The sequence below is a fragment of the Bradyrhizobium sp. AT1 genome, from assembly GCF_001590795.1.
GTDB lineage: Bacteria > Pseudomonadota > Alphaproteobacteria > Rhizobiales > Xanthobacteraceae > Bradyrhizobium.
In genome coordinates this window covers 294053-350483 of record NZ_JXDL01000001.1, presented here as the reverse complement: position 1 = coordinate 350483, position 56431 = coordinate 294053, and the positions used below count along the sequence as shown (strand labels likewise).

Sequence of the window (56431 nt, the reverse complement as noted above, 5' to 3'; positions counted from 1 at the left end):
GGCTGGCGTGGACAAGCTTGCGATCGACCTCGATCTCGGCGCGGCCTGGACGGAATCCTCAGGCGCGTTCGCGCTCGCGCCGGCCACGCTCGATCTCGGCAACCTCGCCAGGGCGCAGGCCCGGTTCGCGCTCGCCAACGTGCCGCGCGGCCTGTTCACCGCCGACCCGGTGCAGGCGATGGACCAGGCGGCGCAGGTCGAGACCGGCGCGATCGAGCTCTCGTTGCGGGACAGCGGCGTAGTCGATCTCGTCGTGGCGCAGTTCGCGCGTATGCAGAATGTCAGCCGCGACGCTGCGCGCAGCGCCATCGTCGAGATGATCCGCGCGCAAGGCGAGAAGCTCGCGGCGTCCAATCTCGATGTCAGGGCTGCGGTCGACGCGCTCGCCGGCTTCGTCGCGACGTCGGGGCAGACGCTGACCATCAAGCTGACCCCGCTCGGCAAGCTGCCGGTGCTTCAGCTGATCGATATCCTCGACAACGAGCCGATCATCGCGCTGGCGCAGTTCAGGATCGAGGCATCGACGGGGTTGTAGATCGCTTTGGTGGTCTCGTGTCCCGGACTTGGCGCGGCATGAAATAACGCGATGCAGAGCCGGGACCCAGGCGTCTGCGTTTCAACGCGACGTGGACCCCGGCTCTGCAGCGCATTGCTTAAGTAGCGCTGCGCTGCGTCCGGGGCACGAGACCGGCCGCCCCCCTCACTTCTGCGGCAGGTTCACCCGCACATGCAGCTCGCGGAGCTGCTTCGTCGTGGCTTCCGACGGCGCGCCCATCAGGAGGTCCATGGCCTGCTGGTTCATCGGGAACAGCGAGATCTCGCGCAGATTGGTGGTGCCACAGAGCAGCATCACGATGCGGTCGACGCCCGCGGCCATGCCGCCATGCGGCGGTGCGCCGTATTGGAAGGCGCGATACATGCCGCCGAAGCGGTCGACCACTTCCTGCTCGCCATAGCCCGCGATCTCGAACGCCTTCACCATCGCTTCCGGCACGTGGTTGCGGATGCCGCCCGAGGCGATCTCGTAGCCGTTGCAGGTGATGTCGTACTGGAACGCCTTGATGGTCAGCGGATCTTGCGATTTCAGCGCCTCGAGGCCGCCCTGCGGCATCGAGAACGGGTTGTGCGAGAAGTCGACCTTCTTGTCCTCGTCGTTGTACTCGTACATCGGGAAGTCGACGATCCAAGCGAGCTCGAACCGCTCCTTGTCGGTGAGGTTCAGCTCCTCGCCAACCTTGTTGCGGGCCAAACCAGAGAACTTCCAGAACTTGTCGGGATCGCCGGCGACGAAGAAGGCGGCGTCGCCCTCCTTGGTGCCGATCTGCGCGCGGATTGCCGCGGTGCGCTCAGGCCCGATGTTGTTCGCCAGGGGACCTGCGCCCTCGCCGCCCTCACGCCACATGATGTAGCCGAGGCCGGGCTGGCCTTCGCCTTGCGCCCACGAGTTCATGCGATCACAGAACGCGCGGCTGCCGCCGCCCGGCGCCGGGATCGCCCAGACCTGGTTCTTGGGATCCTCGAGCATGCGCGCGAAGACCTTGAAGCCGCTTCCGCGGAAGTGCTCGGAGACGTCCTGCATCTCGATGGGGTTGCGCAAATCCGGCTTGTCGCTGCCGTATTTGCGCAGCGCCTCGGCGAACGGGATGCGGCGCCAGTTCTTGCTCACCGGCTTGCCCTTGGCGAACTCCTCGAACACGCCGGTAATGACGGGCTCCATCGCAGCGAACACGTCTTCCTGCGTGACAAAGCTCATCTCGACGTCGAGCTGGTAGAACTCGCCCGGCAGACGGTCGGCGCGCGGGTCCTCGTCGCGGAAGCACGGCGCGATCTGGAAGTAGCGGTCGAAGCCCGACATCATCAGCAGCTGCTTGTACTGCTGCGGCGCCTGCGGCAGCGCGTAGAACTTGCCGGGATGGATGCGCGAGGGCACCAGGAAGTCGCGCGCGCCTTCCGGCGAGGACGCGGTCAGGATCGGGGTGTTGAACTCGAAGAAGCCCTGCCCCTCCATGCGCCGGCGCATCGACTTGATGATCTCGACGCGCGTCATGATGTTCTGGTGCAGCTTTTCGCGGCGCAGGTCGAGGAAGCGGTACTTCAGGCGGATGTCTTCGGGATATTCCTGGTCGCCGAACACCGGCAGCGGCAAATCGCCGGCCGGGCCCAGCACCTCGATCTCGGTGACATAGATCTCGATCTTGCCGGTCGGCAGGTCATCATTGTCGGTGCCTTCGGGGCGGCGGCGGGCCTTGCCGTCCATCCGCACCACGAATTCCGAGCGCAGCTTCTCGGCCAGCGAGAAAGCGGGCGAGTCCGGGTCGACCACGCACTGGGTCAGGCCGTAATGGTCACGCAAATCGATGAACAGCACGCCGCCATGGTCGCGAACGCGATGGACCCAGCCCGACAGGCGGACCGTCTCGCCGATGTTGCTCTCGCGGAGCGCGCCGCATGTATGTGACCGGTAGCGATGCATGGTCGTCCCAAAATGATGTCTGAAGGATATCGAATCGGACGGCCCGTCAGGGCCGGTTCGAGATTGCGGCAGGGTTTACCCGACGAGGCCCGGGGCGGCAACCAAGGGAACGCCCTGTTTTGGGCCGGAAGCGCCCATTTTTGGCATATCAGGGGCCGAGCCTTTGCCATCGGGCGTTCCAGCCCTATCTTGAGGCCATGACGGTGCATTTCCCCTTCCAGAACTCCTATTCGGCGCTGCCGGACAGCTTCTTTGCCCGCGTCGCTCCGACCCCGGTCGCGGCCCCCCGGCTGATCAAGCTGAACCGGCCGCTGGCGGCCCAACTCGGACTCGATCCGGATCTGCTGGAGAGCCCTGAAGGCGCGGCGATCCTGGCCGGCAAGACGGTTCCCGACGGCGCCGACCCCATCGCCATGGCCTATGCCGGCCACCAGTTCGGCCATTTCGTGCCCCAGCTCGGCGACGGCCGCGCCATCCTGCTCGGCGAGGTCATCGACAAGGACGGCGTCCGCCGCGACATCCAGCTCAAGGGATCCGGCCCCACCCCGTTCTCCCGCCGTGGCGACGGCCGCGCCGCGCTCGGGCCGGTGCTGCGGGAATACATCGTCAGCGAGGCGATGTTCGCTCTCGGCATTCCCACCACGCGCTCGCTCGCCGCCGTCATCACCGGCGAGCATGTGATCCGCGAGACCGCCCTGCCCGGCGCAGTGCTGACCCGCGTCGCCTCCAGCCACATCCGCGTCGGCACCTTCCAGTTCTTCGCCGCCCGCGGCAACACCGATGCGATCCGCGCCCTCGCCGACCACGTCATTGCGCGACATTATCCGCAGCTGCGCGACGCGGAGCGGCCCTATCATTCTCTGCTCGCCGCCGTCGTCGCACGCCAGGCCGAGCTCATCGCGCGCTGGCTGCTGGTCGGCTTCATCCATGGCGTGATGAACACCGACAACTCGTCGATATCAGGCGAGACCATCGACTACGGCCCCTGCGCCTTCATGGACGCCTACAATCCTGCGCAGGTGTTTTCGTCGATCGACGAGATGGGCCGCTACGCCTATGCCAACCAGCCGCGCATCGCCTTGTGGAATCTGACGCGCCTTGCCGAATGCCTGCTGCCGCTGTTCTCGGACGAGCAGGAGAAGGCGGTCGCCGAGGCCCAGGACATTCTCGGCGCCTTCTCGGACCAGTTCAGCGCCGCCTATCAGGCCGGCCTGCGCAGGAAGGTCGGCCTGTTTACCGAGCGCGCCGGCGACGAGGCGCTGATCCAGGACCTGCTCGATGCCATGGCCAAAAACCAGGCCGACTTCATCCTCACCTTCCGCAAGCTGGGCGATGCTGCCGTTGATGACAGCGCGGATGCGCGTGCGCAGTTCATGGAGCCCGCGGCCTTCGACGAATGGGCCGGGCGCTGGCGCGCGCGCATCGCGCTGGAGCCGCAAACGGCCGCCGAGCGGCAGGCCGCGATGCACGCAGTCAACCCGATGTTCATTCCGCGCAACCACCGCATCGAGGCCGTGATCCAGGCGGCGGTGAACGACGACGACTACGCGCCGTTCGAGGAATTGGTGAAGGTGCTGGCGAGGCCCTTCGAGGACCAGCCGGACTATGCCGCCTACGCCGACCCGCCGCTGCCGGACCAGCGGGTGTTGCAGACGTTCTGCGGGACGTGAGGCGGGCTCGACCGCGCACTACCATCTCTAATTGATCCACTGCATGGATTGCGCGTTGCGCTACGCCATTGCGGTCCCGGCGCGCGTTGTGGACGCGTCGCGCCCTTGGGAACCACTGTCATCAAACTGAAACACACGCGCTCTAACCGCCTGTCAGGGTCGTCTTGCCGGAGGCGTCCGTCCTCGAACCATCCTGACAAAGCGCGCGCATGCCCTTCAAATTCATCCATCTCACCGACACGCATCTCGCGAACCCCGGCTCGACGCTCTACGGGCTCGACCCGCGCGCCCGGCTGGACGCGGCGATCGCCGACATCAACAAGCACCAGTCCGACGCCGCGTTTGCGGTCGTGACCGGCGACCTCACCCATTGGGGCGAGGCGGACTCCTACGCCAATTTCGCCGACGCGATGGCCGCACTGAAGATTCCCTACATCGCCATGGTCGGCAATCACGACAAGCGCGTGACCTGCCTCGATGCGCTGAAAGCCGCGCCGCGCGATGCCAACGGCTTCGTGCAGGGCACCCGCACCACCGAGCACGGCCTGTTCGTTTTCCTCGACACGCTGGACGAGACCAGCCACGCCGGCGAGATGTGCGCAAAGCGTTTCGACTGGCTGGCGAAGACGTTGGCCGCGGCGCCTGCCAACCAGCCCTTCGTATTCTTCATGCATCACCCGCCATTCCCCATCGGCGTCCATGCGATGGACGAGATCGGGCTGAAGCAGAGCGCTGAATTCGCAGAGGTGATCGCGCCCTATCGCGCGCGCATCCGCCACCTCTTCTTCGGCCATGTGCACCGGCCGATCTTCGGCAGCTACGGCAAGATCCCGTTCTCGACGCTGCGCGGCACCAACCACCAGGTCTGGTTCGAGCTCAATGCCGACGCGCCGCATCTGGCGAGCCACGAGCCGCCCGCCTATGGCGTCGTGCTGATCGACGACGACAATCTCGTCGTGCACAGCCACGACTTCCTGGACGACAGTCTGCGCTTCCCCTTCGAGCCGCCGGCGGGAGTGGACGGCCGCGACTATGCGCTCAAGTTTCCGGCGCGGTGAGATGAGCCTCGCTGAACCCGCGGCTCTCCCGGTCGCGACCTCGGCGGCGCCGCGCCTCGAAGTCATCCGGCGCTTCACGACCCGCTTCAAGGCCTCACTGCCCGCCTATCTGCTGCTGCTGCCCTCGCTCGTCTTCCTGGCGCTGTTCACCTATGGCGCGATGGGCCGCGTCGTCCTCGACGCGCTCTATCAGCGCGCCACCCCCAAGGCGCCGGTCCGCTTCGTCGGTCTCGACAATGTCAGCGCGGTGCTGGCCGACCCCGCCTTCACCGGCGCGGTCGTCAACAACCTGATCTATGCCGTTGGCACCGCGGTCCCCAGCATCGGCCTAGCGCTGCTGTTCGCGCTGGCGCTGGCGCGCACCAACGCCGTCAGTAGCGCGCTGCGTGCCGCGCTGTTCCTGCCGGTGCTGATCCCGATGGTCGCGGCGTCCGCGCTGTTCATGTTCATCTTCCTGCCCAATGTCGGCCTGCTCGACTTCTACATCGGCCGCCTGCTTCCGGTGCTGCCGAACTGGCTTGGCGACCCCGACGTCGCGCTTTATGCGATCATGGTCATCACGATCTGGAAGAACGCCGGCTACTACATGCTGTTCTTCCTCGCCGGCCTCCAGGCCGTGCCCGAGGACGTGATGGAGGCGGCGCATCTCGACGGCGCCGGGCCTTATCGGCGGTTTCGCCATATCATCCTGCCGGAGCTCAAGCCCACCTTCCTGTTCGTGATCGTCATCGCCACCCTCAACGCGGTGACGCAGGTCGACCACGTCTTCGTCATGACCCAGGGCGGGCCGTCGAATTCGACCAACCTCGTGCTGTTCTACATCTATCAGCAGGCGGTCGAGCATTACGACGTCGGCAAGGCCTCGGCCGCGACGCTGCTGACGCTCGCTGCGCTCATGGGGCTGACCGCACTCTCCTTCCGCACCATGGCGAACCGCGAGGGCGGGCCATGAAGCTGATGGACTGGTTCACCAGAGACGCCCCGCTCGCCACCCGCAATGAGATCACGCCCAAGCTCGGCTTCCTGCTGACCTTGCTGCTGGCGATCGTCTGGCTCGTCCCGTTTCTGTGGATGGTCGTCGCGACGCTGCGCCCGGCCTCCGATGGTATCAACGCCATGGCCGAGCTGATGCCGAGCGTGAAGCCGACGCTCGACAACATCAGGGATGCCTGGGAGATCGGCGACTTCCCGCGCTACACGCTCAACACCACCCTCATCTGCGCCGGCATCCTGCTGGTGCAGTTCGTCACGATCACGCTGGCGGGCTTTGCCTTTGCGCGCCTGAACTTCGTCGGCAAGACGCCGATCTTCTATCTGTTCCTGATGCAGCTGATGCTGGTGCCGGTGCTGCTGATCGTGCCGAACCTGTCGCTGGTCGCCCAGCTCGGTCTCTACGACACGCTCACCGGCGTGATGATGCCGTTCTTCGCCTCCGCCTTCGGCACCTTCCTGATGCGCCAGGCCTTCGAGGCCATTCCGACCGAGTTGGAGGACGCCGCCCTGATCGACGGCGCCAGCCTGCTGCAACGGATCCGCCACATCTACGTGCCGCTGTCGATGCCGAGCTTCTCGGCCTTCGCCATCATCTCCGTGACCAGCCACTGGAACGACTTCCTGTGGCCGCTGATGGTGATCAACTCGCCGGACAAGCGGCCGCTCACGGTCGGCCTGTCCGTCTTCACCAAGACCGCCGAAGGCACGCAGGCCTGGGGCACCATCGCCGCCGGCACGCTGATGGTGATCGGCCCGCTGCTCGTCACCTTCCTGATCTTCCAGAAGCGCTTCATCAGTTCTTTCGTCACCTCAGGCATCAAATAGGAGATTTTTCGATGCTGTTCTCCCGCAGGCTCATGCTCGGCCTTGCCATGGCAGGTTCTTTGGCAAGCGCCCTCGCCTTTCCCGCTCTCGCCGGCGAGGGCCCGACCGAGATCGATCTGTTCTTCCCAGTCCCCGTCGACGGCAAGCTCGCCCGCGACATGGGCACCTTGATCAAGGAATTCAACGAGACCCATCCTGACATCAAGGCGACCGCCGTCTACACCGGCTCCTATGACGACACGCTGATCAAGACGCGCGCCGCGATCAAGGCCGGCAAGCCGCCGTCCGCCGTGATCATGTCGGCCAACTTCCTGCTGGACATGCAGATCGAGAACGAGCTCACCAATCTCGATGCGCTGATCAAGGCCGACGGCACCACCAAGGAGCAATTCCTCGGTCAGTTCTTCCCGGCCCTGCAAGGCAACGCGGTGATCAACCGCTCGGTCTACGGCGTGCCGTTCCACAATTCGACGCCGCTGCTCTACATCAACGCCGACAAGGCCAAGGAAGCCGGCCTCGACCCGAACAAGCCGCCGCAGACCTGGGCCGAGCTCACCGACTGGGCCAAGAAGCTCACCAAGCGCGACGGCGACAAGGTCACCCAATGGGGCATCGCGATCCCCTGCGCCTACGACTATTGCGGCTGGATGATGGAAACGCTCACCATGAGCAATGGCGGGCGCTACTACAACGAGGAGTTCGGCGGCGAGATCTATTACGACACGCCCTCGATGCTCGGCGCGCTGACCTGGTGGAATGACCTCATTTACAAGCACAAGGTCCACACGCCCGGCGCGACGCCGGGACCTGCGGTCAGCACCTCCTTCATCTCCGGCAATGCCGCGATGATGATGCTGTCGACGGGCTCGCTCACCTATGTGCGCGACAACGCCAAGTTCGCCTACAAGGTCGCCTTCATCCCGCGCAACGTCCGCAACGCCGTGCCGATCGGCGGCGCCTCGCTGATCGTTCCGGCTGGGCTGGAGGCCGACAAGCAGAAGGCCGCCTGGACGCTGATCAAGTGGATGACCTCGCCCGAGAAGAGCGGCTGGTGGAGCCGCGCCACCGGCTATTTCGCGCCCAACATGGCGGCGTACAAGACGCCTGAGATGGTCGACTTCCTGAACAAAAACCCGGACGCCAAGACCGCCGTCGAGCAGCTCGACGTCGCCAAGCCCTGGTTCGCCACCTACAAGACCGTCCCGGTCCGCAAGACCCTCGAGGACGAGGTGATGCTGGTCCTCAACGGCAAGAAGCAGCCGAAGGAAGCCCTCGTGGCGGCGCAGAAGGCCGCGGATGAGACGCTGAAGCCGTACAACGCGGAGACATCGCTGAAGCTGCCGTAAACCTAGGCCTCGTCATGCCCGGGCTTGTCCCGGGCATGACGAGCTTGCGCGCGCGAAAAGAACGTGGATGGCCGGGACAAACCCGACCATGACGACGGGCGGAATAGAGCCATTAACCCCCCGTCCACCATCCGGCCCGTCGCACCGCCGGTAACCATTGCAATTAACAGACCCTCAACGCACCCCCGACAAATCTATCAATGTTTCTGGAGGTTTCGCCGTGGATCTGTTGGTTATCGAGTTCCTGGGACTGGCGCTGGTCGCCATGTGCGTGGTCGTGGTGGCGCTGCCCTGCGCCCGCAAATCCTCGCACCGGGTCCGCTACGAATAGGAATTTCGTCGGAGAAAGCGATTCCGGCCCAAATGCAAGGCTCGAATTCGCATCGAGCCCCTTGACATCACAGCACTTTCGGCAGAACGGCTGATGGCAAGTGTCATGGGTCGTTCATGGATTTGATTACCACCACCGCTGACCTCGCGGCTGCATGCAGCCGGCTGGCCAAGCACCCCGTCATAACAGTCGATACCGAGTTCCTGCGCGAGACCACCTACTACCCGCTGCTGTGCGTGGTGCAGATGGCGAGCGCCGAGGAAGCCATCGTCGTCGACACGCTGGCCCCAGGGATCGACCTCAAGCCGTTCTTCGAGCTGATGGCCAATGAGAGCGTCTTGAAGGTCTTCCACGCCGCCCGCCAGGACATCGAGATCATCTGGCACCAGGCCAACATCATCCCGCATCCGGTGTTCGACACCCAGGTTGCCGCGATGGTGCTCGGTTACGGCGACAGCATCGCCTACGACGCGCTGGTCGAGAAGGTTGCCGGCCACCGCCCGGACAAGACCCACCGCTTCACCGACTGGTCGCGCCGGCCGCTGACCAAGGAGCAGATGCACTATGCGGTGTCCGACGTCACGCATCTGCGCGACGTGTTCGCCGCGCTCGATGCCGACCTCAAGAAACGCCGCCGCAGCGAATGGGTCTCGATCGAGATGGAGGTCCTTACCTCCCCCCGAACCTACGACTTCCATCCCGAGCGCGCCTGGGAGCGTCTGAAGACGCGGGTGCGCAAGCCGAAGGATCTCGCCGTCCTGATGGAAGTCGCGGCCTGGCGTGAGCAGGAAGCCCAAAGCCGTGACGTGCCGCGTGGCCGGGTGTTGCGCGACGAGGCAGTCACCGACATCGCCACCCACGCGCCGACCACGCTGGAGAAGCTCGCCCATCTTCGCTCTGTGCCGAAGGGGTTCGAGAAGTCCAAATGGGGTGCGGACATCGTCGCCGCGGTCGAGCGTGGCCTGGCGCGGGATTTTTCGACGCTGCCGAAGCTGGAGAAGCCGCGCAACAACAACAACGGCGCCGCCATCGTCGAGCTCCTGAAGGTCCTGCTGCGCATGACCGCCGAGAAACATGCGGTCGCAAGCAAGGTGATCGCAACCGTCGACGATCTCGAAGAGATCGCAGCCAACGACGACGCCGACGTCCCCGCCCTGCGCGGCTGGCGCCGCGAGCTGTTCGGTGACGCCGCCTTGAAGCTGAAGCGCGGCGAGCTGGCGCTGGCGGTCGAGAAAGGCCGCGTGATCGGGGTTCAGCGGGCGTAACGGTCAGCCGCACCGCCTCTCCACCGTTATTGCGAGTGGAAGCAATCCAGACTGTTTCCGAGGAGGGATTCTGGATTGCTTCCGCCTACGCCAAAGGCTTCGGCGGGCAAGTCGCTGCGCTCGCAATGACGGAATTTGACGCCGCAGCTCGGCTTACGCCGGCGTCAGCTTCGCCACTTCCGCCTTCATGTCGTCCAGCACGCCCGAGATCGCGGCGACCAGGTCATCGATGTGGGCCTTGGTGACAATCAGCGGCGGGCAGATGGCGATGGCGTCCAGCATGTTGCGCGAGATCACGCCGCGCTCCTGGAGCATGCGGCTCGCCATGCCGCCGACGGCGCCCGGCGTCGCCGCCGCGGTCTTGCGGCCCTTGTCGAGCACGAGCTCGATCGCCGCGATCATGCCGACGCCGCGGACCTCACCGACCAGCGGATGACTGGTGAGCTCGCGCAAGCGGCCCTGCATGTAGCCGCCGAGCTCGGCGGCATGCGCAACCAGGCCGCGTTCCTCGATGATTTTGAGGTTTTCCAGCGCGATCGCCGAGCCGACCGGATGACCGCCGGCAGTGAAGCCGTGACCGAGCACGCCGATCTTGTTGCTCTCGTCCGCGATCGGCTCGAACATGCGTTCGTTCATGATGATCGCCGAGAACGGGAAATAGCTCGAGGTGATCTGCTTGGAGACCACGAGCACGTCGGGCTTGATGCCATAGGTCTCGCAGCCGAACATCTTGCCGGTGCGGCCGAAGCCGCAGATCACCTCGTCGGCGACCAGCAGGATGTCGTACTTGGTCAGGACCTTCTGAATCTTGTCCCAATAGGTCGCCGGCGGCACGATGACGCCGCCCGCGCCCATCACCGGCTCGCCGAAGAACGCCGCGATGGTGTCGGGCCCTTCCTTCTGGATCAGGGCGTCGAGCTCCTCCGCCCGGCGCGTCGCGAACGCCTCCTCGCTCTCGCCGGGGGCGCCATCCTTGTAGAAATGCGGCGAGCCCGTGTGCAGGATGTTCGGCAGCGGCAGATCGAACGAGCGATGGTTGTTCGGCAGGCCCGTGAGGCTGGCCGACGCAATGGTGACGCCGTGATAGGCGCGCATGCGGCTGATCACCTTCTTGCGCTGCGGCTGGCCGAGCGCGTTGGAACGATAGGCGATCAGCTTCAACACGGTGTCGTTGGCTTCCGAGCCGGAATTGGTGAAGAACACCTTGCTCATCGGCACCGGCGCGAGCGCGACCAGCTTCTCGGCAAGATCGATCGAGGGCCCGTGCGATTTGGCGGAGAACGTGTGGTAGAATGGCAGCGCCTGCATCTGCTTGTGCGCGGCCTCGACCAGCCGCTTCTCGTTGAAGCCGAGCCCGACGCTCCACAGGCCGGCCATCGCCTCGAAATAGCGCTTGCCCGACGCATCGAAGACGTAAGGACCGTCGCCGCGTTCGATCACCAGGGGACCGGCCTGCTGATGCGTGCGCGCGTTGGTGTAGGGATGGAGCTGATAGGCCACATCCCGGGCCTCTTGCGAATTGGGCAGCATGGACATTGCTAGAGATCCTTGAAAGCGTCACGTCGCAGGCATAGCCGGCGTCATCACTCGATGATCGAGTACCTTGGCTATTGCGACAGCGCAGAACTTGCAACGTCAATTCGTCGGCAGCAAGCGCTCAGCAGCGTTGCACAAAGCCGCAGATGACAAAGCCGCGCATCGCAGAAGGGCAGTTGGAGCAGCGCTCACGCCGCATCGTCGTCATGCCCGTCATCCGCACCGGCGGCGGCTTCCCTCACCTCCACCAGCGCCATCGAGAGCAGATAGACCGTCGTCGGCAGGCCGAGCCTGCGCGCCGTCTCGGCGGCATGCGACAGATCGCTCGCCAGCTCCTTGAGCTCGTCTCCCCGTGACAATCTCTTAACCCCATCCGCCGGTCGCGGCCGCTTACACCGCAACGGCGCCGCTGGTTCTGATCAGTTCGGCGCTGGACTGGACTGTAGCAAAGTTCGCGATGACATTCACTACCGCTTGCTTGTAGGCGGCGGCATCGCCCGTACCTGGCTGCCGGCAAGCCACGGCGTCCGTGATCACGTGGTAGCGATGGCTGCGGTGAAACCCTTCCACGGCGGTCGCCAGAATGGTCTCGTCCAGCGAAAAACCGATCAGAATGCAGCGCATGGCATGGATATTGGACATGTAGTCCACAAACCGCGACGAGCTGTAGGCGGACGGCAGCGGGTGCTGGAACGTCATCTCCCCCGGCTGCGGCTTGGTCTGCGCAATCCAATCGGTCAGCCTGGATGCCGGATTGAACCAGGCGGCCTGCGCGATGCGCTTCAGATGCATTACCGGCCACAGATGGCCGCGCCACAGCGTCAGCAGGTCCAGGCAGCGTGCGGTCGTGGCGTCGCCATCGAGGATGACATGGCGGCGCCCGGGGGTCAGGTATTCGACCTGAAGATCCGCGCAGACCAGGATCGGCGGATCGTCGTGGATGGAAGCCAGCATCGTGTTGCGCCGAGCTGCACCGATTTCAGCTGCCGGCGAGCGCGAGGTCCCGCAGCGGTGAGGTCACCGCCCGCCCCGCCGAGGCGTCGAGCACGCCCGGCCGGTCCCAATCGCCCTCGGGCCGGATGATCACATAGGGATCGCTGTCGAGCGTGATCGCGTCCGGGCCCGGCTCGATCTCCAGCAGCATTTCCGTATAGGAAAAATCCGAGAAAGTGATCTTGCGATTGTGGCCGAGCGGTTTGGCGCCGAAATGGGCCCAGAAATCGACCAGCCTGTCCTGCGCCTGACCGTAGATCTTGCGAAAGCCCTTGCGCTTCACGTAGTCGACGCTGGCCTGCACCAGCTTGAACGAGACGCGCGAGCGGCGGTATTGGTGACGCACCGCGAGCCGCTCCACCTTGGCGAAATCGCCGAAGAAGCGCACCCGCAGGCAGCCCGCGGGCTCGTTGCCGACGAAGCCGATGAAGTGCGCGGCGACCATGTCGTTGCCGTCGAACTCCTCCTCGAACGGACAATCCTGCTCGGCGAGATAGACCGCGGAGCGGATCGCCGTGACCAGCATGAGATCGTTGGGATCGCGCGCGAGGCGGACGGTGATGGCGCGGGAACTGGGCTTGGCGACGGGAATCCTAGTACCGTGCATCTGCAAAACTCCTTGCTTGGATGATCGCGCCCGGCATGCGCATTGATTGCCGATGCCAGGGCCGCTCGTAGCACCAGAGATCGGGTTGGAAGCTCGGCACCGGCGCAAAACCGGTCGCCTTCATGATGTCGCGGCCGGCCACCGTTGACGGCTGCGCATAGCAATCGGCGTTGCGAAACCTTAGCTGTCGCAGATGCGCCGCGGCCTTGCCGAGACCGGCGATGCCGCGGCCCGTCGCCGCGATCGCCCAGATGTAGATGGCCGCGACGTCTTCCTTCGCGGAAGCGAGATAATGCGTCTCGGGCGCGGTCAGGCAGATCTCGTCGAGCAGCAGCGCGTCATAGCCGCGGTCATTGAGAAACAGGAAGGCCATGCCGCCCACGAGCTGGCCCTTCCGGCTGAAGGTCAGGATGCTCTGGGGATCGAACGTGAAATATCGCGCAAGCTCGGCCGCCCCGATCCGCACGCCCGGCACCAGCCGGTGCGCCAGCTCGGCAAGCGCGGCAATTTCGGAAAATTGCGCACAGCGGACATCGACATCCGGGCTCATCGGCAAAGCATCGAAATCATGCCTTGCGGCAAACGAGCCCCTTTCCATAGCCATATCACGCCTCTATCGTCCGAGGCTTTCGTGCCCCGCTATGCCGATGAGCTTAGCGGCTGGGGATCAGGAGTATGCAGCAGTTATTGCACCGGGGTGCTGCGATGATGCAGCACCGTGAAGAAGCCCTGGGCGCGTCCTGGGACGATTTGAAACTGTTTTTAGCGTGCGCAAAATATAAAAGTTTTCGCAATGCAGCCGAAGAGCTCGGGCTCACCTCCACCACCTTGATGCGCCGGATCGACCGGCTCGAGGAGAGTATCGGCTGCAAGCTGTTCCTGCGCGACCAGAGTGGACTCACGCTCAGCGATGAAGGCAGCGCGATGATCGCCGACGTTGCGCATATGGAGCGTCATGCCTTCAACGTCTTCCGGCGCGCCTCGCGGTCGTCGAACGACACTTCGGGCACCGTACGCGTCGCGGTGACGGAAGGCCCGGGCAATTTCTGGATCCTGCCGCGCCTGATCGATTTCCAGAAGACCTATCGCAGGATCACCGTCGATCTACGCTGCGCGATGGAGCAGGCCGACGTCGCGCGGCTTGAATCGGATATCGCGATCCAGCTCGAGCCGCCGACCAATCCCGACCTGATCGTCGCCAAGCTCGGCCGCCTGCACATCTATCCCTTCGTCTCCAAGGAGTACGAGAACCTCTACGGCGTGCCGGCGACCCTGGCCGAGCTGAAGAACCATCGCATCATCAAGCAGAGCGCGCCGCAGGTCGACGACGGCGCCTACGCCCGCGTGCTCGGGTTGAAGTCGCTCGAGGGCATCGTCGGGATCAAGACCAATTCCTCGGTCGGCGTGCTCTATGCCGTCGAGCGCGGCGCCGGCATCGGCTTCCTGCCGACGGTCTCGATCGCGCTCGGCGCGCCGCTGATCGCCGTCGATCTCGGCGTCAGCCACCATGCCGATCTCTGGCTCACCTATCACAAGGAATTCCGCACCTCCGAGCGCCACAAGATCGTGGTCGACTGGCTGAAGAAGATCTTCGATCCCAAGGCCTATCCCTGCTTCCGCGACGAGTTCATCCATCCGAACGCGCTGGTGCCGATGATGACGGCGGCGCGCGAAGGTTTTGGATTGACAGGATATGTCGCGGCGACGCCGACTTGAGTGCTTGGGCGAGTATTCCGCTCACCATTTGTATTCGAAGCCGACGGTGCCCTGGTGCGAGGTCAGTTCGTTGCGGAACTTGCCGTCGTAATTGACATAGAGCCGCGCCACGCTGGTCAGGCTGAGCGAAGCCGAGGCGCCGGCATCCATGCCGTAACGGCTCTCGCCGATGCCGGGAACCACGATGTTCTGGGCGCCGAGGCTGACCTGGATCGATCCCAGGTCCTGGTGAAAATTGTCGACGAACTTGCCGTAGGCGGACAGGTCGAGGATTTTCTGGTCGATGATGAAGTAGCGGCCGATCTCGGCCCCGATCATCACGCGCGCGCGTGAGAGCGCGGTCGAGCCGACGTTGAGCGGGTCGAGACCGCCCGACTCCTGGAACGCGGCGCTGGTGGCGCGCACATATTCCAGCGCGCCCTTGGGCACGATGCGCATCTGGTCCTTGGTCCAATAATAGCTGATCTCGGTCAGCGCGCCGTCGACCGCGGCGCGATAGCTCGCATTCGCAACGCCAAGGCCGGTGTCGCGGCTGGAGCGGACCTTGCCGAAACCGTGCACCACCGCGAACGCCCAGGTCCACGGGCCCTTGTCGACCGAGCCGTTGAAGCCGATCTGCGTCAGGTCGAGCGTTGCCGACTGCAGCGCCAGCGGCACATCCACGTCGGTGTGGCTCTGGTCGACGGAGAAACCGAGATTGACGCCGGTGGCCACGCGCGCGCCGAAGCCCGCGACGCCGCCGACCGTCTTGCGCCGGTCGCCGACGAAGTCGCCTTGTGCGTCGGTGCGGACCGAGATGCCGTAACCCTCGAACCAGGTGCGGTAACGCGGATCTTCCGTGCTTGCCGACGCCCCGCCGCCGCCGGGATTGGTCCGGGACGTCCGGTTGAAACCGTTCGAGGCCTGGTTGCCGAGCCGTTCCAGGAAGTTCGAACCCAGATCGAGCGCGCTGTTGCCGACTGAACGATCGTAGTTGATCGACGTCGACACCGGGGTCGGTGACGGCGTCGGCGTCGGAGACACAGCCGGTGTCGGGGTCTGCGCGAAACCCGGCGTCGCCGCCGAGATCGTCGCGGCGAGCACCAGCGCAAGCGCCATCGTGACCGATGCCGCGATTCCGCGAACGCGGTCCAGCCCGATCGTCTGCCGTGTCCTGGTGAGCTGCGAGGGGCAGCACATAACGACTAATCCCGAAGCAATGGCCGGCCCGCAAAAATGCAACAGCAGCGGCTCGCGCGTGCCGCGATTTGTGCCGAACTGCCACGGAGGGTCAACCGGTTGGCCCGTCGTCACCGCGCCTATTGCCCTCGATTGTGGTTCCGTGGCCACAGGTCGCAAATAGCAGACGATGGTGCCTGCCCCCATCTTGAAATTCGCGCGCTGCTTGCTAACGGGCGATTTTCATGTTGCAATGTTGGCCACAATCGGAATTGGCCGCTGTGCGTTTCGCGACAATGAGACTCGAACAGACTTCCGGAAGCCCGTTTGTGGCGTGGCACGCGAAAAGCGGCCGCGTCTTTTTTATCTAGTGGAGGAGACTGAGGATGCCGCAAAAGGGCACCGTCAAATGGTTCAACCCGACCAAGGGCTATGGGTTCATCAAGCCGAACGGCAGCGACAAGGACGTCTTCGTCCATATCTCCGCCGTCGAGCGCGCCGGACTCTCCACCCTCAACGAGAACCAGGTGGTTGAATACGACCTCGTGGAGAACCGCGGCAAGGCATCCGCGGAAAACCTCAAGGTCTCCTGATCGCTCTCAACTCTACACGCGAGAGATCATGACGTTGCCCCCGGCTCTGCCGGGGGATTTCGTTTGTGACGACCGCGGCGAGGACGGCGCTTCAGCGCACCACCGGCGCGACCAGGAAATTCTCCGACGCCGAACTGCCCGCAGTCCTGCAGACATCGCCCTCGATCTTGACCTTGCCGGTCGCGAGCAGCCGCAACGCTTCGGGATAAATGCGGTGCTCGACCTCGAGGATACGCTCCGACAGCGTGTCGCCGGTGTCGTGATCGCTGACGGGAACCGCGCCCTGCATCACGATCGGACCGGCATCGGTCTCGGGGATGACGAAATGCACCGTCGCGCCGGACAGTTTGACGCCGGCGCGCAGAGCCTGGCCGTGCGGATCGAGGCCCGGAAACGACGGCAGCAGCGAGGGATGGATGTTCAGCATCCGCCCGTACCAGGCTTTGGTGAACTCGGCCGTGAACAGGCGCATGAAGCCGCCGAGACAAATCAGCTCGATGCCGTGCTGGTCGAGCGCGGCCTGCAGCACCTTTTCGAAACCGGCGCGGTCCTTCCCGAACGGCTTGCTCTCGATCACCAGCGTGTTCACGCCGGCCGCCTTGGCCCGTTCGAGTCCGAGCGCATCGGCCTTGTTGGAGATGACGAGCGAGATCTCCGCCGGGAAATCCGCCGCGCTTGCGGCCTTGATCAGCGCCGCCATGTTGGAGCCGCGGCCGGAGATCAGGATGGCGACGCGGCGCTTCATCACAGCGCCAGATCGAGATGGCCGTTATAGACGACGCGGTGCTCGCCCTCGGCCGGGATCACGGTACCGAGCTGCGCCACGGTCTCGCCGGCATCGCTGAACACCCGCACGACCTCGTCGACCTTGTCGGGCTCGACGATCGCGATCATGCCGATGCCGCAATTGAAAGTACGCAGCATCTCCAGTTCGGCGATGCCGGCCTGCGCCGCCAGCCATTTGAACACCGGCAGCACCGGCAGGCGTGCGAGGTCAATGCCGACGCCGAGGTTCTTCGGCAGCACGCGCGGAATGTTGTCGGTGAAGCCGCCGCCGGTGATGTGGGCGAGGCCCTTCACCGCGCCGGTCTCGCGGATCGCGCGCAGGCAGGATTTGACGTAGAGCTTGGTCGGCGTCAGCAGCGCGCCGCCGAGCGTCATCACCGGCGCGAACGGCGCCTGCGCCTCGAAAGCAAGGCCGGACTGCTCCACGATCTTGCGCACCAGCGAGAAGCCGTTGGAATGCACACCCGACGAGGCGAGGCCGATCACGGCATCGCCCGCGGCGATGTCCTTGCGCGGCAGCAGCGTGCCCCGCTCCGCCGCACCGACGGCAAAGCCGCCGAGATCGTAATCGCCGTCCTTGTACAGGCCCGGCATCTCCGCGGTCTCGCCGCCGATCAGGGCGCAGCCGGATTCACGGCAGCCTTCCGCGACGCCCGCCACGATCGAGGCCGTCGCCTCGGGGTCGAGCTTGCCGCAGGCGAAATAGTCCAGGAAGAACAGCGGCTCGGCGCCCTGCACCACGAGGTCGTTGACGCTCATGGCGACGAGGTCGATGCCGATCCCGCCATGCAGCCCGGTCTCGATCGCGATCTTGACCTTGGTGCCGACACCGTCGGTCGCGGCCACCAGGACCGGGTCCTTGAAACCGGCCGCCTTGAGGTCGAACAGGCCGCCGAAGCCGCCGATCTCGGCGTCGGCGCCGGGCCGTGCGGTGGCGCGCACCATCGGCTTGATCAGGTCGACCAGGCGGTTGCCCGCATCGATATCGACGCCTGAATCGGCGTAAGTGAGGCCGTTTTTGCGGTCGGTCATGCCCGATTTCCAGTGGGTTTGCGGCTGGTTACGTCGAATTCCGGGGACGCGCAATGGCTCGCATGGCGCCCCGCCCTATACTATGTAGATATCAACCGGTTCAGCCTCCCGAGGGGCCGGATTCGAGGTCAGACCGGGTGCCGGGAAGCGCTTTCGTGAGTATTCCGAACATCATTACCCTGGGCCGCATCCTGCTGGTCCCGATCATCGTGTGGGCCATCGTGTCGAGCCAAATGGAAGTGGCGTTCGCCGTCTTCCTGATCGCCGGTATCAGCGACGCCGTGGACGGCTTCCTGGCCAAGCGCTTCAACATGACCAGCGAGCTCGGCGCCCTGCTCGACCCGCTCGCGGACAAGGCGCTGCTGGTCTCGATCTACATGGCGCTGGGCATCTGGGGCGCGATTCCCCGCTGGATCGTGATCCTGGTGGTCTCGCGCGACATCATGATCGTCGCGGCCGTGATCGTATCCTGGCTGTTCGATCGGCCGGTCGAGATGAAGCCGTCGAAAGTGTCCAAGCTCAACACGGTGGCACAAGTGGCGTTCGCCGCCCTGGTGCTGGCGGCGCTTGCCTTCGGCTTCAAGCCGGCTCCTTATGATATCATCCTGATGGGTCTCGTCACGATCTTCACGCTCTCCTCGGTGTCGCTCTACCTGGTCGAGTGGCTGCGGCACATGAGTACGATCGAGGCCAAATGAGAGGGAATGCGGCCCCGCAAAAGGCCAACTCCCGCCCGATGAAGGCGAATCTCTTCCAACAAGCCGGCACGCCGGCATGGAGCAAAGCTAGCGTGGCAGGCCGCGTCCATCCCCGACAATTGGCGTTTTCGCTTCCGCATGCGGAGAGCCTCAGCCGGGACAATTTCCTCGAAGGCCCCGCCAACGCGGCCGGTCTGGCCCTCGTCGAGCGCTGGCCGGAATGGCCGAACCGGATCATGTGGCTCGCCGGCCCGGAAGGCAGCGGCAAGAGCCACCTCGCCGCGATCTGGGCCGAAATATCGGGCGCCCGCTCGACCGCGGCCAACACCCTGACCGCCACAGGCGTTCCGGGCGCGCTCGCCACCGGTGCGCTGGTGGTCGAGGATCTCAAGGCCGGGGAATTCGACGAACGCGCCCTCTTCCACCTGATGAATCTTGCTCGCGAGGACGGCGCCTATGTTCTGTTCACGGGGCGCGATGTCCCGGCCGCGCTGGAGATCGAGCTTCGCGACCTGCGCTCGCGTTTGCGCGCGGTGCCCGTGGTGGCGTTGCTGCCGCCCGACGACCAGCTGTTCCGCGGCCTGATCGTCAAATTCTGCGCCGACCGCCAGCTCGCCGTGGATGAGAGCGTCGTCGGCTACCTCGCCACCCGCCTGGAACGATCCTCGGCCGCCGCCCGCCAGGCCGTGGAGCTGCTCGACAGCGAGGCCCTGCGGCTCGGTCGTCCCGTCACAAGGGCGCTGGCGGCCGAGCTCTTGCGGGACTCCTGATCCGGCCACTGGCCCCCCAAAGGCGGCGCTTGACGCGGGGAAACAGCGGAACATCAATGTCATCGAAACGTCATCGCTCTAACACATGCTCCGGCCGGTTTTGCGCGTTAGTCGCAAGGTAAGGCGAGACAGGATGGACCGACTTCTGATGGACTCTGCGCAAGCTGTTGATACCAAAGAAAAAGTCCCGGAAACCGACGGCCTTCCGGCGATCGCGTCCAGCCCCGAACGATTCATCAATCGCGAGCTGTCCTGGCTGCATTTCAATCGTCGCGTCCTGGAGGAATCGGTCAATCCCAGCCACCCCATGCTGGAGCGGGTGCGATTCCTGTCGATTTCTGCGAATAACCTCGACGAATTCTTCATGGTCCGCGTCGCCGGCATCAAGGCGCAGATTCGCGAGGGCATCGCCGAACGCAGCCCCGACGGCCTGACGCCATCCGAGCAGCTCGCGCTGATCAACCGCACCGTCTCCGAGCTTGCCTCCGACCAGCAGGCGATCTGGCGCGACCTGCGCGGCACGCTGGCCGATGTCGGCATCGTGCTGGTCGACGGCAAGGACGTCACCAAGGCGGAACGGACCTGGATCGAGGATTACTTCCTCAGCAACGTGTTCCCGCTGCTGACGCCGCTGGCGATCGACCCGGCCCACCCCTTCCCGTTCATCCCGAGCCTCGGCTTCACCATCGCGCTCCAGCTCACGCGCGCCGCCGACGGCAAGCAGATGAACGCCCTGATCCGCATGCCCGGCAAGATCGACCGCTTCATCCGCCTGCCGGCCGACGGCAAGGTGGTTCGGCTGATCTCGCTGGAACAGGTCACCGCCCTGTTCATCAACCGCCTGTTCCCCGGCTACAATCTGCACGGCCAGGGCGCCTTCCGCATCATCCGCGACTCCGAGCTCGAAATCGAGGAAGAGGCCGAGGACCTCGTTCGCCTGTTCGAGACCGCACTGAAGCGCCGCCGCCGCGGGTCGGTGATCCGGCTCGAGATCGACGCCAAGATGCCGGAGCAGCTGCGCAGCTTCGTTCAGCACGCCCTCTCGGCCGCCGACGACGAGGTGTTCCTGGTCGAAGGCGTGCAGGCGATGAACGAGCTTTCTCAGCTGACCCGCCTCGACCGGCCCGACCTCGAATTCACCCCTTACGTGCCGCGCCATCCCGAACGCGTGCGCGAACACGGCGGCGACATCTTCGCCGCGATCCGGCAGAAGGACCTGGTCGTCCATCACCCCTACGAATCCTTCGACGTCGTGGTGCAGTTCCTGCAGCAGGCCGCGCGCGACCCCGACGTCGTGGCGATCAAGCAGACGCTCTATCGCACCTCCAACAACTCGCCGATCGTGCGCACGCTCGCCGAAGCCGCCGAGGCCGGCAAATCGGTCACGGCGTTGATCGAATTGAAGGCGCGCTTCGACGAGGAAGCCAACATCCGCTGGGCGCGCGATCTCGAGCGCGCCGGCGTGCAGGTCGTCTACGGCTTCCTCGAACTGAAGACGCATGCGAAGCTCTCGATGGTGGTACGCCGCGAGGGCGGCAACCTCACCACCTATGTTCATACCGGCACCGGCAACTATCACCCGGTCACCGCGCGCATCTACACCGACCTCTCTTACTTCACCTCCGATCCGACCATCGGCCGCGATGCCGCGCGCGTGTTCAATTTCATCACCGGCTATGCCGCGCCGAGCGATCTGGAAAAGATGGCGGTGTCGCCGCTGACCTTGCGCAAGCGCATCATCGAGCACATCCAGGGCGAGACCGCGCATGCGCGGCACGGCCGGCACGGCGCGGTCTGGATGAAGATGAACGCGCTGGTCGACCCTGATATCATCGACGCGCTTTACGAGGCCTCCCAGGCCGGCGTGCAGGTCGAGCTCGTGGTGCGCGGTATCTGCTGCCTGCGCCCCGGCATTCCCGGCCTGTCGGAGAACATCCGCGTCAAGTCGATCATCGGACGGTTCCTGGAACACGGCCGAATCTACTGTTTCGGCATGGGTCAGGGCCTGCCGAGCGCCAAGGCGGCTGTGTATATCTCGTCCGCCGACATGATGCCGCGCAACCTCGACCGCCGCGTCGAGGTGCTGTGCCCGCTGCAAAATCCGACGGTGCATCAGCAGGTTCTCGAACAGATCATGGTCGCCAACCTCAAGGACAATGAGCAGAGCTGGCAATTGTTGCCGGACGGGTCCTCAACGCGTATGAAGACCGCGAAGGGCGAGGAGCCTTTCAACGTCCACAACTACTTCATGACAAATCCGAGTCTGTCTGGCCGTGGAAAGTCGCTCAAGGAATCCTCGCCGCGTCGTCTCACGCGCCGGAACGAACGCCATCAACCCTGATCGGGGATGTCCGACGTGAAGCGGCCGCGCAAGCGCGGCTCGAGCGTCGCGGTCATCGACATCGGCTCCAACTCGGTCCGTCTCGTCGTCTACGAGGGACTGACGCGGAGTCTCATTCCGATCTTCAACGAAAAGACGCTGTGCGGCCTCGGACGCGAGGTGCAGAGCACCGGCCTGCTGGCGCCCGATGCGGTCGACAAGGCGCTGACCTCGCTGAGGCGCTTTCGCGCATTATGCCGCGTGATGCAGGTCGGACGGGTGTTCGCGATCGCGACGGCGGCCTGCCGTGACGCCTCCAACGGCCCCGATTTCATCGCCAAGGCCGAGCGCATCTGCGCCGTGGAGATCGAGATCCTGTCAGGCCCGCGTGAGGCGCGGCTGTCGGCGCTCGGCGTGATTTCGGGCATCCATCATCCCGACGGCATCGTCGGCGACCTCGGCGGCGGCTCGCTCGAATTGATCGACGTGCGCAGGAACAGCGTGCGCAGCGGCGTGACGCTGCCGCTCGGCGGGCTGGCGCTGCAGGACCTCGCGCATAAGTCGCTCAAGCGCGCCGACCGCATCGTGCGCGAGGAGATCGACGAGGTCGAGCTGCTCACCGCGGGCCGCGGCCGCACCTTCTACGCGGTCGGCGGCACCTGGCGCGCGCTCGCGCGCATTCACATCATCCAGAGCGGCTATCCGCTCCAGGTGATGCACGGTTATTCGATTTCGGCGGCTGAGGCGCTCGATTTCTCCCGCCGCCTCCGCCGCCTCGCGGCCGCGGACATGCTCGCCGACATCGAGAGCGTTGCGGACGCGCGCCGCCCGCTCCTCACCTATGCGGCGCTGGTGCTCGAGCACATCATCCGGGTGGCGAAGCCGAAGACCATCCTGTTCTCGACCTTCGGCGTGCGCGAGGGCCTGCTGCACGAGAAGCTGCCGGAGATCGAACGCAACAAGGACGGCCTGATCTGCGCAGCCGAAGAGCTCAACCAGCTGCTGTCGCGCTCGGCCAAGCACGCCCACGAGCTGATCGCCTGGACCGATCGCCTCGCGCGCGTCGTCAAGCTTCGGGAGACCGCGGAGGACCGCAGGCTGCGCCACACGGCGTGCCTGCTGTCCGACATCGGCTGGCGCGTGCATCCCGATCACCGCGGCGAGCAGACCCTGAGCCTCGTCGTCAACGGCAATTTCGGCGCGATCACCCACACCGAGCGCGCCTTTGTCGGCCTGTCGGTGTTCTACCGCTATGCTGGCCTCAGCGAGGAGAACCAGCCGCCGGTCACCATGCAGGAGTTGCTGACGCCGGCACAGCTCGAACGCGCGCGCCTCTTGGGTGCCGCATTCCGCGTCGCGCATCTGATCTCGGCGGCGCGACCGGGCGTCCTGCCCGCCACGCATTTCCGCAGCCAGGGCCGCAAGCTGATGCTGGTGTTCGAGCACCGCCTCGGCGACCTCGTCGCCGACCGCGTCGGCAGCCGCTTCCGCCAGCTCGCCCGCCTGATCAACCGCGCCGGCTCGATCGTTCGGCGCTGACAAACCTGAGCGGTGCGTCGAGCGGAGGGCTGGGTCTTCAACCGGCAGCAGCCATCCGATCGTGGCTGCCCTCCGGCGCGATGATCGCTTTCAGTCCGCCAAGTTCGGAGTCGGCAAGGGCCAGCTGCCATCCATAGGCACTGAGCACGTCCTGAACGATCGCGAGACCGAGGCCGGCCCCTTCGCCGCGCTCATCCAGCCTTGCCCCGCGTTCGAGCACGCGCGAGCGCTGCGCGGGTGCTATACTCGGACCATCGTCCTCGATCGTGATCTCTGGTTTCGCGGCATCCGCACCGATGCGCACCTCTCTCTTGGCGTGACGGGCGGCGTTCTCCAAAAGATTGCCCAGCACTTCCGCCAGATCCGTGCGATCGAGCGGCACGCTCGGCTCGCCCGTGATGCAGCTCTTGAATTCAAGGTGCTGCGCAACTGGCGTGCGCGCCAGTGTCAGCATCAGGGACTGGACAAGCGGTCTGAGCGGCGTGGAAATACCGCCGCGCAGTCGTGCCGTCCCCCTCGCCCGGGCACGTGCCAGCTCGCGATCGACGTGACGGCTCATCGCATCGCCGACGGCTTCGATGGCTTGGGCGACGTCCTGCTCACCGCGTTGACGCAAGAGCGCGACATCTGCCGCGAGCGCGGCGAGAGGCGTCTTCAGCCCGTGGGCCAAGTCAGCGGCACGGCTGCGCGACCGCTCGATCTCCCGTTCCTGGGCGTCGATCAGGCTGTTGACCTCTTCCACCAGCGGCTTCACCTCGGTCGGAACGTCGACGGGGAGGTGCTTGCGTTGCCCGGAGCGGACGTCCGCAACGCCGCGGCGAAGTGTGTCGAGCGGACGCAAGCCCAATCCGACCTGGATCGAGGTAGCCGCCGCCAGGACCAGCCCAAGCACGCCGAGCGCCAACGCCAGATCCCACGCGAAGTGCGAGGCGGCAGTCGATACGCCAGCGAGATCGGCCGCCACCGCGACGCGCACCGGCGCGCGGCGGTCGCCTAAGGTGAGCAACACGCGGCGTTCGCTGACGAGGAGCTGAGCGTTCGCCGGGCCAACGATGACGTGACGGTGCAATTCGCCAGGCGACGGTTCATCACGCGGCAGATCCAGCGCCGTGTCCCACAGAGAACGTGAACGCAGCACTTGCCCGCCATCGTCCGAGACCTGCCAATACAAGCCGGAAAGGGGGTCGGCAAAGCGCGGATCGGCTGGCGGCCTGCTAATCACCAGCTTGCCCTGCGCGTCCGCGTCGATACCCGCGACGAGTTGCCTGACATAGACGTCGAGTTCGTCGCCGACGGTTCGCGACACGTGGCGTTCAAACAGCAGCGTCAGCCCGGCGCCAGCAATGCTCAGCGCGACCAGGATAGCCACGACTCCGCCGGCCACCAGCCGCAGCCGCAGCGAGCCCCAGCTCATGGCGTCGTGTCCGATATCAGATAGCCGAAGCCGCGCCTGGTCTCGATCAGGCCGGCACCGAGCTTCTTGCGCACCCGGCCGACCAGCACTTCGAGCGCGTTCGACTCGTGGTCCTCGCCGTGGCCATAGACGTTTTCTTCGAGCTCTTGCTGCGACACCACGCGGCCGCGATGACGCAAGAGAAAGGCGATCAGGCGGTATTCCAACGGCGACAACGCAACGGGTACGCCGCGCAGCGTTACCTTCATCTGCCGCTCGTCGAGCTCGATGTCGCCGGCGACGATCCGTGACGAGGCCTGCCCCACCGAGCGGCGCACGATCGAGCGCAGCCGAGCCAGCAATTCCTCCATTCGGAACGGCTTGGCCAGGTAGTCATCCGCGCCGGCGTCGATGCCATCGACGCGCTCGGCCCAGCTGCCGCGCGCCGTCAGGATCAGCACCGGCATGGCCCGCCCATTCGCGCGCCAGCGCTTGAGCACCGCCAGACCGTCCATGCCCGGCAAGCCAAGATCGAGGACGATCGCGCCGTAGTCCTCGGTGTCACCGCGGAACCAGGCGTCCTCACCGTTACGGACGGTCTCGACCACATAACCGGCCGCGCTTAGCGCCCTCTCCACATCGGCCGCGATCCGTCGGTCGTCTTCCACTAGCAGCAGGCGCATCACTTCTCCTTGATGCGTTCGATCTCGCCGCTGCGCGCGTCGACGTGCGCTTCGTAGAGGCGGCCCTTGTCGTCGACGAGGCGAAACTCGTAGATCCACCGACCGTGCTCGCGCTCTATCTCGACCCCGGCAACCTCGCCCGGCAGCTTGCCACGAAGCGACGCGAGAATGTCGGCCAGTGACTTGATCTCGCCCGCCTCGACCGCACGGCGAACCGCGTCGGGCGCGCCTTTATCGTGATCGCCTGCGGCCGCAGGCATCGGCGCGAGCAGAATGCCTGCCAGCAATGGCACCGCGAGGAATTTCACAAAACCAGGGGATCGCATTGGCAGAGCATGCCCCAATCAACCTGACAAATTGCTGACGTGGATCAACAGGCGCCGGTCAGGGCGCTTCTGCCAATGTCCTGACATCGCCTCCCCGCACGCCGCGGGTGGGCACCACGCCGGAGAGAACCATGCGCAAGATCACCGTCTTCACTGCTACCGCCGTCGCCTTGCTCGCAGCCACCGCGACTGCTCATGCCGGGAGCCTCGGGCGTCCCTGCACTGCGGCGCCCCAGACAGATTGGCTGCCGCTCGAGCAATTGCAGGCCAAGATCGAAGCCCAGGGCTACAAGATTCAGAAAGCCAAGCTCAAGAACGGCTGTGGCGAACTCTACACGATCGACAAGTCCGGCAGCCGGGTCGAATTGTTCGTCGATCCGACCAACGGCAAGATCATCGGACAGCTGTAAGGGGCCGCATCATGAGCGCCATTCACGACGCGATCGAGGTCGGCGGCGACAAGCCGCCGGCCACGGTCAAGGTCTGGGATCCTTTCGTCCGTGTGTTCCATTGGTCGCTGGCCGGGCTGTTTCTGCTCGCTTATGCGACGGGCGATGAGATCAAGAACGTCCATATCGCCGCCGGTTACTCCATTGCCGGCTTGCTGACGCTGCGGATCCTGTGGGGCATCGTCGGGCCGCGCCATGCGCGCTTCCGTGACTTCGTGCGCTCGCCGCGCGCCGTGCTCGCTTATCTGCGCGACGTCGCATTGCTCAGGGCGCCACGTTATCTCGGCCACAATCCCGCGGGCGGCGCGATGGTCATCGCACTGATCGTCCTGCTGATCGGCACCTGCACCACCGGCATCATGATGACGACCGCCAGCTTCTGGGGAGCAAAGTGGGTCGAGGAGATGCATGAGGCGTTCGCCAACCTCACGATCGGCCTGGTCGTCGTCCATGTGCTTGGCGTCCTGGTGGCAAGCTTCGAACACCGCGAGAACCTGGTGAAAGCGATGATCACCGGCAGAAAGCGACCGTCGTGAGCGCGGTTGGTTCACTTGGCTGGCGCCCGGGAGACGCCCCGCGAAGGCCCGGCAGCCTTCCGCAATCGTTGGCCTGCTTGAGGCAAATCAACCCGCCAGGACGCCGGTGGAGTAGTCGAAACTTTCAAGCAGGCCGGGCTTCGCCCGCTCGCGGGTGTGGGACGTCCCTCATGCGAATCCTTCGCAGAACTCTTCTTCTCCCCTCTGCCGGCAGCGCGTTGGTTCGCACCCTCGTCGCCGTTGCACTCGGGCTGCTACCCTCTGTGTCGCTGGCGCAGGACGAGGTGAAGCTGAGCGATGCGCAGGCGCGCAATCTCGGCGTCCGCGTCACCCGTCCGATTGCCAGCCGAACCGATCTGACGCTGCCCTATCCCGTCCAGATCGTGATCCCCACGCAGCAATTGTGGGTCGTCAGCGCCCCCGTGGCCGGCATGGTCGCCAATCTCCTGGTGGGACGCGGGGACCGCGTCACAGCTGGCCAACCGGTGGTCACGCTGGAGAGTCCAAGCTTCGTCTCGCAGCAGCGCGACTATCTGCACGCGATCGCGCAAGAACGACTCGCAACCCAGCAGCTCAATCGCAACGTCGACCTGTTCGAGGGCAAGGCCGTGCCGCAACGCGTGCTGGAGGCCAGCCAGGCCGAAGCGCGCCAGGCCGCTCTCGTGGTCGCCGAGCGGCGCCAGATGCTGCATCTGAGCGGGATGTCCGACGACGCCATCGCCCGGCTGGCCCAGGACGCGGCGATCAGCGGCACGCTCACGGTCAATGCGCCGCAAACCGCTTCCGTGGTCGAGATCGCGGTAGCGCCGGGCCAGCGGCTCGAACAATCCGCCCCGCTGGTCAAGCTGGCGCGACTCTCGCCGCTCTGGGCCGAGATCGCGGTGCCGGCCGCGAATATCCGCGCCATCCGCACCGGCGCAAAAGTCGAGATCGAGGGCTATGCCACGCCGGGCAAGGTCGTACTCGTCTCCGAGACCATCGACGCTGCCACCCAGACCATTCTGGTGCGCGCCGAAGTCCCCAACGACGGCGAGCTGCATCCCGGTCAGACCACCGCCGCGCGCATCGGCTTTCTTTCCGCCGGCGAAAGTGCCTTCGAGATTCCCTATAGCGGGCTGATCAGGCGCGGCGAGCAGGCGTCGGTCTTCGTCGCCTTCGACGGCGGCTTCCGGCTGGTCCCGGTCAAACTGCTTGCAGAGGATCAAGACCACGTCGTGGTGTCCGGTCCCATCACGGACCGGGACTCGATCGCGATCGGCGGAATTTCCGCGCTTCGCGGCATTCTCTCTGGGCTGGGACAATAGATGCTCCGCCGTCTGGTTGCGTTCGCGCTATCGCAGCGACTGTTCGTCCTGCTAAGCGTGCTGCTGGTGATCGGCGCCGGCGCCGTCCTCCTGCCCAGCTTGCCGATCGACGCCTTTCCCGACGTCTCGCCGGTTCAGGTGAAGATCATCATGAAGGCGCCGGGTCTCACCCCCGAAGAGGTCGAGCAGCGCATCACCGTCCCCGTCGAGCTCGAGCTGCTCGGATTGCCGAACAAGAAGGTGCTTCGTTCGACCACGAAATACGCGCTGGCCGACATCACCGTCGATTTCGAGGACGGCACCGACATCTATTGGGCGCGCAACCAGGTTTCGGAGCGGCTGTCGAACATCTCGCGCGATTTCCCCGAAGGCGTGACCGGCGGTCTTGCGCCGATCACGAGCCCGCTCGGCGAGATGTTCATGTTCACGATCGACAGCCCCGAGCTTTCGCTCGCCGAGCGCCGGACCCTGCTCGACTGGGTGATCCGCCCCGCCCTGCGGACGGTCCCCGGCGTTGCTGATGTCAATGCGCTCGGCGGCTATGTCCGCGCCTTCGAGATCGTGCCGCGCAACGACGCGCTGGCGGCGCGCGGGATTACCTACGACCTGTTTCGCCGGGCCATCGAAGCCAACAGCCGCAACGACGGCGCCGGGCGGGTCAACCAGGGCGAGGACAGCGCCCTGGTCCGGATCGAAGGCAGCATCCGCTCGATCGAGGACATCAAGGCCATCGTCGTCGACACCCGCGAGGGCGTGCCGATCCTGGTCAACGACGTCGCGACCGTCAAGGTCGGAACCTTGACGCGCTATGGCGCCGTCACGGCGGACGGCCGCGGCGAAACCGTCGAGGGGCTCGTGCTCGGCCTGCGCGGCGCCAACGCGGGTCAGCTGATCCGCGACGTGCGCGCCCGGCTTGCCGAGCTGCAACCCTCGCTGCCGAAGAGCGTGTCGATCAACGTGTTTTACGACCGCAGCCGCTTGGTCAACCGCGCCGTCGGCACCGTGGTGCGGGCCCTCGGCGAGGCCACAATCCTCGTCATCGTTCTCCTGCTGCTCTTTCTCGGCAATTGGCGCGCTTCGCTGGTGATCGCGCTCAGCCTGCCGCTCGCCATCGTGATCGCCTTGATCGTCATGCGTCTGGTCGGAATGTCGGCGAACCTGATGAGTCTCGGCGGACTTGCGATCGCGATCGGCATGCTGATCGACGCCCTCGTTGTCGTCGTCGAGAACATCGTCGGCAATCTCGGCAAGCACGAACCGGGCAAAGGCCTGCCGCTGATCCACCTGATCTACCGTTCGGTTTGCGAGGTGCTGGAGCCGGTCGCCTCGGGCGTGCTGATCATCATCATTGTGTTCGTCCCCCTGCTGACGCTGCAGGGATTGGAAGGCAAGCTGTTCATCCCGGTCGCGCTGGCCATCATCTTCGCGCTGGCCGCCTCACTGCTGCTGGCGCTTACCGTGATCCCGGTTGCGACGTCTTTCGTGCTCAAGTCCGCCTCGCATCGCGATCCCCTGCTGGTGCGCGCGGCCCAACGGGTCTACGCGCCCGCGTTGGACTGGGCGCTGAACAACGAGCGCAAGGTGATGGCCGCGGCGCTGATCGGCCTCGTCGCGGCGGGCTTCGCCTATACCCAGCTCGGCAAGACCTTCATGCGGACGATGGACGAAGGCGACGTCATCGTCAGCGTCGAGACGCTGCCCTCGGTCAATCTCGACGAGTCGCTTGCGATGAATGCAAGGCTCCAGAGCGCGCTGCTGACCGTGCCTGATATCGCGGGCATCGTCGCCCGGACCGGATCGGACGAGCTCGGCCTCGATCCCATGGGCCCCAACCAGACCGACACGTTCCTGGTGCTCAAGCCCGCCACTGAGCGCGCAACCGACAATCGCGAGGTCCTGCTGCAGAAGCTTCGCGAGGTTCTGGCCGGCTTTCCCGGCATCTCGCTCAGCTTCACCCAGCCCATCGACATGCGCGTGCAGGAGATGATCAGCGGCGTGCGCGGTGACGTTGCCGTCAAGATCTTTGGCCCCGACATCGCGAAGTTGAACGAGACCGCGGCGAAGCTGTCGGCGATCCTGTCCGGCATCAACGGTGCCGAGGACGTCTACACCACGCTGAACGAAGGTGCCCAATATTACACGGTCGCGGTCAATCGCCTCGAGGCCGGCCGCCTCGGGTTGACCGTGGATTCCATCGTCAATTCGCTCCGGACCCAGATCGAGGGACGGACCATCGGCACTGCGCTCGAAGACGGACGCCGCACGCCGATCCTGGTCCGGGGCAGCGAGACCACGCGGGAGGCGCCGACGCTGCTGGCGAGCCTGCCGCTGACGCTTGGTTCCGGACAGCACGTCGCGCTGTCGCAGGTCGCCCGCATCCAGCGCGTCGACGGCCCCGTGAAGATCGACCGCGAAGACGGCGCCCGCATGAGCGTGGTGCGCGCCAACGTCCGCGGTCGCGACATGGTCGGATTCGTCGAAGCGGCGCGCCAGAAGGTGGCGGCCGAACTTCCGCTTCCGAACGGCTACCGGCTGACCTGGGGCGGACAGTTCGAGAACCAGCAGCGCGCCGCCGCGCGCCTGTCCGTTGTGGTCCCCGTCGCGATCGGCCTGATCTTCGTGCTGCTGTTCACCACCTTCGGTGCCATCCGCCAGGCCTTGCTGGTGCTCGTCAACATTCCCTTTGCCCTGATCGGCGGCGTGTTCGCGCTGGTGGTGACGGGTGAGTATCTGTCGGTGCCGGCCTCGGTCGGATTCATCGCGCTGCTCGGCATCGCCGTGCTCAACGGCGTCGTCCTGGTCTCCTACTTCAACCAGCTCCGCGCCCACGGCCTCCCCGAGGATCGTATCGTCGTCGAAGGCGCCCTGCGCAGGCTGCGGCCGGTGCTGATGACTGCAAGCATCACGGCGCTGGGCTTGATTCCCCTGCTGTTCGCGTCCGGCCCCGGATCCGAAGTGCAGCGACCGCTCGCCATCGTCGTGATCGGAGGCCTCTTGTCCTCCACCCTGCTCACCCTGATTCTCCTGCCGATCCTGTATCGCCGCTATGGCGGATCGTCCAAGGTGGCCAAATGATCGCGCAGCCGGTTTGTCTCACGCTGATCGTGCCGCATCAGCTCCGCGAGGAGGTGTTCGACTATCTCGCCGAACAGACCGACCTGGTTTCCGGATTCACGGCATCGCACGGAGCCGGCCACGGCACCGAGGTCCGATTGCTGACGGCCGCCGAACGCGTGAAGGGCCACGCTGACCAGGCCGTCGTGCAAGTGGTGTTGGCGGGGAGTGACGCCGGCCGCCTGCTCGATCGGCTGCGGGTCTCGTTCGCCGGAACCAAGCTGGTCTACTGGACGATACCCGTCACGGAACTCGGCACGATCGATTGAGCCGGCTTACTCCGCCGACGCCCGGGCGTGCCGCTCGGACGATTCCAGCGCGGCGGCGCTCAGCCTGCGGCGGCGCCAGATGGAGCCGACCACCAGCACGACGACGACGCCGAGCGCGGCGCAGAAATATTCGGGGCCGGCCCCGCCATGGCCGAATTGCGGCGGGATGCGCAAGGCACTGAGCATCGAATCGAGCGAGGCGCCGAACGGGCCCTCGAACAGCGTATGCAGCTTCGGCGCGACGCCGGGGTCGGTCGCGATCACCTCGCCGGCGATCCAGCCGAGCAGCGCGGCACCGGCCCAGACCAGCACCGGCAGCTTTTCGAGCAGCGCCATGATCAGCGCCGCACCGGCGACGATCAGCGGCACGCTGATGGCAAGGCCGAGCACCAGAAGCGACGCGCTACCATTGGCGGCGGCGGCGACCGCGATGACGTTGTCGAGCGACATGACGATGTCGGCGACCACGACGATCTGGATGGCCTGCCACAGATGCGAGGCCGCGTCGACGTCGTCGTCCTCGTCATGCTCCGGCACCAGAAGCTTGGCCGCGATCACGATCAGCGCGAGTCCGCCGATCAGCTTGAGATACGGCAACTCCATCAGCGTCGCGACGATGCCGGTGAAGATGATGCGCAGCATCACGGCCGCGCCGGCGCCGAAGATCATGCCCCACAGCCGGTGTCGCGGCGAGAGGCCGCGGCAGGCGAGCGCGATCACCAGCGCGTTGTCGCCGGACAAAAGGATGTTGATCCAGATGATCTTGCCGACCGCAATCCAGAAGGTCGGTTCGGCCATCTCGTTGCGAAACTGGGTGAAGAATGCCCCGATCGTAGCGGGATCGAAGATCTGCCAGAGCCAGTTCACAATACGTCCTTTCGCCCCGTCGACTTAACTTGACGGCTGATGGATCAGCCGACGATCTCGTTGCCCGAGAAGAACTGCGCGATCTCGATCGCGGCGGTCTCCGGGGCATCCGAGCCGTGGGCGGAATTCTCGCCGATCGACTTGGCGTAGAGCTTGCGGATGGTGCCCTCGGCGGCCTTGGACGGATCGGTCGCGCCCATCGCATCGCGATACTTGGCGACGGCATTCTCGCCTTCCAGCACCTGGACCACGACCGGACCCGAGGTCATGAACTCGACCAGCTCGCCGAAGAACGGTCGCGCCTTGTGGACGGCATAGAAGGTCTCGGCCTGTTCCTTGGTCATGCGGATGCGCTTCTGCGCGACGATGCGCAGGCCCGCCTTTTCGATCACGGCGTTGACGGCGCCGGTCAGGTTACGCGCGGTCGCGTCGGGCTTGATGATCGAGAAGGTGCGTTCGATGGCCATAATCTTGTCCTTGGAAGAAAACCGGTGGTTGGCGGGTTGCGGGGCTTATATCGGCGCCTTTGCCATCCGGCAAGCGACCGCCGGGACGACGTCACAGACGCTTCGCCGCAGGACCAAGGCCGGCGAGTTCAGCATGGATTACAACAATTTCACCCAGATGAACCCAATCTGAAGCCTCCATTCAGGCTTTGGTTTGGTCTGCCGGCTTAGGCTCCTTCCATCGAAACCAAAGCCTGACCATCAGGCGGACCGTTTCGGCGGCCTTTCCATCGACGCGGATTGCCCCCGCGCCGGCAGTTTTGAGGAGATCACCATGTTGAGGAAACTTTCGCTTGCCGCTGTCGCTGCGGTTGCGCTGGGTGCCGCGCTGGCACCGACCTCGGCCTCCGCGCACTGGCATGGCGGCGGCCCGGGCTGGCATGGCGGCGGCTGGCACGGCGGCTATCGCTGGGGTGGCGCCCGCTTCTACGCCCCCGTCTCCTACGGTTATGGCGGCTGCTATGTGCGCCGGCTGGTCCCGACCCCCTGGGGACCCCGCTGGCGGCTGATCAACCGCTGCTACTGAGCCCGACAGCACCTTCCTAAACCCAGAGGTATCTGCGCCCCCCACAGGTACCTTCCAAGAGGAGCCCCGGCGATCCCCCCGCCGGGGCTTCGCATTTTGGGCGGATATCGCGGGGTCCCTGCAATTTTGACGATAATGGCACTGATCCCCCGGAGGTGGCGAAACCATTTTGGGGGTCAATGACTTGGTACCGTGTCTTTACTTTGAGAACACGGAACCTGTGCGATGGCTGGCCTTTCTGCCAATGACAGCGAACAGATCGACCGGCGCACCAGCCGTTCGATCTGCGATGCCGTGGGCGAGCGGCTCCAGCAGAATCTGCGGCCCGAGACCCGGCTCCCGACACATCTCGAGCAGCTCCTCAATGAGCTGGCACGGCGCGACCGCGACCCGCACTAGCCGGGCCCCGGAAAAACGGGTTGCGTTCGAGGCGCCTTGCGGTGACAAGGCCGCATGCTCGTCATCACCGACCTCTCCATCCGCCTCGCCGGACGCCTTCTGATCGACCAGAGTTCCGTGCAGATCACGCCCGGCTCGCGGGTCGGTCTGGTCGGACGCAACGGCACCGGCAAGTCGACCCTGTTCAAGGTGATCCGCGGCGAGCTCGCGGCCGAGCACGGTTCGGTGAGCCTGCCCCCGCGCTGGAGCATCGGCAGCCTCGCCCAGGAAGCCCCGAACGGCCCGGAGAGCCTGATCTCCGTCGTGCTCAAGGCCGATCTCGAACGCGACGCGCTCCTGCACGAAGCGGAGAGCGCCACCGATCCGCACCGGATCGCCGAGATCCAGACCCGCCTCGTCGATATCGACGCGCATTCGGCGCCGAGCCGTGCCGCCGCGATCCTCTCCGGCCTCGGCTTCTCCGCCGCCGATCAGCTCCGCCCCTGCGCCGAATTCTCCGGCGGCTGGCGCATGCGCGTCGCGCTCGCCGCCACGCTGTTCGCGGCCCCTGACCTGTTGCTGCTCGACGAGCCCACCAACTATCTCGACCTCGAAGGCACGCTGTGGCTGGAGGATCACCTCGCGCATTATCCGCGCACCGTGATCGTGATCAGCCACGACCGCGACCTGCTCGAAAGCTCGGTCGACCAGATCCTGCATCTGGAGCGCGGCAGGCTCACGCTCTACAAGGGCAGCTACTCCTCGTTCGAGGAACAGCGCGCCGCGCGCGAGCTGCTCGATGCCAAGGCCGTCAAGCGCCAGGAGGCCGAGCGCGCCCGGCTGCAGGCCTTCGTCGACCGCTTCAAGGCCAAGGCCTCGAAAGCGCGACAGGCCCAGTCTCGCGTGAAAATGCTGGAGCGGCTGAAGCCGATCACGGCACTGGTCACCGAGGACGTGCGCGAGATCAGCTTTCCCGCTCCCGAGAAAATCCTGTCGCCGCCGATCATCGCGGTCGACAACGCCTCGGTCGGTTACGATCCCGCGGCGCCCGTGCTCAACCGCGTCACCTTGCGCATCGACAATGACGACCGCATCGCGCTGCTCGGCGCCAACGGCAACGGCAAGTCGACACTCGTCAAGCTGCTCGCCGGACGGCTTGCGCCGTTCTCCGGCAAGGTGACGCGCGCGGACAAGCTGTCGATCGCCTATTTCGCGCAGCATCAGCTCGACGAGCTGAATGAAGATGGCTCCGCCTACGACCACGTGCGCAAGCTGATGGGCGATGCGCCCGAAGCCAAGGTGCGGGCGCGCGCCGGCGCGATCGGCTTCTCCGGCAAGGCGGCCGACACCAAGGTCGGCAAATTATCGGGCGGCGAGAAGGCGCGGCTGCTGCTCGGTCTTGCGACCTTCTTCGGCCCCAACATGATCATCCTGGACGAGCCGACCAACCATCTCGACATCGACAGCCGCGCGGCTTTGGCCGAAGCCATCAACGAATTTCCCGGCGCTGTCATCATGGTCTCGCACGATCGCTATCTGATCGAGGCCTGCGCCGACCGGCTCTGGATCGTCGCCGACCGCACCGTCACCAATTACGACGGCGATCTCGACGAATACCGCCGCCTGGTGCTGTCCACGCGCAACGGCGAACCCGCCCAGCGCGAGCGCAGCGCGCAAGCTGAGAAGCCACAGCGCGCAAGGTCGGACAATCGCGGCGGCTTGAAGAAGCGCATTGCGGAAGCCGAAGCCGAGATCGCCCGCGTCAGCGAGATCATCGCCAAGATCGACACCGCCCTCTCCCTGCCCGACATCTTTACCCGCGATCCCAAGCAGGCCGCACAGCTGTCAAAGGCGCGCGCGAATGCGGCGGACGCATTGGCGCGCGCGGAGGAGCAATGGCTCGAGGCGAGCACTGAGTTCGACGCAGCCACCGGGTAGATTCAAAATCTCGAATACAACCCCATGCACAGTACCGGCAACATGTTACCTGGCCGCAAGACGCTCACTGATAAGGCCTTACGGGCTTAGCTTAGTCCGCATACTGCCCCGCCGCCTTGATGATTGGCGCCCAGCGATCGACCTCGCTGTTCAGCATCGCGCCTAACGCCTCGGGCGTCGCCTTGTCCTGCGACACTGGCTCGGTGTTGATGTCGTTGAACCGCGCGACCAAGGTCGGATCCTTCAGCGCCGCCTGCAGCGCCGCCGTCAGCTTCTGAACGACGGCGGGCGGCGTGCCCTTGGGCGCATAGAGGCCGTGCCAGACGCCGAGCTCAAAACCTTTGAGACCGGCCTCGTCCGCCGTCGGCAGATCGGGCAGGCTCTTCAGCCGCTCCTTGGTGGTGACCGCATAGGCCTTGACCTGCTTGGCCGAGATCGGGCCGGTGGTGTTCGTGGCCTGGTCGCAGGTGAGATCGATCTGCTTGCCGAGCAGATCGTTCATGATCGGACCATTGCCCTTGTAGGGCACCGTGGTGAGCTGCTTCTGGATCGCCGTCATGAACAGCATGCCGCACAGATGCGACGCCGCACCCAATCCGGCATTGGCGTAGGTCAGCTTGTCGCCCTGTTGCTGGGCGTAGGCAACGAGGTCCTTGAGTGTGTCGGCCGGAAAATCCGGACGCGCGATGATGGTCATCGGCGCGTTGGTCACGAGCCCGATCGGCGCAAACGCCGTCTTGGTGTCGTAGCTGAGATTGCGGTAGAGCGTCGCCGCGGTCGAGATGCCGACATGATGGACCAGCAGCGTGTAGCCATCCGGCTGGGCGCGCGCGGCGCGGGTCGTGCCGATCGTGCCGCCGGCGCCGGTCGCGTTCTCGACGATGACCTGCTGTCCCAGCGATTTCGCCATGCTGGCCGCGGTCAGCCGCGCGATGGTGTCGGTCGGCCCGCCCGCAGCGTAGGGCACCAGCACGGTGATGGTTCGCGTCGGATAGTCCTGGGCGAGCGCCGCGCTGAGCGGCAGAAGCAGAGCCGATACGAGAGCAGTGACGAACCGCATGGTTTCCTCCGGATTGTTGTTGGCGCCATCAAAGCGCATTCCGAAGCGTGGGGCCATCATGAAAGCGACGCGTCAGGCGTGTCGCGATCAGCGCGAACGAGGCAGCGGGTAGACGAGCTCTCGTGTCCCGGACGCGGCGCGGCATCAAATGACGCGCTGCTGAGCCGGGACCCACGCGTCAGCGTGCACTCGGATCCTGAGCCGGGGCACGGTGTGCATCGATAGCGGCGATCAGCTTACGCGTGCTTCTTCTTCGGCTTCGCCGCCTTCGGCACCGGCTGCGGCTCGGGATTGCCCTCGATCGAGGACAGACGGCCGGAGGTGAAGGTGTAGATGCCCGCACGCGGACCCGTCGTCCACGTCACCACGGCGACGCGGCGGCCGCCTGCGTCGCTGGAGAGATTGACATTCGAAGGCGCGCCGATGCCGCGCACCACGTCGCATTCGGTGTGGCCGAGCGCGACCGTGCCGCCCATTGGCGCCGGCGCCGTCGACGATGCATTGGCATCGGCCGGCCCGGGAGGCGGCGCCATGCCGGGACAGGCGCCGTCGGCGCTGACGAGGTCCTCAGCTCCGACCGGCTTGTCGGGGGTCAACGGCGGCGACTCGATCGAGATGTTCTTGATGAAGAGACGGCCTGGCTTCTGGAACCATTCGGCGTCCTTCGACAACAGATCGGTGCCGCCCGAACAGCCCGCGACCAGCGGTGCTATTGCAGCCAACGCAACTATGAGCGAGCTGGGAAGCTTTTGATGTCGCACGATAAACCAAATTCCCCGCGTGAAGGACCAGCCCTAAGCGATTGTCCCAACATCACTTTGCGGCACGAAGGTGACCAAAGCCAGCATCGCCCGAAAAGTGCAAATTATCATTAATTGCGATCGACGCTAATTCCGACGCTGCCACCGGCCCCGCTCGTCGGCCTGCCAATAGGTGACATCAAATCCCTGCGCCTTGCAATCCGTCCAGGCGCTGCGGGCGAGCGCGAGCGCATCGGGATCGTCGCCGTTGAACAGCAGCACCATGCGCGCATAGGCCTGCGCGTCCTGCGGGAGGGCGGCGTTGTCGACCAGAAAGCGGACGTGGGCACCGTTGGGATTGCCCTCCTCGATCGCCAGCAGGATCGGCTGATCGGCGGCGTCGCTGACGCGCCATGTCGCGTGCGGCAGGAAGGAATCGTCGCGATAGGTCCATAGGTGGGCGTCGAGCGCGTCGGCCCGTTCTTCCGAGGTCGACTGCACCACGACGCGCCAGCCGCGCTCCAGCGATTTCTCGAGAAGCGGCGGCAACACGTTCTCCACCGTCATGTTTTGCAGATGATAGAACAGGACTTCGGTCATCGCGAGGTCATTTGCGCTCGTAATGGTCGGCGACCAGCCGGTCGAGCAGGCGAACGCCATAGCCGCTGCCCCAGCTCTGGTTGATGTCGGTCTTCGGCGCGCCCATGGCGGTGCCGGCAATGTCGAGATGGGCCCATGGCGTGCCGTCGACGAAACGCTGCAGGAACTGCGCCGCGGTGATCGAGCCGCCATGACGGCCGCCAGTGTTCTTCATGTCGGCAAACTGGGAGTCGATCAGCTTGTCGTATTCGGGACCGAGCGGCATGCGCCAGACCTTGTCCCCGGTTTCGATGCCGGCCGTCAGCAGGCGCTCGGCAAGCTCGTCGTTGTTGGAGAACATGCCGGCATGGTCGGTGCCGAGCGCGACCACGATCGCGCCGGTCAGCGTCGCAAGGTCCACCATGAATTTCGGCTTCACCTTCTTGGCGACGTACCAGAGCACGTCGGCCAGCACGAGGCGGCCTTCCGCGTCGGTGTTGATGATCTCGATGGTCTGGCCCGACATCGAGGTGACGATATCGCCCGGCCGCTGCGCATTGCCGTCGGGCATGTTCTCGACGAGGCCGATGGCGCCGACCACGTTGGCCTTGGCCTTGCGCGCCGCCAGCGCGTGCATCAGGCCGACGACGCAGGCCGCGCCGCCCATGTCGCCCTTCATGTCCTCCATGCTGCCGGCCGGCTTGATCGAGATGCCGCCGGTGTCGAAGCAGACGCCTTTGCCGACGAAGGCGACCGGCGCTTCGCCCTTCTTGCCGCCCTCCCAACGCATGATCACGGTGCGGCTCGGCCGTGCCGAGCCCTGGCCGACGCCGAGCAGCGCGCCCATGCCGAGCTTCTGCATCGCCTTGACGTCGAGCACCTCGACCTTGACGCCGAGCTTGCGGAGCTGGCTGGCGCGGCGCGCAAATTCTTCCGGGAACAGCACGTTCGGCGGCTCGTTGACGAGATCGCGCGCGATGATCACGCCGTCGACCACGTGGCCGGCCGCGGTGAACGCCTTCTTCGCAGCATTGGCATCGCCGACCGCGAGCGAGATGTCGGCGCGCGTGCCGCCCTCCTCGCCGTCCTTCTTCTTGGTCTTGTAACGGTCGAACTTGTAGGCGCGCAGGCGCAGGCCCGAGGCGATCGCAACCGCCTGCTCGCTCGTCATGGCGCCATCGGGCAGCTCCGCCATGATGGTCATGGCGGTAGTTCCGGCGGACAGCTTGCTCGCCGCCACACCACCGAATTCGAGGAAATCGTTGGTCTTCAGGCTGGCTGCCTTGTCGGCGCCGATCACGAGCAGACGGGCGGCTTTGACCCCCTCCGGCGCCAGGATGTCCAGCGCGGCTCCGCTTTTACCTTTGAAGGCGGCGGCCGCCGCCGCGCGCTTCACGATTTCGATGGCGCCGCCCAGCGCCTTGGCCGTCGCCGGACCGACCTTCAGGCTGTCGTCACAGAACACGACCAGGATGCCACGGGCGGCTGATGACAACGGGACGAAGCCGACCTTGATGGCATCGGACATGGGTAACTCCTTCAAAAAGCTTGGTCTTTCCGCAGATCTCGAGCGCAGGCCAAGGCCTGATCTGAACCGCGATTCACTGAGCTCGCCGCACTATGGGCCAGCGGCCCGCCAGATGCCAAGCACCCCCGTGGCCTCAAGGCCACAACGAGTGAAATATTAACCATATAATGAGGGTGCCACGGGGCAGCCATTTTGTTGACGGATCAAAGGGATGGTAGTGAGAGAGTGAGCTGGCGGAAGAGGCGTTCGGCCAACCTTGGGGATCCCCTGATCGGGGATTGGTTGGACGGCGGAATTTCGGCCGACATTGGGGACTTGGTGGGATTCGTGCGGTAGCGCATGGGGTCGATCGATAAGTATATCTTCCGCACGACGCTGGCGTCGTTTGCGCTGGTCCTGGTCAGCCTCACCGGCGTGATCTGGATTACGCAGGCGTTGCGCGGCATCGACCTGATGACGAGCCAGGGTCAGACCATCCTCACCTTCCTCGGCATCACCAGCCTGGTCGTGCCGGCCCTGGTCCTGATCATCTCGCCGATCGCGCTGATGATCGCGATCTCGCACACGCTGAACAAGCTCGCGACCGATTCCGAGATCATCGTGATGAATGCCGCCGGCTTCTCGCCGTTCCGGCTGTTCTTTCCATTCTTCTACGCCACCTGCGTGGTGGCGCTGCTGGTTGCCTTCATCGCGGCCTATCTCGCTCCCGACGGCATGCGGCGGATCAAGCAGTGGGATGCCGAGATCACCGCGGACGTGCTCACCAACATCCTGCAGCCCGGCCGCTTCGCCCAGCTCGACAAGAACCTCACGATCCGGATTCGCGAACGCCAGCCCGGCGGCATCCTCGCCGGCATCTTCATCGACGACCGCCGCGATCCGAACGAGCGCGTCTCGATCGTCGCCGAGCGCGGCGAGGTCGTGAAGAACGAGACCGGCTCGTTCCTGGTGCTGGAGACGGGCAATCTGCAGCGCTTCGAGGCGGGCAAGCGCGATCCGGCGCTGGTGGCGTTCGGCCGGTACGGCTTCGACATGTCGAAATTCTCCAACCAGGGCCGCGACGTCACCCTGGGCATCCGCGAGCGCTATCTCTGGGAGCTGTTCTCGCCGTCCGAGAACGATCCCGTCTACAAGCAGATTCCCGGGCAGTTCCGCTCAGCCCTGCATGACAGCCTGCTCGCGCCGATCTACCCCTTCGCTTTTGCGGTGTTGACCTTCGCGTTCCTCGGCGCGCCGCGCACCACCCGCCAGAGCCGCAACTTCTCGATCGGCTCCTCGATCATCGCGGTGTTCGGCCTGCGCATGGCGGGCTTTGCCTGCTCCGTGATGGCGGTGAAGTCGGAAGGCCCGGTGCTGGTGCAATACGCGATGGTGTTCGGCGCCATCGGCGCCGGGTTGTGGATGATCATCAGCGGCGTCGTGGTCGAGCCGCCGCCCGGTCTGATGGAGGCCATCAACAGGTCGAACGCACGCATCGCGCGGCTGTTCGGACGTCCGGCCACCGCATGAGCATGCTCACCAACACACTCGGGCGCTATTTCGCCGGCCGCTTCGTGGTCGCGGCGCTCGGCGTGTTCGCGAGCATTTTCCTGCTGCTCGTGCTGGTCGATTACATCGAGATGGTGCGCAAGACCTCGGGCCTGGCATCCGCCTCGGCGCTGATGGTGGCCGAAACCTCGCTGTTCCGGGTGCCGCAGCTTCTGGAGAAGCTGACGCCGTTCTGCATGCTGATCGGCGCCATGACCTGCTATCTCGCCCTCTCCCGCCGGCTCGAACTCGTGGTGGCGCGCGCCGCCGGCATCTCCGCCTGGCAGTTCATCTCGCCGGCGCTGGGCAGCGCGCTCCTGATCGGGGTGATCGCCACCGTCGCCTACAATCCGATGTCGGCCAATTTGCGCGAAGCCTCCAAGCGCATGGAGGCCGAGCTGTTCGGGTCCTCGCCCGGCGGCGGCATCCAGGACGCCTCCGGCTTCTGGCTCAACCAGGTGACCAGCGACGGCCAGACCATCATCAACGCGGCGCGCAGCGAGCAGCAGGGAGTCCGGCTCACGGGGCTCACGCTGTTCAGGTTCGACCCTGACCAGCACTTCAAGGAGCGGGTCGAGGCGCGCGAGGCGACGCTCGAGGCCGGCCGCTGGCTGTTCAAGAGCGTCCGCCGCTTCTCGCTGGACTCACCGCCGATCGACCAGGCCACCCTGGAGATTCCGACGACGCTGACCGAGGCGCAGGTCCGCAACAGCTTTTCCACTCCCGAGACTGTGTCCTTTTGGCAACTACCGAGCTACATCCGCTCGTCCGAGAGCTCAGGCTTCGCGACAGCCGGATACCGACTCCAGTATCAAAAGCTTCTGGCGCAGCCATTTTTGCTGGCTGCCATGGTGATGCTCGCGGCCTCCGTGTCGTTGCGCTTCTTCCGGATGGGCGGCGTGCAAAAGATGGTTTTGAGTGGCGTGGGCGCAGGCTTTCTGCTCTACGTTCTGTCGAAAGTGACTGAAGACTTGAGCAAGGCTGAGTTGATGCATCCGATCGCTGCGGCGTGGTTGCCCGTGGTGGTGGGCGGCCTCACCGGCTTTTTGGCCTTGTTGTATCAGGAGGACGGTTAGTGACTGCCGTCCATCGAGGGCTCGTGTCTCGTTTGACGCGGCGCACCGTAGTGCGCGCGAACGGATGCGGCTTGTCCGTCCGCAGGCTGTTGCTGGCCGTCGCCGCACTGGCTTCGCTCGGCGGGCTGATCGATGTCGCCGCCGTGGCCCCCGCCTCCGCCCAGAGCTTCACCTACAATCCGCTGCCGCCGCGTCCGAAGCCCCCCAAGGCTCCCAACGACAACCAGATGCTGGTTCAGGCGACCGAGGTCGACTACGACTACAACAATTCGCGCGTCTCCGCGGTCGGTAACGTCCAGCTGTTCTACAACGGCACCAGCGTCGAGGCCGACCGGGTCATCTACGACCAGAAGACCAAGCGGCTGCATGCCGAAGGCAACATCCGCATGACGGATGCCGACGGCAAGATCACATATGCCGAGATCATGGATCTCTCCGACGACTACCGCGACGGTTTCGTCGATTCGCTGCGCGTGGACACCGCCGACCAGACCCGCATGGCCGCGAGCCGCGCCGACCGCTCCAGCGGCAACTACACGGTGTTCGAGAACGGCGTCTACACGGCCTGCGCGCCGTGTAAGGACGATCCGAAGAAGCCGCCGCTGTGGCAGGTCAAGGGTGCGCGCATCATCCACGACCAGCAGGAGAAGATGCTGTATTTCGAGACGGCGCAGATCGAGTTCTTCGGCGTGCCGCTCGCCTACATGCCCTATTTCTCGACGCCTGACCCGACCGTGAAGCGCAAGAGCGGCTTCCTGATGCCGGGCTACATTTCCGGCACGTCGAACACGGGCTATGGCGTCGAGGTTCCCTATTATTGGGCGATCGCGCCCGACATGGACGCGACCATCACGCCCCGCATCCTGTCGCGGCAAGGCGTGCTGATGCAGGGCGAGTTCCGCCAGCGCCTGATCGACGGTGCCTACCAGATCCGCGCCTATGGCATCGACCAGCTCGATCCCGGCGCCTTCTCCGGCCAGCCCGGCGACCGCCAGTTCCGCGGCGCCGTCGACACCAAGGGTCAGTTCGCGCTGAACGACAAATGGGTCTGGGGTTGGGACGGCGTCCTGATGTCCGACTATTATTTCTTCTCGGACTACCGCCTCTACCAGTATCGCGATCCGCTCGGCTCGTTCCTGCTGCTGCCGACGGAGGCGCTGTCGCAGCTCTATCTGACTGGCGTCGGCAACCGCAGCTTCTTCGACGCGCGCACGATGTACTGGCTCAGCTACTCGGGCAACCAGAACCAGGTGCCGATCGTCTATCCGGTGATCGACTACTCCAACGTGCTCAACTATCCGGTGTTCGGCGGCGAGTTCAGCTACAAGACCAATTTCGTGAACATGTCGCGTGACGAGGCGGTGTTCGACCCGATCACGACGCTCGCCAACACCAACAGCCTGTGCACGACGGCCTCGGCCGATCCGCTGGCGCGCATGCCATCGCAGTGCCTGCTGCGCGGCTTCCCCGGCACCTACACCCGCCTCACGGCCGAGGCGCAGTGGCGCAAGTCGTTCACCGATCCGTTCGGCCAGATCTGGACGCCGTTCGCGAGCCTGCGCGCCGACGCGATCAACTCCTCGGTCTCCAACCAGCCGGGCGTGTCGAACTATCTTCCCGTCGGCGACACCCAGGCGTTCCGCCTGATGCCGACCGTGGGCCTGGAATACCGCTATCCCTTCATCAACGTTCAGCCCTGGGGATCGACCACCGTCGAGCCGATCGCGCAGATCATCATCCGGCCGAACGAGACCTATGCCGGCAGGCTCCCGAACGAGGACGCCCAGAGCATGGTGTTCGACGCCTCGAACCTGTTCAGCGTCGACAAGTTCTCCGGCTACGACCGCGTCGAGGGTGGCGGCCGCGCCAATGTCGGCGTGCAGTCCACCACGCAGTTCGACAAGGGCGGCGCCGTCAAGGTGCTGTTCGGCCAGTCCTACCAGCTGTTCGGCATGAACTCCTTCGCGGTGCAGGATTCCATCAATACCGGCCTCGATTCGGGCCTCGACAAGCCGCGTTCCGATTATGTCGCGAGCGCCAGCTACTCGCCCAACAGCACCTACACGTTCAGCGTCCGCTCCCGCATGGACGAGCAGACCTGGAACGTGCAGCGCTTCGAGGCGGAAGGCCGCGCCAATTTCAATCGCTGGTCGGTCGCCGTGCTGTACGGCAATTACGCGCCGCAGCCGGAACTCGGCTATCTGACCCGCCGCGAGGGCATCCTGACCTCGGGCTCGATCAAGCTCGCCACCAACTGGGTGGTGTCGGGTTCGGCGCGCTGGGACCTCGAGGCCAACAAGATCAACCAATATGTGCTCGGTGCCGGCTATGTCGACGATTGCTTCGTGCTGGCGGCGAACTATGTAACTTCGTATAGCTATTCTGCGGGCACCACGCCGCCCGTGCTGAGTCATGCGTTCATGTTCCAGATCGGCCTGCGCACGCTGGCAACATCGTCGACGACCAGCAGTTCCGCCGGCCTCCAGTGAACGGTTTGAAGTGCCGGCCGCGCTTGCCCCCTCACAGGCTCGACGCGGTTGACATGCGAGCGACACAATCATGACGACCCCATTGCCCGTCTTCCGCCTTCTGCTCGCCATCAGTGCCGGGCTGATCCTGACCGGACTGCCCTCGCCCTCGCGCGCGCAGAACATCGTCGTCATGGTCAACGGCGATCCGATCACCGATTTCGACATCGACCAGCGTGCCAAGCTCGATCAGCTGACGACGCAGAAGACCCCGCCCCGGCAGGAGGTCATCAACGAGCTGATCGACGACAAGGTGAAGCTCAAGGAAGGCAAGAAGTACGGCGTCGACCCCGGCGTCACCGACATCAACCAGTCCTACGAGGGCATGGCGCAGCGCATGCGCATTTCGCCGGAGCAGCTCACCAAGTCGCTCGAATCCAAAGGCGTGCGCCCTGAAACGCTGAAGGGCCGTATGAAGGCCGAGATGGTGTGGACCAGCCTCGTGCGCGGCCGCTTCAAGGAGAAGCTGCTGGTCGGCGAGCGCGACGTCGCGCAGGCCGTGCAGGCCCAGACCGGCGACAAGCTTCAGATCGAAGGCACCGAATACAAGATGCAGCCGATCGTGCTGATCGTGCCGCGCGGCTCGTCCCCGGCGTTCCTGGAAACACGGAAGAAGGAAGCCGAGACCTATCGCTCGCGGGTCGGAAGCTGCGAGGAAGCCAATTCGCTGTTCCGCTCGACGCCGAACGCCACCATCCGCGACAGCGTCACGAAGACCACCGCGGAACTGCCGGAGGCGCTGCGCAAGGTGCTCGACGACACCCCGATCGGCCATCTGACCGCGCCCGAATTGACCAAGAACGGCATCGAGATGGTGGTGCTGTGCTCGCGCAAGCCGACCATGATCGACACGCCGAAGAAGCGCGAGGTCCGCGAGAAGATGTATCAGGAGAAGTACGAGAAGACCCAGAAGGCCTATCTCGACGAGCTCCGCAAGGCGGCGATGATCGAATATCGCAACCGCTGATGGCCCATCGCGCAAAGCCCCTCGCCCTGACCCTGGGAGAGCCGGCCGGCATCGGCCCCGACATCACGATCGCCGCCTGGCTGAGGCGCCGTGAGCTGAACCTGCCCGCCTTCTACCTGCTCGGCGACGAGGCGCTGATCGCCCGGCGCGCCAAGGCGCTCGGCGCCGAGATCAGAATCGCCGCGGTGAGCCCTGGTGAAGCCGAGGCCGCCTTCACCGATGCGCTTCCCGTGGTCGCCACCGGCGTGCGTGCCACCGCCGAGCCCGGCACGCCCGACGCATCGAGCGCACCGGCCGCGCTCGCCTCGATCCGGCAGGCGGTCACGGATGTCCGCGAGGGCCGCGCCGGCGCCGTCGTCACCAATCCGATCGCCAAGAGCGTGCTCTACCGTGCCGGCTTCCGCCATCCCGGCCACACCGAATTCCTTGCCGAGCTCGCAGCACAAGACGGCCGGGCGCCGCAGCCGGTGATGATGCTGTGGTCGCCGCAGCTCGCCGTCGTGCCCGTGACCATCCACGTCTCGATGCGTGAGGCGCTGGCCGAGCTCACCAGCGAGCTGATCGTCTCGACCGTCCGCATCGTCGCGGCCGAGCTGACCTCCCGCTTCGGCATCGCCAGGCCGCGCATCGCGGTCTCCGGTCTCAATCCGCACGCCGGCGAGGACGGCTCGCTCGGCCACGAGGAGCAGACGGTGATCGCGCCGGCGCTGAAAATTCTGCGCAATGACGGCATCGAGACCAGGGGCCCGCTGCCCGCCGACACCATGTTCCACGAGGCGGCGCGCCGCACCTATGATTGCGCCGTCTGCATGTATCACGACCAGGCGCTGATCCCGATCAAGACCGTCGCCTTCGACGACGCGGTCAACGTCACGCTCGGCCTGCCCTTCATCCGCACCTCGCCCGATCATGGCACCGCCTTCGACATCGCCGGCACCGGCAAAGCCAATCCGGCGAGCCTGGTCGCCGCCTTGAGGCTCGCCAGCCGCATGGCGGCCTCGCAGAGCATATGAGCGCGATCGACGACCTCCCGCCGCTGCGCGAGGTCATTCGCCAGCACGCGCTGTCGGCGCGCAAATCGCTCGGCCAGAATTTCCTGCTCGACCTCAACCTCACCGCGCGCATCGCGCGTGCGGCCGCGCCGCTCGAGGAGTCTACCATCGTCGAGATCGGCCCGGGCCCGGGCGGCCTGACGCGTGCGCTACTCGCGCTCGGCGCAAAGCGTGTCATCGCCATCGAGCATGACGAGCGCGCGATCCCGGCCCTGCAGGATATTTCCGCGCGCTACCCCGGCAGGCTCGAGATCGTGCATGGCGATGCCATGACCTTCGATCCGCGACCGCTGCTCGATGGCGAGCGCGCAAAAATCGTCGCCAACCTGCCCTACAACATCGCGACCCAGCTTCTCATCAACTGGCTCACCAGCGAGCCCTGGCCGCCCTGGTACGACCTGATGGTCCTGATGTTCCAGCGCGAGGTCGGCGAACGCATCGTCGCGCATGAGGACGAGGAGGCCTATGGCCGGCTCGGCGTGCTCGCCAACTGGCGCTGCGAGACCAAGATCCTGTTCGACATTGCACCGTCCGCCTTCGTGCCGCCGCCGAAGGTTACCTCCTCGGTCGTGCGCCTCAAGCCGCGCGCAGAACCCTTGCCGTGCGATCGCAGGCTGCTCGAGCAGGTCGCAGCTAGCGCCTTCGGCCAGCGCCGCAAGATGCTGCGGCAAAGCCTGAAATCGCTCGGCGTCGATCCGGCGCGGCTTGCACAAGCGGCCGGCGTCGATGCGACGCGGCGCGCGGAGACCATTCCGATATCGGGCTTTGTTGCCATGGCCCGTGAATTGGCGGATATACGCAGCGAAACCGAGTAACGAAGAAATTCCGGAGGAAAGAAAATGGCGTTGATGCGTCGGCAGTCCCTGGTCAAGTTCGATGCGCCGCTGTGCGAGACCATCGTCGATACGCCGAAGCCGCAAGGGCGCGAGGTGCTGGTGCGCATCGAGCGCTGCGGCCTGTGCCATTCCGACCTGCACATCCAGGACGGCTACGCCGATCTCGGCGGCGGCAAGAAGCTCGACACCACGCGCGGCATGACGCTGCCCTTCACCCTCGGCCACGAAATCTCCGGCGTGGTCGACGAGGTCGGCCCCGATGTCGCCGCAGGCCTCGTCGGCACCAAGAAAGCCGTCTTCCCCTGGATCGGCTGCGGCCAGTGCCGCGATTGCGCCAATGGCGATGAGAATCTCTGCGTGAAGCAGCGCTTCCTCGGCGTCTCCATCGACGGCGGCTTTGCCACCCACGTGCTGGTGCCCGACGCCAAATATCTGCTCGACTACGATCCGCTGCCCGTCAACCAGGCCGCGACCCTGATGTGCTCCGGCGTCACCGCCTACGGCGCGCTCAAGCGCCTGGTCGACCGGCCGCGCCAGCGCAACCTGTTGCTGATCGGCCTCGGCGGCGTCGGCATGATGGGCCTGTCGTTCGCGCAGGCGATGTTCGAGCAGCCGATCACGGTCGCCGACCTTTCGCCGGCCGCGCGCGACACCGCGCTGAAGAACGGCGCCGCCAATGCCTATGATCCGTCCGAGCCTGACGTGATCAAGCGCATTCTGAAAGAGACCGAAGGCGGTTTCGACGAGATCGTCGATTTCGCCGGCAACGAGAAGTCGATGGCCTTTGCGGTCGCGGTCGCCGCGCGCGGCGGCAAGATCGTGGTCTCCGGCCTGATGGGCGGCCAGTTCACGCTGCCGATGGTGCAATGGGTCTACAAGCGCATGACCATCGAGGGTTTCATGGTCGGCACGCTGGCCGAGGCCCACGAGCTGATGGCGCTGGCCCGCGCCGGCAAGATCAAGCCGACGCCAATGCGCGAGGAGCCGATGGGCGACGTCCAGAAATGGATCGACGAGCTGCGCGCCGGCAAGGTCGTCGGCCGCATCGTGCTGAAGAACTGACCCATCGCGTGCTGCGGGCCCGACGCAAGTCGGGTCCGCAGCACGGAACGCTCTCCGCCCCGCTGCGTTGGCAGCGCATGTCCATTCGTTGCACCGTCGAAAGCGCCTTCTTCATCGCCTGGAGCTGCCTCGAGCAGAGCGGCGAGCTCGGCCCGCCCGACGCGAGCGCCAACGTCATTCTCGATGCCATCGAAGCCCAGCTCAGGACCGGCGAACGCCGGCAGCTGATGCTCGCCAACAAGGCGATCGACGCCTATCGCGCGCATGCGGCTCAGCATCGCCCGTCCGGCGATCGCGAGGCGCTCCGGCTGATGAACTCCCCGCCCCTCGGGACCGCCGGCCCGGCGGTATTCCGGGCGGATTGAAGCCGGCGTCCGTCGGGCAAAGCGCACGGGGTATGGCGCCCGGAAGAAGGGTCCGCCAACGGCGAACCCGCCATGTTCAATCCTGAATGCAACAGGCGTGCGCCAGCTTACGACTCTCCGAATTCAGAAACCACGCGCGAAGTTCTGGTCGTCGAGGCGTCGTTGTGTGCACTTTGGAACCGTCGGTTCCGTCGGACGAACGTAGGGTTCTGGATGGCGCCGATTCCCGGCCAGCCCAGAGAAGAAACGTGACCGGTCGGCCCCAGAACGATCTGCTTCGGCAACTCCCCCACCAGGATTTCGAACTGCTTGCACCTTTTCTTCAGCCGGTCGAAGTCGAAGCGGGCCATATTCTGCATCACGCCGGGGACGCCGTCGCGGCGCTTCACTTTCCCTGCGGTCCCACGCTCGTGTCGTTCGCCGTACCGGTCGAGGATGATCGCGAGGTCGAAAGTCTGCTGGTGGGACGCGAGGCCGCGGTGGGCATCGCGGCGGGCCGCAATCCGTCCCTCACCTATTCACGCGTCGTCGTGAAGCTGGGCGGCACCCTCATAAGGCTGCCCCGGCGTGCCCTGGAGCAGGCGCAGCAAAGGTCGGCGGTGCTGCAAGAGGTCTTCTCGCGCTATGCCGACTGCCAGTTCGCACAATTGCTGCAGACCGCGGCCTGCAATGCTGCCCATTCGATCGAGCAGCGCGCCGCCAAATGGATCATCTCCGCACAGGACCGGATCGGGCAAGCCGAGATTCCCCTCACCCACGAGCAGCTCGCCGGTATGCTGGGCGTCTCCCGCTCCTATGCCAGCCGCGTCATCCAGATGTTCAAGGCAAGACGCATCCTCGCCACCCGTCGCGGCGCGATCCTGATCCTCGACAGGCCGGCGCTCGAAGCCAGGGCCTGCTGCTGCAACGATTGGGTGAAGAAGCATTGGGACGAGGTGCTGCGCGCGACAACAGGTGGTTGACCCACCCCTCACACCTTGGGCGGCGACTTCCGCTTCAGGTGCAGATAGGCCGGGCTGAAATCGCCGAGCCGCTGTAATTCCCGCCATTTCCGCACAATCAGCTCGCCCTCGCGCAGGTCCATGGCTCCGCTGCGACGGAGCTCGGCCAGTGTCCGGTTCACGGTCGCGATCGCCATGCCCAGCGTCTCGCCGAGTTGCACCAGGCTGATCGGCATGCGGCAGCGATCGCCGCGGACGAGCTGCGCGGCGCGGGCGCGATAGAACAGCTCGCAGAACAGGTGCGCCATGCGCGCCTGCATCGGCCGGGCGCTGTTGTTGGTGATGGCCTCGCGAAAGATCGCGGCATCGAGCAGCGTCTCGCGCCAGACCGCCTCCCCGAAGGCCGGCCGCCGCCGGAACGCGGCGAACAATTCGCGATGCGGGATGAAGGCGACGGAGGCCGGGCCCAGCGCGCTCAATCCGTGGTCCATCTGGTCGATGAAAAGGCCCTGCGCGTCCGGCAGGTCGCCGGTGAGATGGAACGCGAGATATTGTCGCCCGCCGCCGGCGAGCAGATGGTATCGCGCGACCATGCCCGAGACGACCAGTGCCGAATGTTCGGGTTTGTCGCCCTGACGGATGAAATCCTCGTTCGGCTCGAAATCGCGCACCGTCAAGGTGAGCGCCCGGATCTCGGCAAGATCCTCCTCAGTGAGCGCAGTGTGCTCGCAGAGGTTCCGGATCAGCACGTCGTAGGCTTTTTCCATGCAGCACCAAACGTCGCGCCGGATCGATCAAATGATACGTCCGGCTGGGGGTCAGCGGACTAGAACGCGAGTCGGAGACACAGGTTGCTATCTGGTTCGCGACCGCAGCGGGTCGCATCCCATCCGTCACCCTCCACGTCGAACCGAGCCGTCCCGTCATGAGCCCTACGACGATCCTGGAGCGCATCCGCGACCTGTTCACGCCGGATACGCGCGAGCACTTCGACCGCATCAGCGATGCCTTCGTCGCTGGCACCTCGAAAGAGCAGGTTCGGCCGATGTCCGATCAGGAACTCGCCCGCGCGATCCGCGCGTTCCGTTCGGTGCCGGTCTCCGACCGGACCCCCGCCACACTCTCGCGGCGCCTCGTCGAGGCGTCGGTGCCGCGCGACGGCTGAGCAGTACGCGAGGCCCATGCCGCATCCGAAGTTCATCGCGCGTCTGCAAGCCATCGATGGCCTGTCCGAGGACGAACGCCGCCAGGTCGCCGCCCTGCCTTCCACGCTGCGCCAAATTGCCGACGGCGAGACGGTGCTGCGCCAGGGCGAGGCCGCCTCGCGCTGTGTTTTCGTCGTGAGCGGCTTCCTCTACCAGGCCCGCATCGTCGGCGACCGCAGCCAGATCCTTGCGTTCCACGTTCCCGGCGACATGCCCTGCCTGCACACGCTGCTGGTTTCGCCGATGGACGCGGACCTCGTCGGCCTCGGACCGACGATCGTCGGCACGGTCGCGCACAACCAGCTTCGGCAGCTTCTCGACGGCTCCCACCATTTGACGCGCGCGTTCTGGCGCGAGACGCTGATCGATGCGGCAATCTCGCGGCAGTGGATCGCACGCCTCGGCGCGCAGGCGGCCTTGCCCAAAGTCGCGCACCTTCTCTGCGAGCTCGCCGCACGGCTGGAGGTCGTCGGCCTCGTCACGGACGGTTGCTTCCACATGCCGATGACGCAGCGGCACGTTGCCGATGCCTGCGGGCTGTCGATCGTCCACGTCAATCGCACCATCCAGGAGCTGAGGCACCGTGGGTTGATTGCCTGGGAGGGCAGCGAGATCGAGCTGCTACGGCCCGAGGAGTTGCGCGAGCTTGCCGATTTCACGCCGGACTATCTGGGCTGAACCAGCACCTGGATGCGCCGGCTCTCCACCGGAAGCCCGCGGATGGGTGGGCCGGAGCAAGCCGCCTCGTTCACCGCCGGGACCGCCATGCATCGAGCAGCGGGCCGCCGGACCCGATAACCGGATCCGGCTTGCGCACCTTGGCGATACGCTTGACGGCGTCGGGACGCTCGCGCGTGTCGGTGCACTCGTCGTAGGTCCCGGCCTGCGGATACGCGCCGACGACGAGAAAGTTCCGGCTGGACTGGATGAGGCGGTGTCCCGTGCCCGCAGGAAGCACCAGGACATCGCCGGCCTTCACACTCAATATCCGCCCCTTGATCCCGCCACACTCGACTTTGGCCGTGCCGCGTGCCACGCCCATCACTTCGTGGATCTGCGAATGGTAATGAACGAAGTCGTACACGGTATCGCGCCACGACCGACCCCAACCGTTCGTGTCGAACAGCGTGTCGATGATGACGTCAGGGGGAAACCGCGATTTCGTCAGCTTCACCGCGCCACGATAGAGCAGCACCGGAAATTTCGGATTGTTCGGAACGATACCGTCGTCGCGAAAATGCAGGATTGCCGGCTGACGGGCCCGGACCAGCGCATGCAAGGTTGCCGCGTCGGGATGGCGCTCCACCAGCTTCTTGGCGAAATTCTTGACCTGATCCTTGATCGGCATGGCGTCTCCTCAGCCGCGATTCAACGACCGCAGGGATCATAAGTTTCCCGAGCTGAAAGCATCTTGGCGCCGCTCTGCGCCCCGTGGCAAAACCGCAAGATCGGTCGAGCAGGTCACGCCCGCATGCGCTTGGCTGGTGCTGCCACGGAGAACGGAACGATGACGGCGGCGCTTCAGAACTACCATGCCCGGATGCAGCGGGTGCTGGATCACATCGACCGGCATCTCGACGACGATCTGGACCTGGATACGCTGAGCAGCGTTGCGGCCTTCTCGAAATTTCATTTCCACAGGCAGTTCACGGCGACCTTCGGGCTGTCCGTGCATCGCTATGTCCAGCTGGCCCGTCTGAAGCGCGCCTCGCATCAACTGGCCTACAGTAACGCCCAAAGCGTGACGGATATCGCGATGGATGCCGGTTACGATGCCCCGGATGCCTTCGCCCGCGCCTTTCGGCAACGGTTCGGGCAATCGCCGTCGTCGTTCCGCAATTCTCCCGACTGGGAGCCGTGGCTTGTGGCCTTCGGGCCTCTCGACAATGCGAGGAGCAAGCTCATGAGAATTTTTAGCCCTGACGACGTGACGATCCGCGATGTGCCCCCGACGCGGGTGGCGATCATGCAGCATCGGGGCGACCCGGCAACACTCGGCGACACCATCCGGCGGTTCATCGCCTGGCGCAAGGCAGCGGGCCTGCACCCCAGGACAAATCCGACCTTCAACGTCTGGCGGTCCGAACGGCGACCGGCCTCGCCCAGCGCTTACAGCACGGACCTCTGCGTCGGGACCGACCAGCCGATCGAGGCGAACGGCGAAGAAATCAAGGCCGGCGAGATTCCTGGCGGACGCTGCGCGGTGCTGCGGGTGGTCGGCTACACCGACAATCTGGAGCCCGCCGCGCTCTACCTCTATCGCGACTGGCTCCCGGCCAGCGACGAGGAGGCGCGCGACTTCCCGATCTATTGCCAGCGGCTGAGCTTCGTCCCTGATGTCGGCGAGCACGAGGCGACCGCGGATGTGTTCCTGCCGCTGAAATGAACCGTCACCGTATCCTCCGTCATTCCGGGATGCGTGCACCAGCACGCAGGCCCGGAATCCATCGGGCCGCACCGCTTGGTGCACGATGGATTCCGGGTTCGCGCTACGCGCGCCCCGGAATGACGGCGGAGGAGTTGGCCGGCTCAGCAGCGAGGCGTCGGGCAAAACACCCAAAAACCGTCAAGTCCTTCCCGCAAAGATATTCTACTTTCCCGAATTTCGGATTTGTGGCATACACACGTCATCCCGGCCCTGCCAGAGGGGCGCTTCGCGATCGTCACGAGATGCGGGTCGGGGTGCGGTGGACGCGGTAGCGCCGGCGCGATTGCGTGGGGACAGGGCGGGCAACCGTGAGTTCTGGCGCGATGCGCATACGACACGGTGCGGTCACAGCGGTTTGGTCGATGGTCGGGGGTGCGCACACCGAGCCCCGGGCGCTGAGGTCAGGCCGTCCGCGGACGGAGAAGTCGTGTGGTCCCGACGCCCGGGGTTCTGGCGTCAAGACTTGCGGCGATGTGGCGACCAACCGGCACGCGCATCGATCAGCCGCAAGGCGACGGGGGCAATAGTGCAACGCTCCCCGAGGAGAGCACGAAGGACACCGTTAAAACCAACCGCGCAGGGAAGGCCGGGCGACCGGCATCACCTGTAGTCCACCCCGTGTGCGTTCTTGACGCCCACGGACTCGGGTGCCGCCGGCGCCCGGCCTTCCCTGCGCCCTTTGGTCTTCAAAGAGCGCGAACGACAGCAAACCTCGGGCGAAACGCGCCGCGAGATCGCGAAGGCGTGTCTGCAAGTTCACCGGAGAGTTGGGGAACGCCAACAGTGCACCTTGCTCCGTCACTGCGAGCAGAGCGAAGCAATCCAGAATCTTTCCGCGGCGGCAGTCTGGATTGCTTCGTCGCAAGGGCTCCTCGCAATGACGTGGAGAGAGCGAGCGCCAAACGCGCGCTCTCGAGCCCCGGACGCAGCGCAAGAGCGCCGCAGCGCGTCCGGGACACGCGCGTGAGCTACGCCCGCCTCCCTTCACCGCTTTTCGACGGCACCCGGGACTGCTAGACTGGCGCCATTATTTTGGGGAATTTCGATGCGCGCGAAGATTTTCAATCGCGTTGTGGGGCTGGCGGCGCTGGCGCTGCTCGTCGTCATTGCACAGCCGGCATCGGCCGAGAAGCGCATTGCGCTCGTGGTCGGCAACTCCGCCTACAAGAACATCACGCCGCTCGACAATCCCTCGAAGGATGCGGGCCTGATGGCGGAGACGCTCGGTGCGCTCGGCTTCACGCTGGTCGGCGGACGCGCCCAGCTCGATCTCGACAAGGGCGCGATGGACGTCGCGGTGCAGAGTTTCGGCCGGCAGGTGCAGGGCGCCGACGTCGCGCTGTTCTATTACGCCGGGCACGGCGTGCAGGTCGCCGGCTCCAACTATCTCGTGCCTGTCGGCGCCAATCCGACGCGGGAGGCCGATGTCGATTTCCAGATGACCGACGTCAACCTCGTGCTGCGCCAGATGCAGGGCTCCGGCACCCGCCTCAACCTCGTGATCCTCGATGCCTGCCGCAACAACCCGTTCGGCTCACGCGGCTTGCGATCATCGGATGGCGGACTTGCGCAGATGCGCGCGCCCGAGGGCACGCTGATCTCCTATGCGACCCAGCCCGGCAACGTCGCGCAGGACGGCAACGACGGCCATAGCCCTTTCACGAAGGCGCTGGCGACGACGATCCGGACCGCCGGCCTCGACGTGTTCCAGACCTTCAACCAGGTCGGCCTCGCCGTGAAGCGCGCCACCGCGGGGGCGCAGCAGCCCTGGGTGTCATCCTCGCCGATCGACGGTACCTTCTATTTCGTGCCGCCGACGCAAACCGCCCCGCCGCAGATCGCGGCGATGCAGCCCGATTCCCTATCCGCGGAGCGGCTGCGCGCCGATCCCGACCGCGCCCCGTTGCGCGATGCCGCGCTGCTCAGTGAGCTCAGCGAGCGGCTCTACGAGCTCAATTTCGATCCCGACACGCCCGACGGCCTGACGCGCGCCATCACCAAGCTCCAGCAGCGGATCTCGATGACGCCGACGGGTGAAGCCACCGAAGGCCTGCTGCTGCGCATGCGTAAGATGGAGGATCTCAAGCCATGGGGCTCGATCGTCTACGGGCCGGAAAGCAGCAAATGGGGCATCTCGTGGAACCACGCCTCGCGGCGCGCGGCGGTGGCGGATGCGCGCGGCAATTGCGCCGGCGCCAAATGCCCGATCGAGCTCTCGTTCTACGGGAGAAGCTGCGGCGCCTTCGCGATCTCGGACAAATCCTGGTCGCTGGTCCAACGCGAGGGCGTGCAGCGCGCGAAAGACGCCGCGCTTGACGAATGCGGCAAGGCTGGCAAAGCTTGCCGCATTATCGGATCCGTCTGTGCCGACGGCTCCGGCCGCTGATACCATTTTTCATTCTGGATTTTTTTCTCATGTCCGATGCCGTCGTCCGTCCAATCGCCTTCGCCCTCCTCCTCACCGCCACCCTCGCCTCGTCTTCCGTCTTCGCGCAATCCGGCAGCGCCGGAGGCTCGATCGGCAATGACGAGAAGTCGC

General features: G+C 65.4%; 55 protein-coding genes (1 of these 55 only partly in view). 35 read left to right on the top strand and 20 right to left on the bottom strand.

Annotated features, from left to right (window positions below; genetic code table 11):
- Positions 1–535, top strand: the 3' end of a protein-coding gene (locus tag SE92_RS01660; RefSeq protein ID WP_063194178.1) for an aq_1923 C-terminal domain. The gene continues 1436 nt to the left of window position 1, outside the view; 535 of the gene's 1971 nt are visible here — the last part of the coding sequence; its start codon lies off the left edge, out of view; its stop codon occupies positions 533–535.
- Positions 536–700: 165 nt separating this feature from the next.
- On the opposite strand, the gene aspS is transcribed toward SE92_RS01660, so the two are convergent.
- Positions 701–2473 (bottom strand): aspartate--tRNA ligase, encoded by a 1773-nt coding sequence (aspS, locus tag SE92_RS01655; protein WP_063194177.1) that lies wholly within the window; start codon positions 2471–2473, stop codon positions 701–703.
- Positions 2474–2670: 197 nt separating this feature from the next.
- Here aspS and SE92_RS01650 point away from each other — a divergent pair, with 197 nt between their 5' ends.
- The 6 genes from SE92_RS01650 (at position 2671) to rnd (ending at position 9961) form a co-directional block, all read left to right on the top strand.
- Positions 2671–4143, top strand: coding sequence for a protein adenylyltransferase SelO (locus tag SE92_RS01650; RefSeq protein ID WP_063194176.1), 1473 nt, complete (start codon positions 2671–2673; stop codon positions 4141–4143).
- Between the two features lie 209 nt (positions 4144–4352).
- Positions 4353–5201: a phosphodiesterase gene (locus SE92_RS01645; protein WP_063194175.1), complete on the top strand. Its 849-nt coding sequence runs from the start codon at positions 4353–4355 to the stop codon at positions 5199–5201.
- A gap of 1 nt (position 5202) precedes the next feature.
- The gene (locus SE92_RS01640) at positions 5203–6153 is read left to right on the top strand and encodes a carbohydrate ABC transporter permease (protein WP_063194174.1); all 951 of its coding nucleotides are present in this window, start codon (positions 5203–5205) and stop codon (positions 6151–6153) included.
- Positions 6150–7019: a carbohydrate ABC transporter permease gene (locus SE92_RS01635; RefSeq protein ID WP_063194173.1), complete on the top strand. Its 870-nt coding sequence runs from the start codon at positions 6150–6152 to the stop codon at positions 7017–7019. Before SE92_RS01640 ends, SE92_RS01635 begins: the two co-directional genes overlap by 4 nt.
- Before the next feature lie 11 nt (positions 7020–7030).
- Positions 7031–8365, top strand: coding sequence for an ABC transporter substrate-binding protein (locus tag SE92_RS01630; protein WP_063194172.1), 1335 nt, complete (start codon positions 7031–7033; stop codon positions 8363–8365).
- Positions 8366–8812: 447 nt separating this feature from the next.
- On the top strand, positions 8813–9961 hold the full coding sequence (gene rnd / locus SE92_RS01625) for a ribonuclease D (protein ID WP_063194171.1): 1149 nt from the start codon (positions 8813–8815) through the stop codon (positions 9959–9961).
- 153 nt (positions 9962–10114) lie between these two features.
- Here rnd and SE92_RS01620 read toward each other — a convergent pair whose 3' ends face one another.
- From SE92_RS01620 to SE92_RS01605, 5 genes are all read right to left on the bottom strand, one after another.
- Positions 10115–11497, bottom strand: coding sequence for an aspartate aminotransferase family protein (locus tag SE92_RS01620; protein ID WP_063194170.1), 1383 nt, complete (start codon positions 11495–11497; stop codon positions 10115–10117).
- Between the two features lie 188 nt (positions 11498–11685).
- Entirely contained in the window at positions 11686–11856 is a 171-nt protein-coding gene (locus SE92_RS36425) for a hypothetical protein (protein WP_198172520.1), read from the bottom strand.
- A 31-nt stretch (positions 11857–11887) separates the two neighbouring features.
- Entirely contained in the window at positions 11888–12451 is a 564-nt protein-coding gene (locus tag SE92_RS01615; protein WP_063194169.1) for an isochorismatase family protein, read from the bottom strand.
- 25 nt (positions 12452–12476) lie between these two features.
- The gene (locus tag SE92_RS01610) at positions 12477–13097 is read right to left on the bottom strand and encodes a GNAT family N-acetyltransferase (RefSeq protein ID WP_063194168.1); all 621 of its coding nucleotides are present in this window, start codon (positions 13095–13097) and stop codon (positions 12477–12479) included.
- Entirely contained in the window at positions 13084–13701 is a 618-nt protein-coding gene (locus SE92_RS01605; RefSeq protein ID WP_063194167.1) for a hypothetical protein, read from the bottom strand. Before SE92_RS01605 ends, SE92_RS01610 begins: the two co-directional genes overlap by 14 nt.
- A 71-nt stretch (positions 13702–13772) precedes the next feature.
- On the opposite strand from SE92_RS01605, the gene SE92_RS01600 reads away from it, so the two are divergent.
- Complete coding sequence (locus SE92_RS01600; RefSeq protein ID WP_063194166.1) at positions 13773–14813, top strand: LysR family transcriptional regulator; 1041 nt, start codon at positions 13773–13775, stop codon at positions 14811–14813.
- A gap of 21 nt (positions 14814–14834) precedes the next feature.
- Here SE92_RS01600 and SE92_RS01595 read toward each other — a convergent pair whose 3' ends face one another.
- Entirely contained in the window at positions 14835–15992 is a 1158-nt protein-coding gene (locus tag SE92_RS01595) for an autotransporter outer membrane beta-barrel domain-containing protein (RefSeq protein ID WP_063194165.1), read from the bottom strand.
- A 365-nt stretch (positions 15993–16357) separates the two neighbouring features.
- On the opposite strand from SE92_RS01595, the gene SE92_RS01590 reads away from it, so the two are divergent.
- On the top strand, positions 16358–16564 hold the full coding sequence (locus SE92_RS01590; RefSeq protein WP_007591938.1) for a cold-shock protein: 207 nt from the start codon (positions 16358–16360) through the stop codon (positions 16562–16564).
- A gap of 91 nt (positions 16565–16655) precedes the next feature.
- Here SE92_RS01590 and purN read toward each other — a convergent pair whose 3' ends face one another.
- Positions 16656–17309, bottom strand: coding sequence for a phosphoribosylglycinamide formyltransferase (purN, locus tag SE92_RS01585; protein ID WP_063194164.1), 654 nt, complete (start codon positions 17307–17309; stop codon positions 16656–16658).
- Positions 17309–18382, bottom strand: coding sequence for a phosphoribosylformylglycinamidine cyclo-ligase (gene purM / locus SE92_RS01580; RefSeq protein ID WP_063194163.1), 1074 nt, complete (start codon positions 18380–18382; stop codon positions 17309–17311). Before purM ends, purN begins: the two co-directional genes overlap by 1 nt.
- A gap of 155 nt (positions 18383–18537) precedes the next feature.
- Between purM and SE92_RS01575 the strand changes: the two genes are divergently transcribed.
- From SE92_RS01575 to ppx, 4 genes are all read left to right on the top strand, one after another.
- Positions 18538–19080 carry a CDP-alcohol phosphatidyltransferase family protein gene (locus SE92_RS01575; RefSeq protein WP_063194162.1) on the top strand — a complete coding sequence of 181 codons (543 nt, stop codon included), beginning with the start codon at positions 18538–18540 and terminating at the stop codon, positions 19078–19080.
- A 92-nt stretch (positions 19081–19172) separates the two neighbouring features.
- Complete coding sequence (locus SE92_RS01570; protein ID WP_063203287.1) at positions 19173–19850, top strand: P-loop NTPase family protein; 678 nt, start codon at positions 19173–19175, stop codon at positions 19848–19850.
- Between the two features lie 148 nt (positions 19851–19998).
- Complete coding sequence (locus SE92_RS01565; protein ID WP_063194161.1) at positions 19999–22191, top strand: RNA degradosome polyphosphate kinase; 2193 nt, start codon at positions 19999–20001, stop codon at positions 22189–22191.
- A 15-nt stretch (positions 22192–22206) separates the two neighbouring features.
- Positions 22207–23709 carry an exopolyphosphatase gene (gene ppx, locus SE92_RS01560; RefSeq protein WP_063203286.1) on the top strand — a complete coding sequence of 501 codons (1503 nt, stop codon included), beginning with the start codon at positions 22207–22209 and terminating at the stop codon, positions 23707–23709.
- 37 nt (positions 23710–23746) lie between these two features.
- On the opposite strand, the gene SE92_RS01555 is transcribed toward ppx, so the two are convergent.
- The 3 genes from SE92_RS01555 to SE92_RS01545 are packed head-to-tail and all read right to left on the bottom strand — an operon-like array spanning position 23747 to position 26111.
- A complete protein-coding gene (locus tag SE92_RS01555; protein WP_063194160.1) occupies positions 23747–25123 on the bottom strand; it encodes a sensor histidine kinase in 1377 nt (458 codons plus the stop codon).
- Positions 25120–25785 (bottom strand): response regulator transcription factor, encoded by a 666-nt coding sequence (locus tag SE92_RS01550; RefSeq protein ID WP_063194159.1) that lies wholly within the window; start codon positions 25783–25785, stop codon positions 25120–25122. Before SE92_RS01550 ends, SE92_RS01555 begins: the two co-directional genes overlap by 4 nt.
- Complete coding sequence (locus SE92_RS01545) at positions 25785–26111, bottom strand: PepSY domain-containing protein (protein ID WP_063194158.1); 327 nt, start codon at positions 26109–26111, stop codon at positions 25785–25787. Before SE92_RS01545 ends, SE92_RS01550 begins: the two co-directional genes overlap by 1 nt.
- Positions 26112–26242: 131 nt before the next feature.
- On the opposite strand from SE92_RS01545, the gene SE92_RS01540 reads away from it, so the two are divergent.
- The 5 genes from SE92_RS01540 (at position 26243) to SE92_RS01520 (ending at position 31783) form a co-directional block, all read left to right on the top strand.
- Positions 26243–26521 (top strand): PepSY domain-containing protein, encoded by a 279-nt coding sequence (locus tag SE92_RS01540; RefSeq protein ID WP_063203285.1) that lies wholly within the window; start codon positions 26243–26245, stop codon positions 26519–26521.
- Between the two features lie 11 nt (positions 26522–26532).
- On the top strand, positions 26533–27096 hold the full coding sequence (locus SE92_RS01535) for a cytochrome b/b6 domain-containing protein (RefSeq protein WP_063194157.1): 564 nt from the start codon (positions 26533–26535) through the stop codon (positions 27094–27096).
- A gap of 170 nt (positions 27097–27266) precedes the next feature.
- Positions 27267–28400: an efflux RND transporter periplasmic adaptor subunit gene (locus tag SE92_RS01530; protein WP_063194156.1), complete on the top strand. Its 1134-nt coding sequence runs from the start codon at positions 27267–27269 to the stop codon at positions 28398–28400.
- Positions 28401–31475, top strand: coding sequence for an efflux RND transporter permease subunit (locus SE92_RS01525; RefSeq protein WP_063194155.1), 3075 nt, complete (start codon positions 28401–28403; stop codon positions 31473–31475).
- The gene (locus tag SE92_RS01520) at positions 31472–31783 is read left to right on the top strand and encodes a DUF3240 family protein (protein WP_063194154.1); all 312 of its coding nucleotides are present in this window, start codon (positions 31472–31474) and stop codon (positions 31781–31783) included. The genes SE92_RS01525 and SE92_RS01520 overlap by 4 nt, the downstream gene beginning before the upstream one ends.
- A 6-nt stretch (positions 31784–31789) precedes the next feature.
- On the opposite strand, the gene SE92_RS01515 is transcribed toward SE92_RS01520, so the two are convergent.
- Positions 31790–32650 carry a TerC family protein gene (locus tag SE92_RS01515; RefSeq protein ID WP_063194153.1) on the bottom strand — a complete coding sequence of 287 codons (861 nt, stop codon included), beginning with the start codon at positions 32648–32650 and terminating at the stop codon, positions 31790–31792.
- A gap of 44 nt (positions 32651–32694) precedes the next feature.
- The gene (gene ndk, locus SE92_RS01510; RefSeq protein WP_011086893.1) at positions 32695–33117 is read right to left on the bottom strand and encodes a nucleoside-diphosphate kinase; all 423 of its coding nucleotides are present in this window, start codon (positions 33115–33117) and stop codon (positions 32695–32697) included.
- Here ndk and SE92_RS35490 point away from each other — a divergent pair.
- The 4 genes from SE92_RS35490 (at position 33110) to SE92_RS01500 (ending at position 35998) form a co-directional block, all read left to right on the top strand.
- The gene (locus SE92_RS35490) at positions 33110–33289 is read left to right on the top strand and encodes a hypothetical protein (RefSeq protein WP_157094983.1); all 180 of its coding nucleotides are present in this window, start codon (positions 33110–33112) and stop codon (positions 33287–33289) included. The genes ndk and SE92_RS35490 overlap by 8 nt on opposite strands.
- A 141-nt stretch (positions 33290–33430) precedes the next feature.
- Positions 33431–33682, top strand: coding sequence for a hypothetical protein (locus SE92_RS01505; protein ID WP_063194152.1), 252 nt, complete (start codon positions 33431–33433; stop codon positions 33680–33682).
- Positions 33683–33907: 225 nt separating this feature from the next.
- A complete protein-coding gene (locus SE92_RS36420; protein WP_198172518.1) occupies positions 33908–34081 on the top strand; it encodes a hypothetical protein in 174 nt (57 codons plus the stop codon).
- Positions 34082–34135: 54 nt separating this feature from the next.
- Complete coding sequence (locus SE92_RS01500; protein ID WP_063194151.1) at positions 34136–35998, top strand: ABC-F family ATP-binding cassette domain-containing protein; 1863 nt, start codon at positions 34136–34138, stop codon at positions 35996–35998.
- A gap of 91 nt (positions 35999–36089) precedes the next feature.
- Here the strand turns inward: SE92_RS01500 and SE92_RS01495 are convergent, their stop codons facing one another.
- From SE92_RS01495 to SE92_RS01480, 4 genes are all read right to left on the bottom strand, one after another.
- Entirely contained in the window at positions 36090–37058 is a 969-nt protein-coding gene (locus SE92_RS01495; protein ID WP_063203284.1) for a tripartite tricarboxylate transporter substrate-binding protein, read from the bottom strand.
- Positions 37059–37294: 236 nt separating this feature from the next.
- Positions 37295–37780: a hypothetical protein gene (locus tag SE92_RS01490; RefSeq protein WP_198172516.1), complete on the bottom strand. Its 486-nt coding sequence runs from the start codon at positions 37778–37780 to the stop codon at positions 37295–37297.
- A 165-nt stretch (positions 37781–37945) separates the two neighbouring features.
- A complete protein-coding gene (locus SE92_RS01485; RefSeq protein ID WP_063203283.1) occupies positions 37946–38398 on the bottom strand; it encodes a DNA polymerase III subunit chi in 453 nt (150 codons plus the stop codon).
- Positions 38399–38405: 7 nt separating this feature from the next.
- Positions 38406–39905, bottom strand: a complete 1500-nt coding sequence (locus SE92_RS01480; RefSeq protein ID WP_063194149.1) for a leucyl aminopeptidase — start codon at positions 39903–39905, stop codon at positions 38406–38408.
- A 339-nt stretch (positions 39906–40244) separates the two neighbouring features.
- Between SE92_RS01480 and lptF the strand changes: the two genes are divergently transcribed.
- The 9 genes from lptF to SE92_RS01435 all read left to right on the top strand — a co-directional run bounded on the left by lptF (position 40245) and on the right by SE92_RS01435 (position 50280).
- Positions 40245–41414, top strand: a complete 1170-nt coding sequence (lptF, locus tag SE92_RS01475; protein WP_063194148.1) for an LPS export ABC transporter permease LptF — start codon at positions 40245–40247, stop codon at positions 41412–41414.
- Entirely contained in the window at positions 41411–42508 is a 1098-nt protein-coding gene (gene lptG, locus SE92_RS01470; protein WP_063194147.1) for an LPS export ABC transporter permease LptG, read from the top strand. Before lptF ends, lptG begins: the two co-directional genes overlap by 4 nt.
- Positions 42508–44997, top strand: a complete 2490-nt coding sequence (locus SE92_RS01465; RefSeq protein ID WP_063194146.1) for an LPS-assembly protein LptD — start codon at positions 42508–42510, stop codon at positions 44995–44997. Before lptG ends, SE92_RS01465 begins: the two co-directional genes overlap by 1 nt.
- Before the next feature lie 70 nt (positions 44998–45067).
- Positions 45068–46003, top strand: a complete 936-nt coding sequence (locus SE92_RS01460; protein ID WP_063194145.1) for a SurA N-terminal domain-containing protein — start codon at positions 45068–45070, stop codon at positions 46001–46003.
- Positions 46003–47016 carry a 4-hydroxythreonine-4-phosphate dehydrogenase PdxA gene (pdxA, locus tag SE92_RS01455; RefSeq protein ID WP_063194144.1) on the top strand — a complete coding sequence of 338 codons (1014 nt, stop codon included), beginning with the start codon at positions 46003–46005 and terminating at the stop codon, positions 47014–47016. The genes SE92_RS01460 and pdxA overlap by 1 nt, the downstream gene beginning before the upstream one ends.
- The gene (gene rsmA, locus SE92_RS01450; RefSeq protein WP_063194143.1) at positions 47013–47870 is read left to right on the top strand and encodes a 16S rRNA (adenine(1518)-N(6)/adenine(1519)-N(6))-dimethyltransferase RsmA; all 858 of its coding nucleotides are present in this window, start codon (positions 47013–47015) and stop codon (positions 47868–47870) included. Before pdxA ends, rsmA begins: the two co-directional genes overlap by 4 nt.
- A gap of 24 nt (positions 47871–47894) precedes the next feature.
- On the top strand, positions 47895–48953 hold the full coding sequence (locus SE92_RS01445; protein ID WP_063194142.1) for an alcohol dehydrogenase: 1059 nt from the start codon (positions 47895–47897) through the stop codon (positions 48951–48953).
- Between the two features lie 77 nt (positions 48954–49030).
- On the top strand, positions 49031–49318 hold the full coding sequence (locus SE92_RS01440; RefSeq protein WP_063194141.1) for a hypothetical protein: 288 nt from the start codon (positions 49031–49033) through the stop codon (positions 49316–49318).
- Between the two features lie 248 nt (positions 49319–49566).
- Positions 49567–50280, top strand: a complete 714-nt coding sequence (locus tag SE92_RS01435) for a Crp/Fnr family transcriptional regulator (RefSeq protein ID WP_063194140.1) — start codon at positions 49567–49569, stop codon at positions 50278–50280.
- Positions 50281–50288: 8 nt separating this feature from the next.
- Here SE92_RS01435 and SE92_RS01430 read toward each other — a convergent pair whose 3' ends face one another.
- A complete protein-coding gene (locus tag SE92_RS01430; protein ID WP_063194139.1) occupies positions 50289–51026 on the bottom strand; it encodes a Crp/Fnr family transcriptional regulator in 738 nt (245 codons plus the stop codon).
- A 158-nt stretch (positions 51027–51184) separates the two neighbouring features.
- Between SE92_RS01430 and SE92_RS01425 the strand changes: the two genes are divergently transcribed.
- Together SE92_RS01425 and SE92_RS01420 are read left to right on the top strand one after the other, a co-directional pair.
- Positions 51185–51424: a hypothetical protein gene (locus tag SE92_RS01425; protein WP_063194138.1), complete on the top strand. Its 240-nt coding sequence runs from the start codon at positions 51185–51187 to the stop codon at positions 51422–51424.
- 16 nt (positions 51425–51440) lie between these two features.
- On the top strand, positions 51441–52142 hold the full coding sequence (locus tag SE92_RS01420; RefSeq protein WP_063194137.1) for a Crp/Fnr family transcriptional regulator: 702 nt from the start codon (positions 51441–51443) through the stop codon (positions 52140–52142).
- Between the two features lie 70 nt (positions 52143–52212).
- On the opposite strand, the gene SE92_RS01415 is transcribed toward SE92_RS01420, so the two are convergent.
- On the bottom strand, positions 52213–52812 hold the full coding sequence (locus SE92_RS01415; RefSeq protein ID WP_063194136.1) for a cupin: 600 nt from the start codon (positions 52810–52812) through the stop codon (positions 52213–52215).
- A gap of 159 nt (positions 52813–52971) precedes the next feature.
- Between SE92_RS01415 and SE92_RS01410 the strand changes: the two genes are divergently transcribed.
- Together SE92_RS01410 and SE92_RS01405 are read left to right on the top strand one after the other, a co-directional pair.
- Positions 52972–53850 (top strand): AraC family transcriptional regulator, encoded by an 879-nt coding sequence (locus tag SE92_RS01410; RefSeq protein ID WP_063203282.1) that lies wholly within the window; start codon positions 52972–52974, stop codon positions 53848–53850.
- A 1087-nt stretch (positions 53851–54937) separates the two neighbouring features.
- On the top strand, positions 54938–56278 hold the full coding sequence (locus tag SE92_RS01405; protein WP_063194135.1) for a caspase family protein: 1341 nt from the start codon (positions 54938–54940) through the stop codon (positions 56276–56278).
- Positions 56279–56431: the final 153 nt, after the last annotated feature.

Excerpts from the sequence above, each read along its gene's own strand:
- SE92_RS01530 (WP_063194156.1), top strand. The coding sequence starts at position 27,267 with ATGCGAATCCTTCGCAGAACTCTTCTTCTCCCCTCTGCCGGCAGCGCG.
- SE92_RS01590 (WP_007591938.1), top strand. The coding sequence starts at position 16,358 with ATGCCGCAAAAGGGCACCGTCAAATGGTTCAACCCGACCAAGGGCTAT.
- lptG (WP_063194147.1), top strand. The coding sequence starts at position 41,411 with ATGAGCATGCTCACCAACACACTCGGGCGCTATTTCGCCGGCCGCTTC.
- SE92_RS01645 (WP_063194175.1), top strand. The coding sequence starts at position 4,353 with ATGCCCTTCAAATTCATCCATCTCACCGACACGCATCTCGCGAACCCC.
- SE92_RS01500 (WP_063194151.1), top strand. The coding sequence starts at position 34,136 with ATGCTCGTCATCACCGACCTCTCCATCCGCCTCGCCGGACGCCTTCTG.
- SE92_RS01420 (WP_063194137.1), top strand. The coding sequence starts at position 51,441 with ATGCCGCATCCGAAGTTCATCGCGCGTCTGCAAGCCATCGATGGCCTG.
- SE92_RS01620 (WP_063194170.1), bottom strand. The coding sequence starts at position 11,497 with ATGTCCATGCTGCCCAATTCGCAAGAGGCCCGGGATGTGGCCTATCAG.
- SE92_RS01565 (WP_063194161.1), top strand. The coding sequence starts at position 19,999 with ATGGACTCTGCGCAAGCTGTTGATACCAAAGAAAAAGTCCCGGAAACC.
- SE92_RS01440 (WP_063194141.1), top strand. The coding sequence starts at position 49,031 with ATGTCCATTCGTTGCACCGTCGAAAGCGCCTTCTTCATCGCCTGGAGC.
- SE92_RS01425 (WP_063194138.1), top strand. The coding sequence starts at position 51,185 with ATGAGCCCTACGACGATCCTGGAGCGCATCCGCGACCTGTTCACGCCG.
- SE92_RS01445 (WP_063194142.1), top strand. The coding sequence starts at position 47,895 with ATGGCGTTGATGCGTCGGCAGTCCCTGGTCAAGTTCGATGCGCCGCTG.
- SE92_RS01610 (WP_063194168.1), bottom strand. The coding sequence starts at position 13,097 with ATGCACGGTACTAGGATTCCCGTCGCCAAGCCCAGTTCCCGCGCCATC.
- rnd (WP_063194171.1), top strand. The coding sequence starts at position 8,813 with ATGGATTTGATTACCACCACCGCTGACCTCGCGGCTGCATGCAGCCGG.
- SE92_RS36420 (WP_198172518.1), top strand. The coding sequence starts at position 33,908 with ATGGCTGGCCTTTCTGCCAATGACAGCGAACAGATCGACCGGCGCACC.
- SE92_RS01540 (WP_063203285.1), top strand. The coding sequence starts at position 26,243 with ATGCGCAAGATCACCGTCTTCACTGCTACCGCCGTCGCCTTGCTCGCA.
- SE92_RS01495 (WP_063203284.1), bottom strand. The coding sequence starts at position 37,058 with ATGCGGTTCGTCACTGCTCTCGTATCGGCTCTGCTTCTGCCGCTCAGC.
- SE92_RS01555 (WP_063194160.1), bottom strand. The coding sequence starts at position 25,123 with ATGAGCTGGGGCTCGCTGCGGCTGCGGCTGGTGGCCGGCGGAGTCGTG.
- SE92_RS01635 (WP_063194173.1), top strand. The coding sequence starts at position 6,150 with ATGAAGCTGATGGACTGGTTCACCAGAGACGCCCCGCTCGCCACCCGC.
- ndk (WP_011086893.1), bottom strand. The coding sequence starts at position 33,117 with ATGGCCATCGAACGCACCTTCTCGATCATCAAGCCCGACGCGACCGCG.
- SE92_RS01535 (WP_063194157.1), top strand. The coding sequence starts at position 26,533 with ATGAGCGCCATTCACGACGCGATCGAGGTCGGCGGCGACAAGCCGCCG.
- SE92_RS01525 (WP_063194155.1), top strand. The coding sequence starts at position 28,401 with ATGCTCCGCCGTCTGGTTGCGTTCGCGCTATCGCAGCGACTGTTCGTC.
- SE92_RS01650 (WP_063194176.1), top strand. The coding sequence starts at position 2,671 with ATGACGGTGCATTTCCCCTTCCAGAACTCCTATTCGGCGCTGCCGGAC.
- purM (WP_063194163.1), bottom strand. The coding sequence starts at position 18,382 with ATGACCGACCGCAAAAACGGCCTCACTTACGCCGATTCAGGCGTCGAT.
- SE92_RS01460 (WP_063194145.1), top strand. The coding sequence starts at position 45,068 with ATGACGACCCCATTGCCCGTCTTCCGCCTTCTGCTCGCCATCAGTGCC.
- rsmA (WP_063194143.1), top strand. The coding sequence starts at position 47,013 with ATGAGCGCGATCGACGACCTCCCGCCGCTGCGCGAGGTCATTCGCCAG.
- SE92_RS01615 (WP_063194169.1), bottom strand. The coding sequence starts at position 12,451 with ATGCTGGCTTCCATCCACGACGATCCGCCGATCCTGGTCTGCGCGGAT.
- SE92_RS01410 (WP_063203282.1), top strand. The coding sequence starts at position 52,972 with ATGACGGCGGCGCTTCAGAACTACCATGCCCGGATGCAGCGGGTGCTG.
- SE92_RS01430 (WP_063194139.1), bottom strand. The coding sequence starts at position 51,026 with ATGGAAAAAGCCTACGACGTGCTGATCCGGAACCTCTGCGAGCACACT.
- lptF (WP_063194148.1), top strand. The coding sequence starts at position 40,245 with ATGGGGTCGATCGATAAGTATATCTTCCGCACGACGCTGGCGTCGTTT.
- SE92_RS01505 (WP_063194152.1), top strand. The coding sequence starts at position 33,431 with ATGTTGAGGAAACTTTCGCTTGCCGCTGTCGCTGCGGTTGCGCTGGGT.
- SE92_RS01605 (WP_063194167.1), bottom strand. The coding sequence starts at position 13,701 with ATGGCTATGGAAAGGGGCTCGTTTGCCGCAAGGCATGATTTCGATGCT.
- SE92_RS01630 (WP_063194172.1), top strand. The coding sequence starts at position 7,031 with ATGCTGTTCTCCCGCAGGCTCATGCTCGGCCTTGCCATGGCAGGTTCT.
- SE92_RS01480 (WP_063194149.1), bottom strand. The coding sequence starts at position 39,905 with ATGTCCGATGCCATCAAGGTCGGCTTCGTCCCGTTGTCATCAGCCGCC.
- SE92_RS01405 (WP_063194135.1), top strand. The coding sequence starts at position 54,938 with ATGCGCGCGAAGATTTTCAATCGCGTTGTGGGGCTGGCGGCGCTGGCG.
- SE92_RS01545 (WP_063194158.1), bottom strand. The coding sequence starts at position 26,111 with ATGCGATCCCCTGGTTTTGTGAAATTCCTCGCGGTGCCATTGCTGGCA.
- SE92_RS01550 (WP_063194159.1), bottom strand. The coding sequence starts at position 25,785 with ATGCGCCTGCTGCTAGTGGAAGACGACCGACGGATCGCGGCCGATGTG.
- SE92_RS01520 (WP_063194154.1), top strand. The coding sequence starts at position 31,472 with ATGATCGCGCAGCCGGTTTGTCTCACGCTGATCGTGCCGCATCAGCTC.
- pdxA (WP_063194144.1), top strand. The coding sequence starts at position 46,003 with ATGGCCCATCGCGCAAAGCCCCTCGCCCTGACCCTGGGAGAGCCGGCC.
- SE92_RS01595 (WP_063194165.1), bottom strand. The coding sequence starts at position 15,992 with ATGTGCTGCCCCTCGCAGCTCACCAGGACACGGCAGACGATCGGGCTG.
- SE92_RS01485 (WP_063203283.1), bottom strand. The coding sequence starts at position 38,398 with ATGACCGAAGTCCTGTTCTATCATCTGCAAAACATGACGGTGGAGAAC.
- SE92_RS01415 (WP_063194136.1), bottom strand. The coding sequence starts at position 52,812 with ATGCCGATCAAGGATCAGGTCAAGAATTTCGCCAAGAAGCTGGTGGAG.
- purN (WP_063194164.1), bottom strand. The coding sequence starts at position 17,309 with ATGAAGCGCCGCGTCGCCATCCTGATCTCCGGCCGCGGCTCCAACATG.
- SE92_RS01600 (WP_063194166.1), top strand. The coding sequence starts at position 13,773 with ATGCAGCAGTTATTGCACCGGGGTGCTGCGATGATGCAGCACCGTGAA.
- SE92_RS35490 (WP_157094983.1), top strand. The coding sequence starts at position 33,110 with ATGGCCATAATCTTGTCCTTGGAAGAAAACCGGTGGTTGGCGGGTTGC.
- SE92_RS01640 (WP_063194174.1), top strand. The coding sequence starts at position 5,203 with ATGAGCCTCGCTGAACCCGCGGCTCTCCCGGTCGCGACCTCGGCGGCG.
- aspS (WP_063194177.1), bottom strand. The coding sequence starts at position 2,473 with ATGCATCGCTACCGGTCACATACATGCGGCGCGCTCCGCGAGAGCAAC.